General features: G+C 47.2%; 39 protein-coding genes and 1 tRNA gene (2 of these 40 cut by a window edge). 22 read left to right on the top strand and 18 right to left on the bottom strand.

Annotated elements, in window-relative coordinates:
* The 8 genes from D9Y29_RS09430 to D9Y29_RS09395 form a co-directional block, all read right to left on the bottom strand.
* Window positions 1–441, bottom strand: partial view of an exopolysaccharide transport family protein gene (locus tag D9Y29_RS09430; RefSeq protein ID WP_127127362.1) — the beginning only. The gene continues 1,890 nt to the left of window position 1, outside the view; only the first 441 of its 2,331 coding nucleotides appear in the window; its start codon is at window positions 439–441; its stop codon lies beyond the left edge, outside the window.
* A gap of 6 nt (window positions 442–447) precedes the next feature.
* A complete protein-coding gene (locus D9Y29_RS09425; protein WP_127127360.1) occupies window positions 448–1,236 on the bottom strand; it encodes a polysaccharide biosynthesis/export family protein in 789 nt (262 codons plus the stop codon).
* Between the two features lie 34 nt (window positions 1,237–1,270).
* Window positions 1,271–2,266 carry an SDR family oxidoreductase gene (locus tag D9Y29_RS09420; RefSeq protein ID WP_127127358.1) on the bottom strand — a complete coding sequence of 332 codons (996 nt, stop codon included), beginning with the start codon at window positions 2,264–2,266 and terminating at the stop codon, window positions 1,271–1,273.
* Window positions 2,267–2,277: 11 nt separating this feature from the next.
* The gene (locus D9Y29_RS09415) at window positions 2,278–3,564 is read right to left on the bottom strand and encodes a nucleotide sugar dehydrogenase (protein WP_127127356.1); all 1,287 of its coding nucleotides are present in this window, start codon (window positions 3,562–3,564) and stop codon (window positions 2,278–2,280) included.
* A gap of 45 nt (window positions 3,565–3,609) precedes the next feature.
* Window positions 3,610–4,104, bottom strand: coding sequence for a transcription termination/antitermination protein NusG (gene nusG, locus D9Y29_RS09410; RefSeq protein ID WP_127127354.1), 495 nt, complete (start codon window positions 4,102–4,104; stop codon window positions 3,610–3,612).
* A 271-nt stretch (window positions 4,105–4,375) separates the two neighbouring features.
* Window positions 4,376–5,629, bottom strand: coding sequence for a hypothetical protein (locus D9Y29_RS09405; protein WP_127127352.1), 1,254 nt, complete (start codon window positions 5,627–5,629; stop codon window positions 4,376–4,378).
* A gap of 500 nt (window positions 5,630–6,129) precedes the next feature.
* The gene (locus tag D9Y29_RS09400) at window positions 6,130–6,624 is read right to left on the bottom strand and encodes a hypothetical protein (protein ID WP_127127350.1); all 495 of its coding nucleotides are present in this window, start codon (window positions 6,622–6,624) and stop codon (window positions 6,130–6,132) included.
* Window positions 6,625–6,640: 16 nt separating this feature from the next.
* Window positions 6,641–6,934, bottom strand: coding sequence for a hypothetical protein (locus D9Y29_RS09395; protein WP_127127348.1), 294 nt, complete (start codon window positions 6,932–6,934; stop codon window positions 6,641–6,643).
* A gap of 281 nt (window positions 6,935–7,215) precedes the next feature.
* Here D9Y29_RS09395 and D9Y29_RS09390 point away from each other — a divergent pair, with 281 nt between their 5' ends.
* Both D9Y29_RS09390 and D9Y29_RS09385 read left to right on the top strand, forming a co-directional pair.
* Entirely contained in the window at window positions 7,216–7,581 is a 366-nt protein-coding gene (locus D9Y29_RS09390) for a cupin domain-containing protein (protein ID WP_127127346.1), read from the top strand.
* Between the two features lie 122 nt (window positions 7,582–7,703).
* Window positions 7,704–8,111 (top strand): hypothetical protein, encoded by a 408-nt coding sequence (locus tag D9Y29_RS09385; protein WP_127127344.1) that lies wholly within the window; start codon window positions 7,704–7,706, stop codon window positions 8,109–8,111.
* Here D9Y29_RS09385 and D9Y29_RS09380 read toward each other — a convergent pair.
* On the bottom strand, window positions 8,102–9,175 hold the full coding sequence (locus D9Y29_RS09380) for a fatty acid desaturase family protein (RefSeq protein ID WP_127127342.1): 1,074 nt from the start codon (window positions 9,173–9,175) through the stop codon (window positions 8,102–8,104). The two genes, D9Y29_RS09385 and D9Y29_RS09380, sit on opposite strands and share 10 nt — an antisense overlap.
* A gap of 118 nt (window positions 9,176–9,293) precedes the next feature.
* A complete protein-coding gene (locus D9Y29_RS09375; protein WP_127127340.1) occupies window positions 9,294–9,854 on the bottom strand; it encodes a helix-turn-helix domain-containing protein in 561 nt (186 codons plus the stop codon).
* A 125-nt stretch (window positions 9,855–9,979) separates the two neighbouring features.
* On the opposite strand from D9Y29_RS09375, the gene D9Y29_RS09370 reads away from it, so the two are divergent.
* From D9Y29_RS09370 to D9Y29_RS09350, 5 genes are all read left to right on the top strand, one after another.
* Window positions 9,980–10,870 (top strand): bestrophin family protein, encoded by an 891-nt coding sequence (locus D9Y29_RS09370; RefSeq protein ID WP_127127338.1) that lies wholly within the window; start codon window positions 9,980–9,982, stop codon window positions 10,868–10,870.
* A gap of 48 nt (window positions 10,871–10,918) precedes the next feature.
* Window positions 10,919–12,454, top strand: a complete 1,536-nt coding sequence (locus D9Y29_RS09365) for a B12-binding domain-containing radical SAM protein (protein ID WP_127127336.1) — start codon at window positions 10,919–10,921, stop codon at window positions 12,452–12,454.
* 170 nt (window positions 12,455–12,624) lie between these two features.
* On the top strand, window positions 12,625–13,155 hold the full coding sequence (locus D9Y29_RS09360) for a helix-turn-helix domain-containing protein (RefSeq protein WP_241237885.1): 531 nt from the start codon (window positions 12,625–12,627) through the stop codon (window positions 13,153–13,155).
* 45 nt (window positions 13,156–13,200) lie between these two features.
* On the top strand, window positions 13,201–13,617 hold the full coding sequence (locus tag D9Y29_RS09355) for a response regulator (RefSeq protein ID WP_127127332.1): 417 nt from the start codon (window positions 13,201–13,203) through the stop codon (window positions 13,615–13,617).
* A 121-nt stretch (window positions 13,618–13,738) separates the two neighbouring features.
* A complete protein-coding gene (locus D9Y29_RS09350) occupies window positions 13,739–17,545 on the top strand; it encodes a chemotaxis protein CheB (protein ID WP_164735330.1) in 3,807 nt (1,268 codons plus the stop codon).
* A 251-nt stretch (window positions 17,546–17,796) separates the two neighbouring features.
* Here D9Y29_RS09350 and D9Y29_RS09345 read toward each other — a convergent pair whose 3' ends face one another.
* Together D9Y29_RS09345 and D9Y29_RS09340 are read right to left on the bottom strand one after the other, a co-directional pair.
* On the bottom strand, window positions 17,797–18,933 hold the full coding sequence (locus tag D9Y29_RS09345; protein WP_241237884.1) for a site-specific integrase: 1,137 nt from the start codon (window positions 18,931–18,933) through the stop codon (window positions 17,797–17,799).
* Window positions 18,934–19,333: 400 nt separating this feature from the next.
* A tRNA-Cys gene (locus D9Y29_RS09340) sits at window positions 19,334–19,404 on the bottom strand.
* A gap of 62 nt (window positions 19,405–19,466) precedes the next feature.
* On the opposite strand from D9Y29_RS09340, the gene D9Y29_RS09335 reads away from it, so the two are divergent.
* From D9Y29_RS09335 to D9Y29_RS09300, 8 genes are all read left to right on the top strand, one after another.
* On the top strand, window positions 19,467–20,342 hold the full coding sequence (locus tag D9Y29_RS09335) for a nucleoside phosphorylase (protein WP_127127328.1): 876 nt from the start codon (window positions 19,467–19,469) through the stop codon (window positions 20,340–20,342).
* 5 nt (window positions 20,343–20,347) lie between these two features.
* On the top strand, window positions 20,348–21,142 hold the full coding sequence (dapF, locus tag D9Y29_RS09330; RefSeq protein ID WP_127127326.1) for a diaminopimelate epimerase: 795 nt from the start codon (window positions 20,348–20,350) through the stop codon (window positions 21,140–21,142).
* 104 nt (window positions 21,143–21,246) lie between these two features.
* A complete protein-coding gene (locus D9Y29_RS09325) occupies window positions 21,247–21,831 on the top strand; it encodes an RNA polymerase sigma factor (protein ID WP_127127324.1) in 585 nt (194 codons plus the stop codon).
* 91 nt (window positions 21,832–21,922) lie between these two features.
* On the top strand, window positions 21,923–23,089 hold the full coding sequence (locus D9Y29_RS09320) for a FecR family protein (protein WP_127127322.1): 1,167 nt from the start codon (window positions 21,923–21,925) through the stop codon (window positions 23,087–23,089).
* 189 nt (window positions 23,090–23,278) lie between these two features.
* Window positions 23,279–26,545, top strand: coding sequence for a TonB-dependent receptor (locus D9Y29_RS09315; RefSeq protein WP_164735329.1), 3,267 nt, complete (start codon window positions 23,279–23,281; stop codon window positions 26,543–26,545).
* Window positions 26,546–26,570: 25 nt separating this feature from the next.
* Window positions 26,571–28,025 carry a RagB/SusD family nutrient uptake outer membrane protein gene (locus tag D9Y29_RS09310; protein WP_127127317.1) on the top strand — a complete coding sequence of 485 codons (1,455 nt, stop codon included), beginning with the start codon at window positions 26,571–26,573 and terminating at the stop codon, window positions 28,023–28,025.
* A 35-nt stretch (window positions 28,026–28,060) separates the two neighbouring features.
* The gene (locus D9Y29_RS09305) at window positions 28,061–30,052 is read left to right on the top strand and encodes an FAD-dependent oxidoreductase (protein WP_127127315.1); all 1,992 of its coding nucleotides are present in this window, start codon (window positions 28,061–28,063) and stop codon (window positions 30,050–30,052) included.
* 187 nt (window positions 30,053–30,239) lie between these two features.
* A complete protein-coding gene (locus D9Y29_RS09300) occupies window positions 30,240–34,295 on the top strand; it encodes a carbohydrate-binding protein (protein WP_127127313.1) in 4,056 nt (1,351 codons plus the stop codon).
* A gap of 59 nt (window positions 34,296–34,354) precedes the next feature.
* On the opposite strand, the gene D9Y29_RS09295 is transcribed toward D9Y29_RS09300, so the two are convergent.
* Window positions 34,355–34,909 (bottom strand): DUF1415 domain-containing protein, encoded by a 555-nt coding sequence (locus D9Y29_RS09295; protein ID WP_127127311.1) that lies wholly within the window; start codon window positions 34,907–34,909, stop codon window positions 34,355–34,357.
* 154 nt (window positions 34,910–35,063) lie between these two features.
* Here D9Y29_RS09295 and D9Y29_RS09290 point away from each other — a divergent pair, with 154 nt between their 5' ends.
* The 3 genes from D9Y29_RS09290 (at window position 35,064) to D9Y29_RS09280 (ending at window position 36,925) form a co-directional block, all read left to right on the top strand.
* A complete protein-coding gene (locus D9Y29_RS09290; RefSeq protein ID WP_127127309.1) occupies window positions 35,064–35,342 on the top strand; it encodes a DUF4242 domain-containing protein in 279 nt (92 codons plus the stop codon).
* 170 nt (window positions 35,343–35,512) lie between these two features.
* On the top strand, window positions 35,513–36,451 hold the full coding sequence (locus tag D9Y29_RS09285) for a magnesium transporter CorA family protein (RefSeq protein ID WP_127127307.1): 939 nt from the start codon (window positions 35,513–35,515) through the stop codon (window positions 36,449–36,451).
* Between the two features lie 3 nt (window positions 36,452–36,454).
* Window positions 36,455–36,925, top strand: a complete 471-nt coding sequence (locus D9Y29_RS09280) for an NUDIX domain-containing protein (RefSeq protein ID WP_127127305.1) — start codon at window positions 36,455–36,457, stop codon at window positions 36,923–36,925.
* Between the two features lie 185 nt (window positions 36,926–37,110).
* Here D9Y29_RS09280 and D9Y29_RS09275 read toward each other — a convergent pair whose 3' ends face one another.
* The 3 genes from D9Y29_RS09275 to D9Y29_RS09265 form a co-directional block, all read right to left on the bottom strand.
* Window positions 37,111–39,633 (bottom strand): zinc-dependent metalloprotease, encoded by a 2,523-nt coding sequence (locus D9Y29_RS09275; RefSeq protein ID WP_127127303.1) that lies wholly within the window; start codon window positions 39,631–39,633, stop codon window positions 37,111–37,113.
* Window positions 39,634–39,906: 273 nt separating this feature from the next.
* Complete coding sequence (locus tag D9Y29_RS09270) at window positions 39,907–41,154, bottom strand: hybrid sensor histidine kinase/response regulator (RefSeq protein WP_127127301.1); 1,248 nt, start codon at window positions 41,152–41,154, stop codon at window positions 39,907–39,909.
* 22 nt (window positions 41,155–41,176) lie between these two features.
* A complete protein-coding gene (locus D9Y29_RS09265; protein WP_127127299.1) occupies window positions 41,177–46,213 on the bottom strand; it encodes a HAMP domain-containing protein in 5,037 nt (1,678 codons plus the stop codon).
* Between the two features lie 223 nt (window positions 46,214–46,436).
* On the opposite strand from D9Y29_RS09265, the gene D9Y29_RS09260 reads away from it, so the two are divergent.
* The 4 genes from D9Y29_RS09260 to tamL all read left to right on the top strand — a co-directional run bounded on the left by D9Y29_RS09260 (window position 46,437) and on the right by tamL (window position 55,382).
* Window positions 46,437–46,616, top strand: coding sequence for a hypothetical protein (locus D9Y29_RS09260; RefSeq protein WP_127127297.1), 180 nt, complete (start codon window positions 46,437–46,439; stop codon window positions 46,614–46,616).
* A gap of 89 nt (window positions 46,617–46,705) precedes the next feature.
* The gene (locus tag D9Y29_RS09255) at window positions 46,706–47,827 is read left to right on the top strand and encodes a lipase family protein (protein WP_127127295.1); all 1,122 of its coding nucleotides are present in this window, start codon (window positions 46,706–46,708) and stop codon (window positions 47,825–47,827) included.
* A 120-nt stretch (window positions 47,828–47,947) separates the two neighbouring features.
* Complete coding sequence (locus tag D9Y29_RS09250) at window positions 47,948–53,098, top strand: translocation/assembly module TamB domain-containing protein (RefSeq protein ID WP_127127293.1); 5,151 nt, start codon at window positions 47,948–47,950, stop codon at window positions 53,096–53,098.
* Window positions 53,046–55,382: a translocation and assembly module lipoprotein TamL gene (tamL, locus tag D9Y29_RS09245; RefSeq protein ID WP_241237882.1), complete on the top strand. Its 2,337-nt coding sequence runs from the start codon at window positions 53,046–53,048 to the stop codon at window positions 55,380–55,382. The genes D9Y29_RS09250 and tamL overlap by 53 nt, the downstream gene beginning before the upstream one ends.
* An 8-nt stretch (window positions 55,383–55,390) precedes the next feature.
* Here the strand turns inward: tamL and D9Y29_RS09240 are convergent, their stop codons facing one another.
* Window positions 55,391–56,302, bottom strand: coding sequence for a hypothetical protein (locus D9Y29_RS09240; RefSeq protein WP_127127291.1), 912 nt, complete (start codon window positions 56,300–56,302; stop codon window positions 55,391–55,393).
* 85 nt (window positions 56,303–56,387) lie between these two features.
* A protein-coding gene (locus D9Y29_RS09235; RefSeq protein WP_127127289.1) for an AsmA family protein crosses the window boundary here: on the bottom strand, window positions 56,388–57,671 show its 3' portion. The gene runs 357 nt beyond the window's last position; 1,284 of the gene's 1,641 nt are visible here — the last part of the coding sequence; its start codon lies off the right edge, out of view; it ends in the stop codon at window positions 56,388–56,390.

Raw genomic sequence — 57,671 nt, 5'->3', positions numbered from 1 at the left:
TTCATCCCTGTTCTGAACAAGCGGATCTTTCTTCACCGAGATGCTGAAGGGTAGTTCCTGCAGGAATACCGGTTTGTGCTTAACGCCTGTTTGCTCTGTCAGCTGCAGCTGGAGCTGCAGGGAATCCACCAGTTTTCCGATCAGTTCGGAAGATTGCAATTTGAAGATCTCTCCGTTTACATCCGGAATATTCCGGTCGCTCCTTGTTGCGGGCGTGAAAGGCGTTGCGCCTAATGTATTGTCCACTTCATTAGACCTGATCTGAAGAAAAGCAATCACCTGGTATATTGGTGTGGAATAACGCAAAAAGCAATAAGCAGCTGCCATAAACAACAGAACGGAGGCAAGGATCCAATACCAGTTCCTTTTTAGTTTAAGCAGGAAGACACCGGTTTCAAATTTTCTTTTTTCTCCGGCCCCAAACGCAGATTGTTCTTCCATGTTATATTATTTTGTAACGGTAATGCCCAGGGTCACAACACTCAAAACAAGTGTTACCACTGAAGCCAGCACACTGAAATCCTCTTTGAATACACTTCCTTTCCTGGTTTGTACAATGATCACATCGTACGGTCTCATATTGAATATTTCCTTGTTAACCAGGAAAGCCTTATCGGTAAGATCGATATTGGTGATGGTTCTATCCCCGTTGTAATCCCTGTAAAGCTGTACCTTGAACTTCTTGCCGGAATAAGGCAGGTCGCCCGCCGCAGCCAGCGCATCGAAAATGGTATTCTTTTGTAAATTCAGGTTGTACATTCCCGGGGCACGCACTTCTCCAATGACAGTAACGGGAAAAGAGCCGAAGCTTATCTCAACAAATGGATCTTTCAGATAAGGATCTACCAGACCGGATAATGTGGCTTTCAGTTGCCTGATCGTATTGCCCATCACTTTGATCTTTCCCAGAACAGGCAGTTCTATATTACCCTGCAGGTCTACCGTATAGCCAGGCATCGGAGCGGGCAGTGAGCTTCTGGAAGAAGGTGATCCGGTCAACATGGCATTGTTCACCTGTTTATTGAATGCAGTGGCGGCCTCCGGGGCTTTTGCACTGAAAGAGATATTCAGTACATCTCCCGGCACCACAATTCTTTCCTCGGGTATCACCGGAGGAAGATGCACAATGGTTGAATCAGGAATATTATTAAAATAATTCAGCTTTCTCGCCGGAGTACAGGCAACAAGGTACATCACCGGTAATGCGAGCAACAGCAAACTTGAATAACGGATCATTTCATTTTTTTTTATGGTATTGTTCAAAAAGACTTCAACGGGCAGGATGCAATGCCTCTTTATACCAATCAACGGCCATTTTCAATCCATGCCTGATCCTGATCTGTGGATCATATCCTATCAAACGGTTAGCTTTATCGATACTGGCGAGGCTATGCAGCACATCCCCTTTTCTTGCCTGACGGAATACCGGAGGAATATTACAACCTGTGATGGCACAGATATAATCCCATAATTGCAGGAGGGATGTTGATTCTCCCAGGGCGATATTGACCACTTCATGTGATTTCAATTCAGGCAGCAGCATGGCTTTGATATTTGCCTGTACTGCATTGGCCACATAAGTGAAATCCCTGGAGGTATCGCCAGTGCCGAAAATGATGGCAGGCTCATTGAGCAATGCCGCCTGTATGTAAAGGGGGATCACCGCGGCATAAGGCCCCTGCGGATTTTGCCGTGGGCCAAATACATTGAAATAGCGGAGACCGATGGTATGAAATCCATACAGGGAAGAAAATACCGAGGCATACAGTTCATTCACTTTCTTGGTGATGGCATAGGGCGACAAAGGCTCACCTGTTCTATGTTCCACCTTCGGCAACTCCTGGTGGTCACCGTATGTACTGGAACTGGCTGCATACACCATTCTTGAAACGCCTTCATCCCTTGCGGCCACAAGCATATTCAGAAAGCCGCCGATATTCACTGCATTGGTGGTAACAGGGTCCGTCACCGAGCGAGGCACCGATCCCAGCGCAGCCTGGTGCGATACATAGTCCATCCCTTTCACTGCCTGCCTGCAGATGCCTGCATCACGGATATCCCCTTGTATAAATTCAAAGGAAGGATGATACCTGAAAGTTTCCAGGTTGGCTTCAGAACCTGTTGACAGATTATCCATCACCCGGACCTTTGCCGCATGATGCAATAGGAGATATTCAACAATATGCGAACCTATGAACCCTGCGCCTCCCGTTACCAGGAATTTTAAACTGCCCAGGTCTGCTGTATGATATTTCGGGTATTGCATACTGTGAGTATTTATAACCGGGCATCCACCAGGCTCTTATCAAAAATTGATTTTACGTCGAACAATACACTGTGCCCGTTGGAAAGCTCCCTGATCATTTCATGACTGAATTGCCTGTGGGCCACCGTAACGATCACTGCATCGTACACATTTCCTTCGGGGATCTCCTGGACCGAACAGATCCCATACTCTCTCTGCACTTCTTCAGGATCGGCCCAGGGATCGAACACATCAACATCTATATGATAGGTCCATAAATACCTGACTATATCAATTACTTTGGTATTACGCACATCCGGACAGTTTTCCTTGAACGTGATTCCCATGATCAGGCATTTACTGCCGGAAACCTGGATCCCTTTCCTCACCATCATCTTGATCACTTCAGTGGCCACATAAGATCCCATTCCATCATTCAATCTCCTTCCGGCCAGAATGATCTCCGGATGGTAGCCCACTTCCATGGCTTTTTGCGCCAAATAGTAAGGATCAACCCCGATACAATGACCACCTACCAGGCCTGGTTTGAAAGGAAGGAAATTCCATTTGGTGGATGCTGCTTCCAATACTTCCTGCGTGTCTATTTGAAGGCAATTGAAGATCTTGGACAATTCGTTGATGAAAGCAATATTGATATCCCGTTGTGTATTTTCTATCACTTTGGCTGCTTCGGCAACTTTTATGGATGGGGCAAGATGCGTTCCGGCCTTGATGATGCTTGCATACAACTGGTTGACCCTGGCAGCAGCTTCAGGTGTTGAACCGGAAGTAATTTTTTTTATAAGGGTAACCGTGTGCTCCTTATCTCCCGGATTGATCCTTTCAGGACTGTAGCCTACAAAAAAATCTTTGTTGAACACAAGGCCTGAAGCCCGCTCCAGCACCGGAACACATTCCTCTTCGGTAGCGCCGGGGAATACAGTAGATTCGTAAATAACAATATCCCCATACTTCAATGCAGCGCCAACAGCACTGCTGGATTTTTTCAATGGACGGAGATCAGGCTTGTTATGCTTATCCACCGGCGTTGGAACTGTAATGATGTACACATTGGCATTCCGTAATGCTTCCGGATCTTTGGTGAGGAACAATCCGGGTTTACAGTTCTGAATATTTTTGATCAGCCCGGTAAGTCTTTCCCTGCTAATCTCCAATGTGCTGTCGTTCCCGTTCTGTAACTCTCCAAGCCGCCGCTCATTGATATCGAATCCGGTTACCGGATATATTTCAGCAAACTCTACAGCCAGGGGTAGTCCCACATACCCAAGACCAACAATACAAATACTCGGTTGTTCCATGACGTTATGTTATAAATTCAGTTTGATAAAAACTTTGAGAGGATATTATTTCCGCAGGTTGCTTTTTTCCATTTCCGCTACCAGCTGATAACCCAATGAGGGGATGGCAACTTTCACTGTTTTATGCAATACCTCTACTACGTCTCCGGTCATGTTCATGAATATTCCTTCCACTACCTGCACTTTGTCATGGACCCTGAAATCGATCCTTTCGGCTCTTACCTGTCTGAATTCCTTCAGGAACTGCCTTACGGCTTCAATTTCTTCATCTCTTATAATGGCAGGTCTCCGGCAGAACTGAACAAAGTCCACCACACCATCCAGGTCTCTCACCCAACTCATTTTGGAGGCGGCCAAACGGACAAACACATACGAAGTGAACAAGGGTTCGTGAATGATCTTTTTCCTGTCGCTCCATTGCCTTTGAACCATTTTGAGCGGACAATAGTGCTGAATGTTACGGAGTAATAATTGTTGGGCAACTTTTCGCTCCTGGCAGGGCCGCGTATACAGCGCATACCATTTTTCCAAATCACTCATTATGTCAGTTTTGATTGATGATGAGGTTAGCCAATAGCTTCGCTATTTCCTGTCACAGAGGAGTTGATCAAACAATAGAGGCTATTTACAGTGGGAAAACCACAACTGCATAAATACAAATACGAATGGGAGATACGGTATGATGAAACTTTACTGTTTCATGGAATAATTGGATGGCGAGAAATGTGAGCTACTAAAAATGTTGAGAGAAAAATACTATTGAATCAAGGTGGTACAAAATTGCATTATCTTCCACTTAATATTTCTTCCATTAATATCCATTAATTTTTTTTGTGTTACATTCTTCTCCACATAAGCTCAGAAAAGTATAGAATGAAGTGAATTTTGTTTTATTAACCAACACTTCTATTTTATCCCTGCATATTTTCTTCGCTGTGCTTTTTATTTCCAGTTGCATCAGTAAACACATCAGCATGAGATTAAGGAAGTCGGCTGCCAGGAGCGGCATGGGAGCGTCCAACAACTGGTGGCAAATGGATTTCGCCCTTTGTGAATTGATCTGGTGGGAAAAATATCCAGACACCAGCTTATACACAGCTATTGAAGTTTCGTAGTACATCTTATCCATCTTGCCCTTATAGTCAATTTTCAGACTTGTATTGTTCAGTATCTCATATGCTTTACCAAATTGACCTGCCAGCAACAAAGCCTCACCCAACAGGAATCGGGTATGATGATGGTAGCCGGGAGGGGAAGAGAAGTAATCCAGTTCAGGAATCGAGTTCAGTGTTTCAGCAGCATCAGGACCAGGGTTCCTGTTTCCATACACTTCATTCAGAACAAGTACTGCGTAATACCTGTCTATGATATGCGGTCTGAACTTCATTACTTCTGAATGGGGGTAGTTGATCAATATCTGAAAGTAATTGTTGAACAGCAAACTATCGTCCATGAGGAAATACTTGTAACAGAACATTGTGAGGATAAAGAAAGTTTGTTCCCTGTCGTTTGCATATAAAAGACAAACAGGCAAGGCATCTCCATAAGAACCAGCCAGTTGATCAACATACACCAATTGTTCAAAAAAGTATTTCCTGCCCAGGGGTATCCTGGCCATTTGAGCAAAGATCAGTTTGCTGAACACAAGGTCTTTTTGGATCAGGCTGTAAAGATTTTCTATTACCAGAAAAATCCCCGGCTCCTCAACAGCACTGACTTCTGTGTTTCCGAAAAGGCTATTGAGTATCTTATACAAATCATTGTTCTCCTTTCCGATATATGATTTGTTATCAGCAATGGCTTCTATATCGGAAAAAGCACCAAACCCGGCATAACGGGCCAGTGTATCCAATGTATTCAGGGAAGGATTGAAGCCGTTGGGAATAATTCCGAACAAGCGGTTCAATGTCTGAAGTGATAAAAACTCGCCGGTTGTAAGCCGGATGCTTTCCGTAAGTTGTTGGATATGTGAAAAGCTGGTACAAGGCAAATTCACTTTTCGCTTCACAAACTCCTTCAGGAACTCTAACGCTACTGGGTCAAATGTAGTGGGTTTTCTTGCCATAACTTACATTTAGCGGAACAGATTTTCAGGAAAGGGCATTAATCCCCCATTGATTGATCCAACTGCATGTACATGCAGGTGATCCACAATGCTGCCAGGGAATTGCTCCAAAAACAGAGGACACTTACAATTGATGAGGAGGTCAGGCGTTTCAAAATAATACGGACAAGAATAGGAATATTGTATCGAAATGATTACATGGTAGTATGCACGATCATAGTAAAATTAGAAAATTATAAAACGTAATTCAAGAGTATAGGTACTTATATATACTCGTGATTTGACAAACAAAAATAAAGTCGCCTTCATTCAAATACAATAACTCCCGTCAATCATTACATTAACAGGGGCAGGAATTTACCCGCCCTGATTGTATACTGACGTTGGTTTATTATCAATTCAGTATTCACAATAAGGCAAGCGTAATACTTTGCCTTCCGGACTGACAACCATCATGATATATTCTGATCTTCATCATTGGAGAGCTTTTGAGATACGGGTTACAAAATGCGCCAGTATAACCCAGCCAGGGTGATATCATCCATCTGGTTGGAGATATCGATATTACCGGAGTACCGGTTTGCATCGCCGGTGAAAGATTGCAGGAATGTTTTTACATGTTCAGTCAGACTGCTGTCGAACCTGCCATGCGTAAAGTTCTTGTCTTTTCTTGAAACTGCCATGTACACGATGCTGGTATTGTCCGGCCCCTGCTCCACTTTTGTATAGATATCTATTTTCTCAGAACTGATCTCAGGGAATACAACATCTTTATACATGGCTACATTGTTGGCCATTCTTTCCTTCAAACCTGAGCGTTCCAGGCGTAGCCTCAATGCTTCTCTCGCTTCCTTTTCAGGCCGCTCAACAGACAGCATTACAGTATGCCTGTTTTCTTTATTGAACAGTACAGAGGTATCGCTGGTTTGCGACAAAGCAACTGAGGCGGGAAAGCAGGCAACTGCCAAAAGCAGCGCTGTTCGTATTTGTTTCATTTTTGAATGTGTTGGATTAATTCTTTTTAGGCCTGAGTTTGCTCTTGGATATATATACATTATGGCCTTTCTTATCCACCCAGTAATATTTGGAATGCCTGTCGATATATATTGTTTGACCGTTGGGGCCAACCTTATCTTTATACACCTTATCTACCAGCGTCGCTTTTCCCTTGACAGCTATTTCCGCTGTTTTATTCGCAGATTTTTCAACAAATCCTGCCGTGTCTTTTTTCGCATTTTTCTGTGCGTTTGCCGAACAGACCGCCACCACCATCAACAACAGGACGAAACCAAAGATCTTTTTCATAATTTAAATTCTCCTTCAGCAAAGGTCTGCTCATTCAGCTACCCTCACGATATACAATTTGCTTTATATGTAGCAACATTCACACATTGAAGCCGCCGGCAAGGCAATGTGTGAATTATATAAAAGCAATATGGAATTCGATAACAAATGCTACTCTCCGTCAATCTATCTTTAATCAGGTTTTTCATAGGATATTGGATTATCTAAACGGGCTGGATTTCTATCCTGGCCCTTCAATTAAAACTTCCCAGTTGCTGAATCAATGAATCAAACTTTACACTATGGATAGTTCCACAGAAGATAATGCACCCTTCTCTCCTGAACTGGAAAGATCTAAAGCGCATATCATTGTAGAGATTCTGGAATACATACCTAATTCAGTGGGCACAAGAACCATTATCAGGAAGTCTACGGGCGATATCAGTATGGTTTCTTTTGATCATGGCGAAGGAATGAAAGAAAAAACAAGCCCTTTCGAAACCTTTGTTCAGGTTATCGAAGGCAAGGCAGAGCTTGTTATCGACAAACAGACCATTCTGTTGCACACTGGTGAAGGGATCATTATTCCTGCACACGCACCCAATCATATCGAGCCCAATGGCCGGTTTAAATTGATACTTACCACTATTAAAAGTGGTTACGAATAAAGAATGTATTAACCAGAAAATCACCTTTTCGCTTATTTCTTATAATGGCCACGACGAATGAACAACTGCTACCGGCGAGAGTCGGGCAGTTGTTATTTCCAAACCAGCTTTAAATCTGTAGCATGATTGATATAGAACAATTCCGGATCGGCAATTTTGTGCTGGTGGATAACAAACTACGTAAAATATGCAGCCTCAATATTAATGGAAAAGAAAAAGAAAAACTGATTGGCTTTGAGATGGATGGAGATGTTCAATTTGAAAATGCAGCGTCTGACAGGCTGGAGAATGTAAAGATCACCGATCAGTTACTGGTGCTCCTGGGTTTCACCTTCCATCCTTATTTCAGGTTATGGCAACACCACAGGCCTGAAAAGACCTATTCCATAGAATTGGATAATGATTATTTTCCGCTGGATTTTGCTCATCATCCAATTGTACAGCATATGCTCCATTTACACCAGTTACAAAATCTTTTCTACAGCATCCAGGGTGCAGAGCTGGCTTTTCAACCACAGCATCAGGCATAAGGGCGTCCCAGTTGCTTCATGAGGCGAACATGAGAATAAATAGCCTGCTGCATCGTAGGGTAGTAATTGTAAGGGAGCCCGAAAAGTTCACATTGCTGCCGTACTATCTTACTCAATGCCGGGTAATGCACATGACTGATCTGAGGGAAAAGATGATGTTCAATTTGAAAGTTCAACCCACCCACCAGCCAACTGATCACTTTGTTTTCAGGAGCAAAATCGGCTGTGGTGCTGACCTCGTGAGCAGCCCATTCCTGGGCTATCACTTTGGGACTTTCTCCAATGTACCCGAAAGTAGTTTTCTCTACCACATGCGCCAGTTGGAAAACAATGGACAAGGCAAGTCCCATTACCGCATGAACAATGAGAAAACCCGTGAGCCAGGGTTGCCAGCCAAGGAAATAAACTGGCACCGCTACATAAAAGAACAGGTACAACAATTTGCTTGTCCAAAAAACAAAATGCTGATGCAGGCCAATATGCCTGATCGGAGTATGGTGGATCTTACGGGTGAAGTACTTTACAAAATCCGTGCCCCACATCCAGTTTAGTGTGCTGATGGCATACAGAAGATATACGTAAATGAACTGGAAGCGATGTATGGGCCTCCATCGCTGCGTGGTACACATCCTTATCAGGAAGCTATTGGCAAGATCATCATCAATACCATCGATATTGGTATAAGTATGATGGATCACATTGTGCTTGATCTTCCAGATAAATTTGTTACTGCCCAAAGCATTCATGCTAAGGCCCATGAGCTCATTCACCCATTTTTTGCGGGAATAACTGCCATGACAGGCATCATGCATCACATTGAAAGCGATACAAACAAGGCACAATCCCAGCAAGACTGCCAGCAGGATCCCGGATACTCCGTGATAGTGCCCCAAAAGAAGGTAAACATACAGTCCAATGGCAAGTGGAATCAATATGAATGCTTTCAAATACAATTTCCAATTGCCGGTTTTTCTGAGGCGCCTGCTTTGAAAATAAGCATCCACCGATTTCTTAACGGCCTGGTAGAACAGGCGGTTACTGTTATCAAATGTTACTCTGGACATATGCTTTGCGATGGGTGATACAATAGACGATACCTGCTAAAGGTGATACAATTTGCCCGGAGCAGCGTTATAGGATTCCAGTATTATATCACATAATTCCCACTTTCCGGGAAGGCCATCAAAGCTCGTCCAGCATATTACGCCGCTGGGTTTTGATCTGTTTGAAATAGGAAGGAGTAAGTCCCGTTACTTTTTTGAATTGAGCGGATAAATGCGATACGCTGCTGTAATGCATCTGGAATGCAATTTCGGAAAGTGTGAGTTCATTGTAGACCAGCAGTTCCTTAACCCGTTCGATCTTGTGGGAAATGATAAACTTCTCGATGGTAGTGCCCTGCACTTCCGAGAAGATATTGGCCAGGTAAGTATAATCGTAATTCAATTGCCGGCTCAGGTATTCAGAGAACTTGACCCTTAGTGGTTCTTCGGAGTAATGCACCAATTCGATAATCACTTGCTTTATTTTTTGGATAAGCATGCTTTTTTTATCGTCCATTAGATCCAGTCCGGATCGTAACAGAACAGACCGGATCTCTTCCCGTTGTTCCGGGGTAATGGTTTCAAGGATTTCTGCTTCTCCCAGTTCCACTACAGTACAATGCAATCCAAGTTTTGTTAACTCATCCCTCACCACCATTTTGCAGCGAATGCATACCATATTTTTTATGAAGAGTTTCAAGGAGATCCGTGTTTATGCAGGCACATAAGGCAGTATGTGAAATTACTCATTTTTTAGCAAAGCCCGCAATTTACAGGCCCGCTACCGGTAAACCGCATTACCTGACATAAACCACCATCTGACCTATGTTACGAGAATCCAGGATCCCCATCAAGTATTCTTTCGGCATCATCAAATATGAGCTGATCATTGTTCTATTGCTGGGACTGGCAACCCATTTTGGAGCCTTTGAGCTGATGAGCACATTACCGGTGATGCCACTGGCCATTCCTGCATTCCTGGGCACTTCCATTTCGGTATTGCTTTCGTTCAAGATGAACCAGTCTTACGACAGGTGGTGGGAGGCCAGAAGGATCTGGGGAAGTATCCTGAACGATTCCAGAAGCCTTATCATCCAACTGCAATCTTTCACAGAAACCAAAACGCCTCTGATAAAACTGATCGGCTACCGGCAAATAGCCATGGGATATGTGCTGGGCAGATCATTACGCAGGCAGAACACGTTGCAGTACATTGCACACCTGCTTCCACTGCACGAGCTCACAGCAGCGGCCACACAAAACAACCAGTCACTTTTCCTTTTGCAGAATACTGCCAGGGATCTGCAGGAGCTTCGCCTGCGTAAGAATATCGATGTACATGCACATATCCACCTCCAGGAAACCATTATCCGTCTTACAGATTCCATGGGAGGGGTTGAAAGGATCAACAATACTGTTTTCCCTTCCACTTATCGGCTGGTGCTGCATTTCATCATTTACCTTTTTGTTATGACCCTGGCCATCTCACTGAAAGACATAGACAATCGCCTGGTGATACCATTGCTGCTGCTGATCTCTGCCGGTTTCTTTCTCATTGAGAAGGTTGCGTACTACCTGCAGGATCCTTTCAGGAACAGGCCCAGCGATGTAGCCATTACGGAGATCGCAAAGACCATAGAAAAAGATATAAGGCAATTATTGGGAGAAGAAGCTACAGCAACAGAACCCGAGACCAGAACATATTTCATAATGTAGCATGGCCCGAAATTTTTGCTGAATTATTAAACACGCAACAGTAATTCCATGAAGACGTTAAAGATCGGCATAATCGACCTCGTTTGCAAAGGCCCCAATAACACACTATGGGCTCAAACAATGCATGCAAACCTCGCCAGCATTATGCCCCAGGTTATTGCCACCTGGTGTGAACAGGAAGGATGCAAAGTTACTCTGGTCAGCTATACCGGAAAGGAAGACCTTACGAAGGAACTCCCGGATGGAGTTGACCTGGTTTTCATCAGCGCCTTTACCCAGGCTGCCCAGTTTGCCTATGCCCTGAGTAATTATTTCCATAGCAGGAAAGCAGTAACCGTACTCGGTGGTCCGCACGCCCGGTGTTATCCTGACGATGCCGTTACATATTTCGATTATGTACTCGGTTTTACAAACCGGGGTATCATTACTGATATATTGAACAATTGCAGCCGCCAGCAGCCCGTTGGGATATTCTTATCAGCCGCCAAACAAACAATAGAACTATCCAGTGTGGAAGAACGATGGAAATTCATAGAACCTACTTTGAAGAAAGCGCCATTGCTGAAATTTGTGCCCATGCTGGGGAGCGTAGGCTGCCCATATACCTGCCCTTTCTGTATCGATTCCACAGTCCCTTATCAATCTATGAACTTCCACCTCATCAAAACAGATCTGCAATTCCTGCTCACCAAATTCAAATCGCCCTGGATAGCCTGGCATGATCCCAATTTTGGCGTCAGGTTCGGGGAATACATGGATGCCATCTCCGAAGCCGCACCACCTGGAAGTTTCCGCTTTGTTGCAGAAAGCAGCTTATCCATTCTCACAGAAGATCACCTGAAAATTTTCAGGAAAAATGGCTTCAAAGCGCTGTTGCCGGGTGTGGAATCCTGGTACGAACTGGGCAATAAATCCAGGGCATCCAATATTACCGGCGAAGAAAAGGTGAACCGGATCTCGGAACATGTGAATATGATCCTCAGGTATATCCCCTATGTACAAACGAATTTTGTACTGGGACTGGACAGCGATTCAGGAGACGAGCCATTTGAACTGACCAAACGCTTCATTGACCGGTCCCCTGGCGCATTTCCGGGTTATTCACTGCTCACAGCCTTTGGAGAAGCTGCCCCACTGAATCTCGAATACCAAAAATTGGGCAGAGTGATCCCTTTCCCTTTCCACTTTCTCGACAATCACTCGGCCATGAACATCAAGCCCAGGAATTATGAATGGCTCGACTTCTATAACAAGGTAATCGATCTAACCTCATACTCGTTCTCTGTACGGGCGCTTTACCGCCGCTTTAAAGCCACGCCGGACCGGACACCCAAATGGATGAACCTCATGCGGGCCATCTCTTCAGAAGGATATGGAAGATTGAGATTCTACCAAAAACTCCGGCAAAAACTTACTGAAGACAAGGCCCTGAGACGCTTCTTCGATGGCGAATCCAACGAGATCCCCTCCTTCTATACATCCAACATCAGAAAAGACCTTGGAATATGGTGGGATTGGCTTCCAAAGAGCGCTTTGTTCCATAATGTGAATGCATTTATGCAAAAGAATCCTGCCTGTTCTTAACCAGACAGAATAAAAGGCATAACTTTAGATGGTAACCCCAACGCTTTGCCCCGCAATTCATACCCTGTTTCGCTGAAAGCTTCCAATCAGTCTGCTGTCCGCCTTTACAGTAATTGCAAATTTGTTGATCAAAACGGAAGAGAATAAGCATGTATATATACATCAAAAACATGGTCTGTGTGCGATGTAAAATGATCGTGAAAACAGTGCTGGATTCCCTAAACATCCAATTCAATGAAGTAGAACTGGGAAAAGTTGTACTTTCTTCAGATCTGAATCCTGAACAAAGAAGGGAATTGAATGCTGCCCTGAGATATTACGAACTGGAATTACTGGATTCGCCCAAACAGATCCTTGTTGAGAGCATTAAGGTATCGATCATCGAAATGGTAGATACTGCCAAAGGTGAGAAGTCTATTAAATTTTCCGGACTACTCAGCAGGAAGCTGAACCGGGATTATACTTATCTGGCAAACATTTTTTCTGAGATCGAAAAAAGCACCATTGAGAAATTCTACATCCTGAAGAAAGTTGAACGTGTGAAAGAATTAATGATATACGAAGGAATGAGTATCAAGGAAATCGCTTTTCAATTGAGCTATAGCAGTGTTGCACATCTTAGCACACAGTTCAAAGCAGTAACAGGAATAACGCCCGCCCGGTTCAAGAAACTATGGCAGGCGCAAAGAAGGGTTTCCTGAACAGACGCTTTCAAACAATTTGTACCCGTAGCTAAAATAAATGTCATGACCATACCTCCGAGGATATTACTAATTGTAGACGACGATCCCGATGACCGGAATCTCTTCATTGCAGCAGTGAAAGAAGTTGAAGAATCAATGATCTGCATCACGGCTGATAACGGACAGCAGGCGCTGGAACTGTTGAACAACAAAGAAACCCCACTGCCGGATTTTATCGTTCTGGATCTTAGAATGCCACGCTACAGCGGAAAGACATGCCTCGCGGCAATAAAAGCTGACACAAGGTTGAAAAACATCCCGGTTTTCATCTATACAACTTCCAACAATGTGGAAGAATCCAATGAACTGGCCCGGATGGGCGCCTGCCACTTCATGACTAAACCAGGTAATGCGGATGAGATCTACTACCTGGTGTCGTTCATACTGGGAGAACCCTGGAACACCTATTCGAAACAATAAAGAAATCCGCGCCCCTCCTTTTCCCTTCACATCGGAAATACTTTCTCCCTATCATCGGTCATAATACCATATTTTTATGCAATATCAGGCTCACTGTTTGCCTGAACAAAACGGTTTCTTAATGGTAAAAAAAGTCCCTGCTGCAAGAACTACCACTCATAAAAAGTCAGCCAAATCATCCCCCTCAACAAAGGATTCCTTCCCTATTGTAGCTATTGGCGCTTCAGCAGGTGGCCTTGAAGCCATGACAAAGTTGATAAAGCATCTTCCACCCACTACAGGCATGGCATTCATTTATGTGCAGCACCTCAGTCCGGAACATGAAAGCATTCTTGCTTCATTGTTGAGCAAGAGCACTAAGATACCAGTGCAGGAAGTAACAGATAAGACGAAGATCCAACCAGACAATATCTATGTGATGCCATCGGATAAGGAGATGAAAGTAGTGGATGGCAAGATCAAACTGTTTCCCAGATCCCCAAGTCGGGGTGTGAATATGCTCATCGATCTCTTCTTTACTTCACTGGCGGAGAAACACCAGGAAAATGTGATCGGTGTTATTCTCTCAGGCAGCGCTAACGATGGAACCAAAGGGATGAAAGCCATCAAGTATGAAGGGGGGTTGACCTTTGCCCAGGACGATACAGCCAAATTCAACAGCATGCCCCAATCCGCCATCGCTGCAGGTGTTGTTGATTTTGTACTGCCGCCGGAGGAGATCGCCCGCGAACTTACGCGGCTCAGCAGGCATCCCTATATTCGGTCAAATGGTACGCAGCAAACCACCGAGGATGATATCAACAATAACAATCCGGACCTGAAGTTTATCCTGAACCTCCTGCACAAGTCCTCCGGTGTGAATTTTGCCCTGTACAAAATGAATACCGTTAAGCGGCGGATCCTTCGCCGGATGCTGCTGCACAAAATAAAAACACTGAAAGAATATGCAGGTTGGTTGGAAGACAAAAAAGAAGAAACAACTACGTTGTATAACGACCTGCTGATAAACGTCACCAACTTCTTCCGGGATCCTGAAGCCTGTAAATATCTAAAAACTACCCTGTTCCCCAAATTATTGAAAACAAAAAAAACAGGCGAGCCGCTTCGCATATGGGTTACCGCCTGTTCAACGGGTGAAGAAGCTTATTCCATGGCGATGCTGCTGCTTGAGATCCAGGAAACCAGGTTCAGGGATATCCCGGTCCAGATCTTTGCAACCGACCTGAGCAACCAGGCTGTCAGCAAGGCGCGCATTGGCGTATATACGAAACAGGAACTGGAGCAGGTTTCCCCCAAACGTTTACAAAAATTTTTCACGCGCTCCAATGGGGATTACCGGATTACGCAAACGGTACGCGATATGTGCGTATTTGCAGCACACAATCTCCTGAGCGACCCGCCCTTTTCCCGGGTGGACTTCATCAGTTGCTGCAACCTCCTGATCTATTTCGATACTGCTGCACAAAAAAAAGCAATTGAAACCTTCCATTATGCCTTGAACCCTGATGGCTTCCTGCTGCTTGGAAAATCAGAAACAGTGGGCTCATCGGCCCAGCTCTTTTCTGCTTTCAATAAAAATCTTAAGATCTATTCCCGCAAGAAGAATTCCGGTTCAGGCTTACTACCGGTGCCGGATAACCGTTTCAACCGCTCTACCCCATCAGCCAACTATATCCCGGAACTGTTGAACAAACCATCCCGGAACTCTACCAACACCAATGGGCTCGATAATGCGGTGAACCTCCTGTTATTGTCGCGCTATGTGCCGGCCAGCGTTGTGATCAACCAGCAAATGGAAATACTGCAATTCCGGGGCTCCACCTCATTATATCTTCAGCATCCTGCAGGAAGGGCCAGCCTGAACATCCTGAAAATGGCCCGCCCGGAAATAGCCTTTGAGTTGAGAAATGCCATTTCCAAAGCCACAAAAACAAAAAAACCGGTACTCAAAAAAGGTATCGAATTGAATGGCGGTAAAACAGTCATTACCCTGGAAGCTGTTCCACTGGGCAAAGAATGGGATGAACCAGTTTTACTGATACTGTTTACCCAACAGGAACAGGAAGACCCGGTACAGGCATCTAAAAAGTTGAAAAATACGCCAGGGGCCAATGAGCGGAAAATTGCCAGGCTGGAAGAAGAGATGGTCGCCTACAGAGATGAACTGCGTACCATCAGCCATAACCACGAAGCTGCCATTGAAGAGCTGCAGAGCGCCAATGAAGAAGTGGTCAGCAGCAATGAAGAATTACGCAGTATCAATGAAGAGCTCGAAACCTCAAAAGAAGAGATCCAGTCTGCCAATGAAGAACTGGCAACCACCAACCAGGAACTGCAAACCCGCAATGAACTCCTGAATGAATCTTATCTATATTCCGAAGCCATCATATCCACCATACATGATCCGATGATCATCCTGGATAAAGACCTCCGGATCAAAACAGCCAACAAATCTTTCTACAGGCAATTCCATTTGAATGAAGAAGAAACAGAAGGCATGCTGTTGTACGATGTCGGTAACCGGCAATGGGACATCCCGAAACTGCGGATATTGCTGGAAGACATCATTTCCAGGAATTCCAGTTTCAAGGATTTTGTAGTGGAACAAACATTCCCCAGGTTAGGTAAGATCATAATCAGGCTGAATGCAAGAAGAGTGCTTCAACAGGCCCATCGTGAACAACTGATCCTGCTGGCCATTACCGACATTACCGAGTCCGTAAACAAACAGCGTATCGACACCAAAATACTGGAAGAAAAGATCGATATCCAGCAGGAAGCAGCCAAACTATTCCGCTTTATCGCAGATACCATGCCGCAAAAAGTCTGGACTGCAGACGCTGATGGCAAAAGAACTTACTTCAATCAGCAATGGATAGATTATACCGGTGTAAACCTGGAAGAATTGAAGTCCGTGGAAATGGAAAGCGTCATTCATCCCGAAGACAAAGCAAAGGCCAGAGATTCCTGGAATGAATCGATTGCTACGGGAAGGAACTTTGAGATCGAGATCCGATTAAGAGGAAAAGATGGACAATACAGGTGGCATTTGAGTCGTGGGGAAGCATACAGGGACCAATCAGGAGCAATAAAACTCTGGATCGGCACCTATACAGAGATCCAGAAACAGAAAACACAATCACTGGAGTTTGAAAATGCAGTGCTTCAACGTACAAAAGAATTACAGGCAGCCAATGAAGAGCTCAGGAAAATGAACAAGGAACTGGAATCCTTCGCATATGTTTCCAGTCATGACCTGCAGGAACCACTGCGTAAGATCCGGCTTTTTGTAAATCTCATTACCAGGGAGGAAAGTAAAAACCTCTCCAAGAAAGGAAATGAGTATTTTGAAAAGGTACAATCATCCGCAGAACGGATGAAAGTATTGATAGAAGACCTGCTGACCTTTTCAAGGATCAATACAACAAACACCACCATCGAACTTACTGATATTTCAAAGATCATACATGAAGTGATAGCGGAACTGCATGAAGTGATTGAGCAGAAAAAAGCAATAGTGGAAGTGAACAGCGTCTGTAATGCCCGCATCATCCCTTTTCAATTCTATCAGCTTATCCAGAATCTCCTGAGCAATGCACTGAAATTTGTAGATCCTTCCCGGACCCCGCATATCATTATCGAAGGGAAAAGTATACAAGGTGAAGAATTGAACAATCCACGCCTGTTGCCGCAACAAACCTACTGCCATTTAAGTATTACAGACAACGGAATAGGGTTTGAAGCTGAATTCCAGGAACAGGTGTTTGAAGTGTTTCAACGCCTGCATAACCAGGAAGCATATCCCGGTACAGGTATTGGGTTAGCCATAGCCAAGAAAATAGTGGAAAACCATAAAGGGCTGATCACTGCCACCAGTGGGCTGAATAAGGGAACAAGGTTCGACATTTATCTTCCGGAAAAGATATGATCAATCCCCAAATGTGTGAATTATGTAAATCCAGTCAGGGATTACATAAAAAACATATCCACACAACCAGCTAATTTTAGGTGGGGCAATTAATCTGAATATTGGATATCGAATTACAAGGGGGCTGCATTTCCATCCAGCCCCCATATTTACCTATCTGCCCATGTTTAGACAAATAGAAAATTCCTCTTTTGTTTTGAATGCTCTGAATTAACTGCATGATATATCATTTTATTGATCAATTATTGATTTTAGAACAGAGCTTGATATTTCTCCTGTTCAGCATTGCGCTTTTCCCAGATTTCTTTCATCTTCTGGGCAGCTTCTTCCGGTGTGATTTTTATATACCTGTAAAAATCTCTCAGGCTTTTATGGCCACTAATCTTCATGATTAATTCAACCGGCGTTCCGGCAAGAAATTCATTTGTACAGAAAGACCTCCTACAGGTATGTGATGTAACCCAATCACATTTGTCTCTTACTTCTTCAATTCGCTTTTTTCCCTTTTTATAAGAGTGTTTTACTTTCTCCGTAATACCAGCAAGCCTGGCAACTGTTTTTATATGTCGGTTGAACTCAGCATTGGTGAGCGGGACATAACCATCAATGAACCTTCCCTGAAGAATTTCCTTCGCTGCTTTTCGGAGTGGAATAACTACCCTGTGATAAGATTTATATTGTTTCTTGTGTAAGTAATCTCCACGAACATCTGGTGAATCCAGTGCTGAAAAATCACTGAAACGAAGTCCGGTGAGACAACCCAATACAAAATCATTTCTATAAGGGATCAGGTGTGGATGGGCACTAAGATCTACCTGATATATCTTTTCAATTTCTTCCCAGGTCAAGTAGACAGCATCGGAATCCTCCCCAATACTTCCCCATTCGCTGAAATCGATAGGTGCAATTATTTTCTTTTTTATTCTATGGTTCAGGAAGCGGCGAAGCTGGTTTATTACTTTTCCGAATGTATTCACTTTTAGCCCCACAATGATCTTCCTGCGTCTTGTTTGAACGTGTTCATAAGACAAAAAATCCACGAAGTCCTGATAAAAGTCAGCCGTAAATGAATCAAATGTGATAGTAATATTTCTGGAAGTCTGATAACATCGCATCAGATATGCCATGTTCCTGAAAGCAGCAGGAAACTCTTTGCACATATTCTTCTCTTTCGCCTGTATATACAGTTCGATTTGTTTGTAAACATCCGTTCGTATCTCATCCTGTATTTTCTTTTCTTCTTCTACTTTCTCCTGCTCCGCTTTTCTTACTAATTCATCCAGGGAATAGATGTCCAGATCCGGTTTATAAAATTGCTTTACAAACGCCCCTTTGTTTTCAATGTTCTTCTTCGTGGCATAAGCGATCACATCCTCCACCAGTCGCATTTGTTTTAATAAGGATTCGTTCAAAATGGCAGGTCTGCCATACTCAATAGGGAGATCAGGCAAAATGGTCGAGTTATTCTTGTCCCAGAAGTCCACGTGGATCACTAACCCGGTATCCAGGAGGGTCTTGTGTACATTGTCATAACAGTATTGAATATGAATGTTTGAGGTCCCATCGAGACGGGGTCGAAAACAGCCGGGTTTGATTGCATACAACATAGAATCCGCATTTTTCAGTCGAGGAAATGGTCGAGGAACCGGGGAATAAACTATGTTATAGCTATATAAAGGTACGTCGCGGCGCTTGGAGCTACCTGTTATACTCTTCTGAAAATCAGGCGTTTTCTCTAAAGTTGTATAAAATAACAAAAGGACCGCCGATAGGCGATCCTTGAGTAAGAGGTCCCGAGCAGATTCGAACTGCTGTAGGAGGTTTTGCAGACCTCTGCCTAGCCACTCGGCCACGGAACCATTGAGGGAGTGCAAAAGTAGGATAATTGTTCGATATTTGACAAGAACTATCGATACTTTTTATGGGAACAATTCAAGAATCTGAACTGATAATCAATGAACGGGGGGCCATTTACCACCTGGACCTCCTCCCTGAAGAGCTCGCCACCACCATCATCACTGTGGGGGATCCCGACCGTGTAAGCAAGGTCAGTAGCCAGTTTGACCGGATCGAAATTAAAAGACGGCACCGGGAATTTGTAACCCATACGGGATATGTTGGCAGTAAAAGACTGTCAGTAGTGTCCACCGGCATCGGCCCAGATAATATAGATATCGTTTTGAATGAGCTGGACGCCCTGGTAAATATCGATTTCAAAACACGTACCATCAGGCATGATCACACTGTTCTCAATATCGTTCGGATCGGTACTTCCGGCTCTCTTCAATCCTCCATCCCGGTAAACAGCTGGGTGGCCAGCACTCATGGCCTGGGTATCGATAATCTCCTCAACTTTTACAGGATCGAGGAAAATGAAGAAGAAAGACAGGTACTCCAGAGCTTTATCACCCAAACACAGCTGAATCACCGTATCTCTCAACCTTATATCAGTTCGGCCGCCCCCGCCCTGCTGAAACATTTCGTAACCAATTTCCAGCACGGTATCACGGTTACCTGCCCGGGCTTCTATGGCCCACAGGGGCGGGTATTGAGGCTGGGCCTCAGCCACCCGGACCTGGTAGATCGTCTCACCAATTTTTCGTTTGGTCAGCACCGGATCACTAACTTTGAGATGGAAACGGCAGCTATCTATGGTCTGGGAAAATTACTGGGGCATCATTGCCTGTCGCTCAGCTCCATCGTGGCCAACCGGGTGGACAGGACTTTTTCAGACAATGCAGCGGCCAATATGGACAAACTCATCACCACAACAATTGATATACTCAAAGGGTTATAATTTTTATGGACTTACAGTTTTTCAAATACCAGGGCACAGGCAATGACTTTGTGATCCTGGACAACAGGAACGGACAGTACGACGCATTGACAAACGAACAAGTGAACCGGATCTGCAACCGCCGCTTCGGCATCGGCGCAGACGGCCTGATGATGCTCAACACTAAAGCCGGTTACGATTTCGAAATGAAATACTATAACGCTGACGGACGCCCCGGCACCATGTGCGGCAACGGAGGACGCTGCCTCGTAAAATTTGCCTGGCACCAGGGCATCCGCCGCACCATGTACAAGTTCATCGCATCAGATGGTGAACATGAAGCCGAGATCGACGATGACGGCACAGTAGCGCTCAAAATGAAAAATGTATCTGCCATTAAAGACTATCACGGCGATTTCATTCTCGATACCGGTTCCCCACACTACATCAAGATGGTTACCGATGTAATGGAAATGGATGTATACAAAAAAGGAATGGATATCCGCTATAGCAACCACTTCGCCAAAGAAGGCATCAATGTGAATTTCGTTGAGCTGAAGAATGATGACGAGATCACAGTTCGCACCTACGAACGCGGTGTAGAGGACGAAACCTACTCTTGTGGCACCGGCGTTACCGCTGCTGCTCTCGTTTGTTACCACAACGAACGCGGCTTCAATGACGTTACCGTTCACACCAAAGGTGGCAAACTCAGTGTTGAATTCGACAGGGTTGACGACGATACTTTCGAGAATGTATGGCTCTGCGGCCCCGCCGAAAGAGTTTTCTCCGGAACCATCAGTGTGCCGGACGCGTCCTGATCATATCTATTTAAAAATACCAGATCATATCCGGAGTTCCCGGATATTTTTTTTGCCACCGCATCAAAACCCTTAAATTGCGTTTAACTGTTTATGTCTGACCATTGCTTGCACCAAATCCTCATAATGAAGCCAGCCTGCTATTGCAGGTAGCTGAAGGCGACCAGAAAGCTTTCGCCACATTGTTCCATGCTTACCACCATCGACTTGGTATCTATCTTTATCAACTCACTTCTTCGAAAACTTTTGCCGAAGAAAATATCCAGGATATTTTCTGCAAAGTATGGGAGAAACGTGCACAACTTCCCGAAATACAGAATTTTCAACACTGGCTTTTCGCTGTTTCCAAAAATCATGCACTCAATGTGCTCAGGAAAATGGTGCGGGAACGCGCAGAACAACTGAACTGGGAAAAGCAACAACTGAATCTTCCTCCGGATGCTGAACTGACCACGGAGGAAAGAATTCAATTGCTTCACAAGGCCATCAGCCAACTCCCGCCCCAACAGAAAAAAGTTTTTATCCTCAGCCGTTACCAGCGGCTCAAATATGTTGAGATCGCCAGAGAACTTAATTTATCCAGGGAAACTGTAAAATCATACCTGCAGATAGCCACCAGCTCCATCAGGAAATATGTAAATACCCATCTCCCGCTTTTTATCTTTTTGTTCATCAGGTTCTTCCACTGAAATGATCTGAAAATATTTTCCAGCCTCAATACCCCCTTTCTGAAAAAAACTGTGTCTTCCTTCAGAACGGCCTTACAACCGTTGAATTCTTATGGATAAAAAGAATCGCCTCAAGTTCATTCTGGAAAGATTCAGTGAAGGCACAGCCAGCTCCTCCGAGCTTGCCGAACTGGAACAACTGCTCAACGACCCCGAAGCAACATCCCTGGTTGATGAACTTTGGGAAAAGGTCCCTGCTTCTGCCACTTTCTTTGAAGAAGGTAAAACTGAAGCCTTGCTTTCCGAAATTGAGGCGCGGAATCAACAGGTGCAAATTCGCGACAGGTTCCGCAAAAGACGGGTCACCTACAGCATTGCTGCATCATTAGCTGTTCTTCTGACTGCCGCTACATTGTACCTGGTGCTTTCAAAAGACAAGCCCGGGAACATCGTTGCCGAAACTCCTGAAACACCCGTCCGCATTGCACCGGGAAACGACAAAGCCATCCTTGTGCTGGCTGATGGAAGCACCATTCAGCTGGAAAGCAGCAACACCACTAATATCCCTGCACAGGGTAATGCGCAGATCACAAATATCAATGACCAGGTGATCTATGCATCGGGAAATGCAAGCGCACCTGTAGTGTACAACACCCTGAAAACACCAAGGGGTGCACAATACCAGCTGCAACTGGCCGATGGCAGCAAGGTTTGGATGAATGCGGGATCTTCTCTTCATTTCCCCACTTCATTTCCCGGGAAAGAAAGGAAAGTAGAATTAACTGGCGAAGCCTATTTCGAAATTGCGAAAGATGCGCAGAAACCATTCCGTGTTACAGTAAACAATATGCAGGTGAATGTTCTGGGCACTCAGTTCAATATCATGGCATATGAAAATGAAACCTCCAAAGCTGTCACCCTTTTGGAAGGCTCAGTGAATGTAGAACACCACCATCAGTCCATGAATTTACAGCCGGGCCAACAGGCGCAATCAAGTGATCAGACCGGCCTCAGGGTGGTTAACAATATAGATACAGAGGAAGCGGTAGCCTGGAAGAATGGCTACTTCATCACCAATCGTACCAGTCTGCCTGTGCTGATGCGCCAGATTGAACGCTGGTACAATGTAGATGTGGTGTACGAAGGCAAAATACCCGACAAGAAATTCGGGGGTAAGATCCCCAGGAAAAGCGATCTGCAGGAAGTATTGAAAGTACTTGAATTAAGTAAAGTGTATACAAAATTGGATGGAAATAAAATAACGATACTGGACCGTTAAAAACTAAGCCGGAGTGTTGGAGCACTGCCGGCTTAAAACGTATCCATAACAAGTCTCTTTGCCAGAGCTCTCCCGGGGATTCCGGGAGAGATATTGTTAATGTAAATACAACTTAAAGGTATGCTATTATGCCCTGATTGCAAACCCACGCGTCTCTATTGGAGACCGATTGCTAAAACGCTGCTCATTATGAAACTAACCGCAGTCCTGTTGTTATTGTTCAGCCTGCAGGCCTGGGCCGAAGGGTTCGGCCAGACAGTAACAGTGAATGTTGAGAAAGTACCGCTGGCCCGGGTATTCAACATCATCGAAAAACAAAGCGATTATGTTTTCTTTTTCGACCAGTCGCTGATCGAAAAAGGAGAAAAGGTAACTGTCCGTTCCCGCAACAGACCATTGAAAGAAGTGCTGGAAGAATGTTTCAGGAACCAGCCATTCACCTGGTCAATTGTAGGCTCGATAATAGTGGTGAAGTCGAAAGAAACACCGGAACAGAAAACGGACTCCCTGCTGGAAATAGCAGCTCCGTATATCCCCATCAAAGGGCGGGTTGTGAATGAAAGCGGACAGCCATTGCCGGGAGCCAGCATCATGATCAGGAACACCAACCGGGGAACCAATGCAGGCTCTGATGGAACCTTTTCCCTTGATGCAGAACCCGGCGTTACGCTGGTGATCTCCTTCGTTGGTTATGAATCGAAGGAAATTGTTGTGGACCGGAACAATTCCATTATCAATGTAGTACTCACGGCTGCTCAAAATGAAGAGAAAGATATCGTGGTGATCGCATATGGCCGCGTGAAAAAGTCTGACCTTACCGGTTCCGTTTCACAGATCAGGGGAAGCGATATCAGCTCCTTCCCCACCACCAATGCTATACAGGCATTGAGCGGACGCGCAGCAGGCGTGAGAGTGATCCAGAATAATGGCGCTCCCGGAAGTCCCATCAGTGTTCGCATCCGCGGCGCCAACTCCATCCTGGGTGGCAATGAGCCATTGTACATCATCGATGGCCTGCCCAGCAGCCCTACCTATCTCCAGAATGAAGACATAGAATCAGTGGAGATCCTGAAAGACGCTTCCTCCACCGCCATGTACGGATCGAGAGGCGGCAATGGTGTTGTGCTCATCTCCACCAATTCCGGAAAAAAGAACCAACCCGCAAAAGTGAAGCTCCATCTCGGATACAGCACACAATCGATCACGAAAAAAATGAAGCTGCTCTCGCCGTTCCAATATGCTTCCTTATACAACGAGCAGGCCGTAAACGACGGACTGGCCCCATACTTTTCACAACAGCAGGTTGATTCTTTCCGGAATATCAAAGGAACAGACTGGCAGGACCTTCTTTTACGCAAAGCGCCCATGTATACCAGCAATGTGAGCGTCAGCGGAGGGTCCGAGAAAACAAGCTTCTTCCTTTCCGGCGGCGCTTTCCTGCAGGAAGGCATCATTCCTAATTCCGATTACAACCGCTATTCATTAAGAACAAATATTAAACATGATTTAAGCAGGGCTGCTACAGTTTCATTTACTGCCGCCTATACGAGAACAGACAGAAGTACGCAGAATTCCCAGCTGGGCAATCGTGGCGGCGATATGTTCGGCGGCATGCTGTATGCGCCACCTACCGTTGAGCCCTATACGCCGGATGGGAAATATGTTCGGCTGAACACCGTGTATCCATTTATCTCCAATGCCATCATCAATCCGCTGGCCATTAAGAATGAAGTCACCAACCGTTTCCAGGTGGATGATATCGTAGCCAACGTGAACCTCCAGGTGGTGCCCGTCAAAAATCTGTCGCTACGGGTTTCCGGAAATATCTTCAACAGCAATCAGCGCAACGACAATTTCCGGAACAGGGACCCTTATGGACTGAACTCTGCGGGCAATGCCAATGTGAACACCAGTCAGTTCACCAGCCTGCTCAATGAAAATATCCTGAACTATAAAAATGTCTTTGGTGGCGTGCACAGTCTTGATGTAGTGGGAGGCGTAATGGCGCAGATGGATAAAAGCACCAGCATGGGATCAGGTAATGCCACTGATTTCCTCAGCAACGAAGTTTTTACCGGAAGCATCCAGTCAGCTGCTGTGCCCGGCCTGCCCACCACCACCTATGCAAAAACAGTGCTGCTGTCTTATGTCAGCAGGATCAATTACGGGTTCGACAACCGCTACCTGCTTACCTTCAGTTTCCGCCGTGATGGGTTTTCCCCATACTCCGCGGAAAACCGCTGGGCCAACTTCCCTTCGGCAGCCATTGCCTGGAGAGCATCCAATGAAAAATTCATGGAGGGCCTGCCCGCAGTATCTGACCTGAAGCTGCGCGCCTCTTACGGCCGTACCGGCAATACCTCTATCAGCCCCTACCAGTCGCTCAATATCCTCCAACCCTATAACACCATTTTCGGGGATGCACTCACTATCGGTTACGCCCCCCGACCTGAATATTCCAGCAAACTGAAATGGGAATTGACGGACCAGGTGGATATCGGTCTCGACCTCGGCCTCTTCAACAACAAGATCCGCCTTACTGCCGACTATTATCAGAAGCATACCAAATACCTGCTGAACAAAGTGCAATTACCAACATCATTCGGATATGAGACTTCGCTGCAAAATGTTGGCGAGATCAGTAACAAAGGTGTAGAACTGGGAATAGATGCAACCGTAATCAGCAACGCCAACTGGAAATGGGAACTGAGTGGCAATATATCCTTCAACAGGAATAAGGTGGAAAAATTATACAAAGGCCAGGACATCAATGGCACCAATATTTTCACCGGGAACATCAACGACTATGTTAACCTGTTGCGTGAAGGCCTGCCTGTTTATGTTTTCTACGGCTATATTGCTGAAGGATATACAGAAACCGGGAATATCAAATACCAGGACAAGAATGGCGATAAATCCATCAATAACCTTGACCGCAGTGTGATTGGCGATCCCAATCCTGATTTCATTTACGGCATGAGCTCCGTTACCAAATACAAAGGCTTTGAGCTCACTGTTTTTATCCAGGGATCACAGGGGAACGATCTCTTCAACCTCAACAAGGCCAGCACACTGGACATGGGATGGGGCCTGAATCAACCCGAAGAAGTGTTCACTGATCACTGGACGGCCGATAAAACCAATGCAAAATATCCGAAGCCATCCAGCAAGATCTCAGCCAATTTCTCAACAAGGTTTGTGGAGGACGGATCTTACCTGAAGTTCAGGAATATCCAACTGGCTTATAATATCCCTGTTGCAAAATTGAAAACGAAAGCCGTAAAATCCGCTCAACTATATGTGAGCGCCCAAAACATGATCATCATCACCAACTACTCCGGCTATGACCCTGAAGTGAATGTTTACGGAGGCGCCAATTCCATGGTGCAGGGCGTTGACTATACTGCTTACCCCAACAGCAAATCGTTCACTGTTGGTATTCGTTGCGGATTCTAAAAACTAATCATCAAAAATATTCCATATGAAATTATTCCTGATAACTGCGAGTGTTAGCCTCTTGTTGCTGGCCTCCTGCTCCAAATGGCTCGACGAGCGCCCCCAGGCGATGGCCGAGGAAAATTTTTATAAAACAAATGTTGAGATCGAATCAGGCTTGAATGCTATTTATGAGACCGTCCGTTACCTCTCCACTTTCGGTGGCTTCTACACCATTCAGCAGGAGATCAACACTGAATACATGTATGGGCGCGGCAGCTTTTCACCTATGAATAGCTACCAGGGTCTTGACAATACCAATGTTGGACGCATTACCGATACCTGGAACAATTTTTACAAAGGCATTCGCAATGCCAATCTGATCATCAAGAAGGCGCCACTTGCGCCGCTTGTTTCGGACGCAGACAAGAACAAGTATATCGGGGAAGCCAGGTTCTTGCGCGGGCTCTATTATTTTCACCTGGTGAGGAACTGGAATGGCATTCCATTGCATACTGAAAACAATCTCGATTCCATCAATGTTCCCAAAACCAGCGCGGAAAAAATATATGAACTGATCGAATCCGACCTGCTGTTTGCAGAACAACACCTTCCGGAAAGTCCGCGGCTCATCGGCGCAGCCACCAAATGGGCCGCCAAGACCGCACTGGCAGAAGTGGCGCTGACCCTGAAAAAATATGATCTTGCCAAGCGCGCCGCCAGTGAAGTGATTGAATCGAAAAAATATTCACTGGTGCCGGTTGAAGTGGGCGAAGACTTTGAACAACTCTATGGACGTGACGCCAACAATACATCAGAAGAGATCCTCTATTTCAAGTACTCTTCCAAAGTATCCGGACAGGGTTTTCAATACCTTGCATACCTGCACGCCACCAAAACCACGCATTTCCCTCCGGGAGGCTTTGCCACCATTTACAGCGACTCACTGAATCCCTTCCTGAAAAACTGGGACAGGGCTGATCTTCGGTACTACTACAACTGGTATCCATCGGATGTAGGCGTTGCGCAGAAAACAACGGTGCTCTGTAAAAAATTCAGCGACCGCACGGCAACCATTCAACAGGGAAACAATGATTACCCGCTCTATAAATATTCCGATGTTTTACTTTTCTATGCCGAAGCTGAAGCTGTGTCCACTAACGCAGTTACTGCCGATGCCGTAGAAAAACTGAATATGGTGCGCCGCCGCGCATATGGTAAGCCAGCCAAAACTCCGGACCCCTCTCTCGATTTTGCTGTTGCAGACTTCCCTTCGCTGGATGCCTTTGTACGGCGCGTAGTGCTGGAACGCGGCTATGAATCCATTGGGGAAGGCAAACACTGGTTCGATCTGAAACGCCTCGGTCTTGTGCAGGAAGTGATCCAGGAAGTGGAAGGCTTGACGGTTGCAGAAAAACACATGCTTTGGCCTATCCCTCCCCGTGAGTTCAATGGCAATACAGCACTGGACCCCACCAAAGATCAGAATCCGGGATACTAGCACCACTATTCTCTCAATTTTAATGCAACTGGATTATGAAATATTTCGGAATGGTATTGCTTTTCCTTTCGGGCATCACCTGCCTGCAAAGCTGTGGAAGCAATACTGAAAATACAAAGACCGATATCTGCATCTATGGCGGCAATGCCGCCGGTGTGGTGGCCGCCTATACTGCCGCCAAAATGAATATGAAAGTACTGCTGATAGAGCCCGGCCAGCGCCTGGGCGGGCTCACTTCCGGCGGTCTCGGCTATACCGATATCGGTAATAAATATGCTATCAGCGGACTGGCCCTCGATTTCTATCGCCGCGTTGGTAAACATTATGGAAAACTTGAACAATGGATATTCGAGCCACATGTTGCAGAGAAGATCCTGAAAGAACTGATCAGCGATGCAAATGTGCAGGTGATCTATGGCCATCAGTTGACTGGCGTGGAAATGACGGGTGGGAAGATAATTTCCATTACTGTAGATTCCGTTGCCGGAAAGGGTATGAAGAAGATCGACGCAGGCGTATTCCTCGATTGTTCCTATGAAGGCGATCTAATGGCTAAAGCCGGCGTTTCGTATACAGTAGGCCGTGAGGACAATAGCTTGTACAAAGAAACCTATAACGGCGTTCAGGTGCTTGAAGGACATCAGTTCCCGGATGGTATCGATCCCTACAAAATTCCCGGCGACAGCAGCAGCGGCCTGATCTGGGGAATAAGCAACGGCGCATTGGCTCCGCAGGGAAGCGGCGACAAAAAAGTACAAGCCTATAATTTCAGGATCTGTCTTAGCAGGGACCCTGTCAATATGGTGCCCATCACCCAACCGGACAACTATGATCCGGCCCGCTACGAGCTCCTGCTTCGCTACCTTAAACACAAAGTACCGGGCGACCTCTGGGGCTTCCTGAAATTTGACCTCATGCCCAACAACAAGACCGATATCAACAATAACGGTCCCATTTCAACGGATATGATCGGCATGAACCACCATTATCCTGAAGCCGATTATGCCACGCGTAAGAAGATCATTAAAGAACACGAAGATTATACAAAGGGCCTGCTCTATTTTATTGGTCATGATGAACGGATGCCGGAACACCTGCGCAAACAGATGCTGCAATGGGGATACCCAAAGGATGAGTACATAGAAAACAATCACTGGTCGCCCCAACTGTATGTGCGTGAATCACGACGTATGATCGGCGCCTATGTGATGACGCAGCACAATTGTGAAGGAAGGGAAACAGTTGATGATGCGGTTGGCCTGGCTGCTTACACCATGGATTCACATAATTGTCAGCGTATAGTGGTGAACGGTATGGTGAAGAATGAAGGCAATGTGGAGATCGGCGGATTCGGCCCTTATCCCATTGCTTATCGTTCCATCACTCCAAAAGCAACTGAATGCACCAACCTGCTGGTGCCGGTTTGTTTATCTGCCAGCCATATCGCCTACGGCTCCATCCGGATGGAACCAGTGTTCATGGTATTAGGGCAATCAGCCGCCATCGCAGCAACGCTCGCCATCAAAGAAAAAACAACTGTTCAGGATCTTGACGTAAAAGCCATTCAATCCCTGCTGGCAAAAGATCCCCTGATGAATGGAAAAACTCCGGAGCTTGTTGTTGACAACGACGATACCGCGCATGTACAACAATCAGGCAACTGGAGCCATCACAAGAGAGGCGCATATGGTCAGTCGATGCTGATAGACAGCAGTAAAGGCAAATCACCCAAATCGATCCGTTTCCTTCCGGCCCTCGAACAATCCGGCGATTACCAGGTGTACACTTATATTCCCAAACTGTCCGGCATTTCTTCGGTTATACCTGTTAGTTTGTTCGATGGAACCAGCAGCAAACAAATTGATATCAAAGCAGCAGCTATAACGGTGGAAGGACAAACCTCCGGTGAATGGATCAGCCTTGGTAAACACAGGCTGGAAAAAGGAAAAAATGTATTTGTGGAAATATCCAATAAAGGAGCCGATGGATTTGTTTTTGCCGATGCCGTGCTTTTGATCCCTATGTAATTTACTTAGCGTGTGACCAGTCGCTCGCCTCTGGCGAGTGACTTCTATTTAGTCGCCTCCGGCGACGCGGTGTTCGCCGGAGGCGAACCAATACCGGTCACTCGCCGGAGGCGAGCGACTGGCCACACTCCGGCCTGGCCACACACTTTTTATTTGAATTACTCTTCAAATCTAAACCTGCTTGCATATGAAAAATTTACTCATACTGCTTCTTTGCATCATAGCATGGAGCAACAATCATGCACAATACATCCTTATCGATGATATGGAAGGCAATGGTCCTGGTTCCGGTAAATGGATCTACAATGCCGGCGCCAACGCCACCGGAACTGTAGTATTCAATGCAACCAATCCTGCCCCATCTGGGGTCAACCCCAGTTCACAGGTAGCCAAATTCACGAAAGACACTACCTGCTCCCCCTATATGGCCGCCAGTTGCAGCCTGCCTGCACCACTCGATCTTTCAGCCGGGGCTACTTTCCGGATGCGCGTATACAGTAATGTGCGCGAAGAAGTATTGTTCAAGTTGCAACCCGGCAGCGATTACACACAGGCCGTTTTCAAAACGTACCGGATCCAGAACCTGAACACATGGGAAGAAGTGGAATTCACATTCACCGGCATCAATCATCGCACTGATCTCAACCGGATCACCATCCAGTTCATCGATGGGAAAAAAGCAAATGGCATTCTCTACTTCGATCATATCGAAGCGCCGAATCCCACCAGTATCCGGCTCACCAGCCAACATATTCCTATGGGTAATGAAAACGGGAAAACCATCGAAGTAAAAATCACAGGCGATATATTCAAAACAGTGATAGAACCTTCTCACTGGCATACTTCAGCATTACCACCGGGTGTAACGGTTAGCAGTATCCTAAGAATGAACGACAGCATTGTGAATATTCAACTCGGCGGTAATTCCCCTGCCAATTATTCCACCACTACTTTTCGCCTTAGCGTGGATTCCGCCGCACTGCAAAATCCCAAAGCGGCCGCTTACACAGCCAGGGGGGCCGTGATATTTGATGGCAATCCTGCATGGACGATGATCTATAATGATGAATTCGATTATACAGGTCAACCTGATCCCACAAAATGGACCACTGATCCACGTCCGAAAGGATGGATCAACAGTGAGCAACAGGTGTACACGGATTCCTCCCATGATAACGCGCGGGTACGCAATGGCAACCTGGTGATCACAGGAAAGAAGAATTATCCAACAGGTGATCCGGCTGCACCCTGGTCCTCTGCTCGCGTGATCTCGCTGGGCAAAATGGAATTCCTCTATGGCAAAGCTGAAATGCGTGCAAAACTGCCACGCGCAAGGGGCTCCTGGCCTGCATTCTGGCTGATGCCAACTACAAACGCTTATGGTAACTGGCCAAAAAGCGGTGAGATAGATATCCTGGAACATGTAGGCAACAACTTCGGTAAGGCCATGTGCGCAGTGCATACCGAAAATAAGAACTGGACAAATGGTGGCAACCTCGGAGGCAACCAGATAATACCCGACCTCGATACAGCCTACCATGTATACGGAGTGGAATGGAGCCCCGATTCACTCCGCTTCACGCATGATGGCATTGGCTTCTATACTTACGTGAACCCACATACGGACTGGAAAGACTGGCCCTTTGATAAACCTTTCTACGTGATCCTGAATATCGCGATGGGCGGAGGTATGGGAGGAACGATCGTGGACGCCGACTGGCCCGATAGCATGCTGGTGGATTATGTGCGCATTTCACAGAAAGGACTGGGCACGCCTTATCCCGATTCCATCTCCGTTTCTCCTTCCAATATTTCCGTACTTCCCGGAAAGGCACAGCAATTCACGGCAAAAGTGCTGGACCAGAATGGTCATCTTATGCCAGGCATAACGCCCACCTGGAGCATTTCAGGCAATGGTAATACCATCGATACTAACGGTCTTGCGCAAGTGAATAGCAGTGGCCTGGTCACTGCTATAACCAATGTGGATACATTCACGGTACAGGGTAGCACCAATATCAATATACGGCCGGTCAATTACAAACCCGTGCCTGCCCGGATCGAAGCGGAGGATTTCGATAATTCCAATGGCGGCCGCACTGAAACTACAGCAGACACAAGCGGTGTGCTGAACCTTAGCTATATCGGCAACGGAAGCTGGTACGAATATGATCTCGATGTGCCCGATTCATCGGCTTACCGTATCCGGTTCAGGGTAGCCGTAAGTACACCTTCCAGGATTTCCATTTATCATGATACTACGGAGCTGGGCACTGTTACCCTACCATCCAGCGGCGGCTGGCAGCAATGGATGACGGTCACATCCGCTCCTGTCGTTTTCGGCCCGGGACAAAAAACGATCAGGGTACAATCGCACAACTCCGGCTGGAACTTCAACTGGCTGCAAATCGTGCCTGCTTCTGATCATGCAGTAAGCGCCATAACTGTACAACCCGATAGCGCCAGGATCTTTACCGGCGGTTCCATCCAGTTGACAGCATTGGGCTATGATGCAGACTCCAACTATATCATGCTTTCACCGGCAGCATCCTGGCATACCGGCGCCGGCGCAGCAGTGAACAGTTCCGGATTGTTCAGTTCAGATTCGGTTGGACTGTTCACGGTCACCGCCAGTTCCGGATCATTAAGCGGCCAGGCGACGGTGAATGTATTGGGTACTCCTGCCTTATCCAGGATCGCCATTGTTCCGGATACGTTGATAGTGCCTGTTGGCGCGTCCCAGCAATTCGAAGCTAAAGGTTACGATCAATATGATACACAGGTGCCTCTAACGGACACCATCACCTGGAGCGCAAACGGTTCGCAAAACAGCATCACCCAAACAGGCCTGTTCACTGCCGGCAATATTCCCGGCACCTTTCCCGTCAGCGCCAGCTCGGCAGGCATTACCGGCACACTCGATCTAAAAATCGGTTATACCTGCACGGTAAACAACCGGTATGAAGCGGAATCCGCTTCTTCGCGCGCTCCCGGACTCACGCCTGTGCTTACGGACGATAGCAGCGGTACGCAACACTTCGAGGGCGTCACCACTGGTAAATGGTTCGCTTATAACAACCTGAAAGTGCCTTCAGCCGGAAAATACAATATCCGCTTACGCGTTTCCACCTCTGCTCCCGCTTCCATCAGGATCGGACATGGCGCCTTTACTTTCCGTATCATCCAGGTGCCTTCAACCGGCGGCGCCTGGCAAACCATCTCAGATACGGTAACACTTCCCGCTTTGTCGTACACCGGCATTCATGGTGTAAGCGGGTCCTTCCGCTTCAATTGGTTTACGATCGATAACTGTGCCGCCGCTCCTCCTGCAGTCAAACTTGAACTTTCCCCGGATACAGTGACGATGCTTATTGGAGAAAGCCGCCAATTCACAGCAACAGGTTACGATGTAAATGATCAGCCTGTTCAATTGCCGGGAATCAACTTTACGGTAACAGGCGCTGGAAACAGTATCGACACTGCCGGTCTGCTCACCGCCAATGCCGTGCCCGGCACTTACCAGGTGGTGGCTCACTGGCAGGATTTCAGTGATACTTCACTGGTGCAGCTTGCCTGTGAATGGAGCATGCACCATGAAGCAGAGAGCTGCGCATTCCGCCATTCAGGTCCTTCACTGGAAGCCTGTACGGATGCTGGTGGTGGACAGAATTTCACCGGCCTTGCGCCAGGGCATTGGTTTGCCTACAATACTTTGAATGTTCCCGCTGCCGGTCTGTATCGAATCAGTTTCCGCGTTCTCACAACGGCCCCTGCCTCCTTCAAAGTAGGACACAGCACGTATAATTTCGGAATCAAATCAATCCCTTCAACCGATGGCGCCTGGCAAACGATCACAGATACCATTACCTTGCCTGCACTGACTTACACAGGCATTCATGTAATATCAGGCAATCCGAAATTCAATTGGTTCCGGATAGATAATTGCGCCAGTTCCGGCATGATGACCGTGCTGAAAAACAGTACAAGGGAAATAAGTGTCAGCGATAACCAGCTCACGGTTTCTCCCAATCCATCCGCAGGTAATATCGTTATCAGTACAGGCAATATAGCTTACCGGGAAATCAAAGTGTACGACATGAATGGACGTCCGGTAGCCACCTGGCCTGTTCCGCCGGGTCAGCGAACAATTATAAAAGATATCAGCCGCTTACCTTCCGGTATTTATCTGCTGCTGTTCCAGGGTAGTTCCGGGCAGCAGTTGTTGAGGTTGATCAGGCAATAAGAGTTTACGAATAATTTGTCAGCGCAGCGCTTTTCTACAGGCTGCGCTTTTTTTCTGGATCAAAGGCAGGAATCGCGCAGCATCTTCATATAAGCTGCACCTTTTTCGCGGGCGAAACGCATATTGGCTTCGGGAATCCTTTCGGGTTCGGGATAACGCTCCAGCACTTTTTCGATACTGGCTTCGCGCAGGATATGCAACATCGGATATATGCTCCTGTTAGTAAAGTTAGCGGCGTCATCTATCGGAGCGCCGGCGAAAAAATAATCAGGATGAAAACTGGCAATCTGGTAAATGCCCTCATAACCATTTTTGCGGACCAGCAAATCAGCCTTCTCCACCAATTGCAGGTATTCCCTGAAACTTTTAAAGCCCTGTGAAAAAATGAGCAGGGTGGTTTCTATCCGTTCATCGCTATCCATCAGTTTACATTCTTCCAGCAAGGCAGCCAGGGCTTCTTTCTGGGTGATTGCCGGATCTACAGCATATCGGATGCTATCACACTTCACTTCCCTCGCGGCAAATGGACAAAAATTGCATTTGATCACCACTTCCATGATCCATTTCCTGGTACGTTCGATTATTTCCGCGTTGAGCTGTGCTGGCGCATTCATGGCCGCAAAGCTACGTTGCCACTGGCAAGGGCCGGCATAGATCCTGATTAATTTTCGTAAATTACATGTAACCATCCTCAGCAATATCCTCTAATGATCTAATCCTGCCCATTCCCTTTTTCCTCTTTCTATTCTTAACCTTAAAACGCTCATTATGCCAAAATTCGTCATCGAACGGGAAATTCCCGGGGCAGGCCAGCTTTCGCAGGAGCAGTTGCAGGCCATTTCACAACAATCATGCGCCGTATTGAACGAGCTCGGCCCTTCCATTCAATGGGTGCAGAGCTATGTAGGCGGCGATAAGATCTATTGCATTTACAATGCACCAAATGAAGAAATGATCAGGTTACATGCATCCAAAGGCGGTTTCCCCGCCAATGTAGTCAACAGGATCTACCGGGTGATTGATCCCATCACTGCAGAACCGGCATGATCCCTCCTCCGGCAAACCGGCGGAGAGCCGCTTCCCTGCTTTCCGCCGTTTACCGGAATCCCCTCAATTCCCTGTCCCTTCTCCTTGATTTTCATCCCCTTTCCGCCTAACCAGGCGATAACAAAAAATAAAATTGCTATTCGAAAAGCCATATTACCTTTGCGCCGCCGATGATACAATATTTCAAAAATATCAATCACCAGACGGTAGCGATAGACAGGGCCGAAAACGGCGCCTGGGTGAATATTCTGCCGCCACTGAAACAGGAAGAGTTTTCCGATCTGGCCGAAGGACTGGATATCCCCCTGGACTTCCTTACAGACTCCCTTGATATCGATGAAAGAACGCGTTTCGAAGAAGCCGACAACGTGAAGCTGATCGTGATCAAAACGCCCACGGAAAACAATTCCTTCAACGAGAGCGATGCGTTCTACATCACCATCCCCATCAGTATCATCCTTACGCACAACCAGATCGTGACCGTGAACTCCTTCGAGAACGGCGCCATCAAAAAATTCCTGCACACTTTCCAGAACCGTCATCCGGACAACCGGAAAATGATGGTGCTGAAGATCTTTGAAAAGATCATCCAGACCTACATGGAGCATCTGAAAGAGATCAACCAGCGCAGGAACCTCCTGGAACAAAAACTCTACGCCGCCAACAGGAACGAAGAGCTCCTGCAACTGATGCGTATCCAGAAAAGCATGGTGTATTTCGTTACAGCTCTGCGCTCCAACGAAATGCTGCTGATGAAACTGGAAAGGACCAATTTCCTCGGACTCAACGAAACCGAGAAAGAATTCATGGCGGACCTGATAGTAGATAATTCACAGGCCCTTGAAATGGCGAATATCTACACCAATATCCTCAGCTCTACCCTCGATGCATTTGCCAGCATCATCGCCAATAACCAGAACCAGGTGTTGAAAAGACTGGCTGTGATCACCATCGTACTTACGGTTCCGGTACTCGTTGCCAGTATCTATGGCATGAACGTTCCGATCCCTTATGCCAATTCACCGTTTGCCTTCTACATTCCTGTAGGATTATCGCTGATGATCTCCCTGGTGATCGGCTACTTCTTCCTGAAGAAAAAACTATTCTAGCGTATGGCACAATTCAATGTAAGAGTTTACGGTATCCTGCTGACACCGGAACGCAACATATTGGTAGCCGATGAACTGATCCGCGGTAAGTATTATACCAAATTTCCAGGAGGCGGACTGGAATTCGGCGAAGGAACACGCGACTGCCTTAAACGTGAATTCAAAGAGGAAATGGACCTCGAAGTACGCGTAACCGATCATCTCTATACCACAGATTTTTTCCAGATGAGCGCCTTTAATCCCGCACATCAGATCATCTCCATCTATTATTTCGTGGAAGCCCTGGAACCCATCAGGTCCCCCATCCGCAGTACTGAATTCGAGTTCGACGAAGCGCAGTTAGCCATCTACCAAGAACGTGGTGAAACGGAATCTTTCCGATATATCAGTCTGGATAAATTCTCCGCAGACAGTGTTACGCTGCCCATCGATAAAGTGGTGGCAGACATGCTGAAACAACAACTTTCCCAATAATATCAGCGTGCTGGCAGTCGCTCGCCTCCGGCGAGTGACTTATATTCCGTCGCCTCCGGCGACACGGCGCTCGCCGGAGGCGAGCAAATAGCCGTCACTCGCGGGGACGCGAGCGACTGCTCCCCGATAATGCAAAAGGGCCGACATATTTTGTCAGCCCTCTCTGAGTATCTTTTCACATTATACTATTTAGGATCGAGCATTTTGCCGAGCCTGTCCGCCATATCTTCCAGGTGATAACGGGTAGGCTTATCCGTAATAGCAGATAATGCAGCTTTGATCTCTGCACGTAATGCCCTCATACTTGCCCTGTAGATGGAATAGGCATCACCGGTTTCATTGATAGGCGCAGGCAATCCCAATGCAGATGCCAGGGCGCTCACAGCGCTGGAACCGGAGCGGGTTTGCACAGGATTGAAGATCCGCTCCACACGGATGATATAATCCTTCTGCAAATTGCGGCGGTATACATCGATGGGCTTGCGCGTTGCCAGTTCAGTCCAGACGATATTCTTCAGATCAGTGATGAATTCCGTGGCAGTGTAAGCTGCACCGCCTTCGGTTTCAGCCGTGATCAGCTTATCGATCAGGCGGCCATCGAATAATTTGTTCATTGCCTGGTCCTGCAGTCTTCCCACCAACTTAACACCATCGATCCCTGCTTTGCCGGTGATCTCTTTATTGAGCAACCAGGTGGGCGTGGTGAACAGTTGTTTCTTCAACCACTCCATCGCTGCCTGCTGGCGTTCTTTGGGCACGCGCTCATACACAGGTCCGGCCTGCTCCACCATTTTGGGTGTTTCCATTATTCCACCGATATTCTTCACCACATGACCAACATAACGACCGAACTGGCCGGCAACCTGGTTGTACATGGCAGTCAGGTTCGCATATCCTTCATTGGGAGTGGCAGTCCATTTGGGAAGTTGGGGCAGGATGCGTTGCAGGTTTTTGATTCCGTAGTTACCGGCGATCATGGCATTATCGCCCAGGTCTTCATTCTGTGACCTGGGATCATCCCTGTTTGTTTCAGTGCCGAACCAGAGTCGCTTGTTGCTTTGCTTCTCTGTTGTAAGCCTGCTCAGTATGGCTGTTTCTGTTTCCAGTTTTTCATTTGTCCATTTGTAGCCCCATTCGATAGCCCATTTATCGTAATCACCGATACGTGGGAAGATGCCTTTTTCCGAGATATTGTCTTCCGGCTGTGCTACATAATTGAAACGGGCATAGTCCATGATGCTGGGCGTATGTCCATTCCCTTCCACCCATTTTTTGTTGCGGAGGTTTTCAACGGGCACAGTGGAACTGGACCCGAAATTGTGACGCAGTCCCAGCGTATGTCCTACCTCGTGAGAAGAAACAAATCGGATCAGTTGTCCCATCAGTTCATCATCGAACTGAATTTTCCTGGCGCGCGGATCAACGGCTGCGGCCTGCACCATATACCAGTTGCGGAGCAGTTCCATTACGTTATGATACCAGTTGATATGTGTTTCCAGTATTTCGCCGGAGCGGGGATCGGCAGTACTGGGGCCACTGGCATTGGCCACAGAGCTTGGCTTATACACGATCACTGAATTACGCGCATCATCCATACTCCAGGTAGGATCTTCTTCCGGTGTGGGTGCGGTCTTTGCCATGATCGCGTTTTTGAAACCGGCCTTCCCGAATGCCTGTTGCCAGTCGTTCACACCCTGGATCAGATATGGCACCCATTTTTTGGGAGTGGCGGGATCGATATAAATGACGATGGGCTTTTGAGGTTCTACCAGTTCGCCTTTTTTGTATCGCTCCACATCTTCGGGTTTCGGTTCCAGCCTCCAGCGTTTGGCCAGCACCAGCTGTTTGATGCCTTGCGGGTTCTGATCGAAATCTGTGTAACCTACAGCAAAATATCCTACGCGTGGATCGAAATACCTGGGCTTCATCGGCACTTCAGGCAGCAGCACTATCGAAGTGGTGAGTTCGATGGTAGCTGTACCAGAAGCTGATTCCCCTGCGCGCGTATAAGTCTTCACCGTTCTGATATTCGTATTGAGCGGAAAGGAACTGACACCTGCGATATAGGACTTGTCAGCCTGCAGTCCGCCTAGCTTCCAGGCTTTTTTCAGGTCGCCATCAAAATGCAATACATCGTTATCGCCTGCGATATAATCAGTAAAATCGATCACCACTCCGTTGGAATCGGAACCGGCAGCTTTGATATCGAAGCTGGCTGCAATAGGTTGTACGTTGGAGCGGGTTACAGCCGTATACATATCGCGGGTTGAATCGGCAGAGAACTCGGAAAAACTTTTCTTCAGGAGAAAAAGTTTATTATTCGGCCCTTTCTGAAAGCTGATCACATTGAAATTGACGGCATCACCAGCGTATCCCGACATGGAGTTGGAGCTGCGCAGGTCAGCCGCTGCTTTTGCAATGCGGGTGGAGAAGAGATAATCCCGGCTGAGCATGGATTCCGGTATCTCAAGAAGGTACCTGTCTTCTATCTTATGCACCAGGAACAGCCCTTTTTCAGTTTGGGCTTTTGCGGTAATAACTTCACGATAAGGTTTCGGTCCGGATTTTGCCATAGCCGGCATGGCTGGGGGTTTGCCTGTGGTATCTGCATTCGATCCTTTCTTTCCATGTCTTTGCGCCATCAGTGTTCCGGTGGATAGCAGCAACACCGTGCAGAGCCAGGGTTTCAGGCTGTGAGAGCTAATCATCTTGAAAGAACTGTTTAAAAAAGTAATCAATAGGGATTTCATCAGAGTGCCGCCGGTCGCTCGCCTCCCGGCGAGTGACTTGTATTTCGTCGCCTCCGGCGACGGGCCTCACTTCGGCCGGCAAGTTAGCAGTTTTTCCATTGTTGGAACTTTCGATCCTGCGAACAACTGTAGTGCTGGCAATAATGCTACATGAGCGGTAATAGAAGAAAATGTTCGCCGGAGGCGAACTAATACAGGTCACTCGCCGGGAGGCGAGCGACTGGCGGCACACTAACGAAGTATTAATGGTTGAGTATTCTTCTGCTCTACTGGTAAGGTGATGGTGAATACGGAGCCTACGTTGGGTTGACTTTCGGCGCTGATGAAACCATGGTGTTTTTCCACTATTTTCTTGCAGAGCGCCAGGCCGATACCGGTGCCTTCATAATCTTTGTTCACATGCAGACGTCTGAACATATCGAATACCTGTTCGGCGTACGACTGATCAAAACCAATTCCATTATCTTCTACGGAGATCCGGCAATATTCCGGCTTTGGCACATCGGATAATTGTCTTATATTTCGTATAGTGATAACCGGTAGCACATCTTTTTTACAATACTTGAGTGCATTACCAATAAGATTGAAGAATAATGGACGGATAAGCCCGGGATTCACATCGATGGCGGGCAATGGCTCGATGGTGATGGTGGCCTGCTTTTCCTGTACAGTGCCATCGAGGTCAGTAAGCACTTCCTGCAGGATCTTGTTGAGATCACTGCGTACAAAATTATCTTTCTCATCACTCACACGGGAGAAGGCGAGAATGTCTTTGATCAGTGTTTGCATCCGCTCGGCTGCATTCTGGATACGGCCGATATAGTTCTTCGCTTCATCGTCCAGCGTGTCCTTGTACTTCATGGTCAGCAAATCACCGAATGTGCGGATCTTTCGCAGGGGCTCCTGCAAGTCATGCGAAGCCATGAACGCAAAGCGGTCCAGTTCACGATTGGCAGTTTCCAGGAGGTAGATATTCTGCATCAGTTGCTGGTTGAGCTGTTTCACCATTTCTTCTGAAGCCCGCCGCTCATTGATCTCTATCTCAAGGCTCCGGTTGATGGCTTTCAGTTTCTGTTCCTGCGCCAGCAACTGGTAATTCTTTCTGTAGAGATCTACGAACACTGCCACTTTAGCGCGCAAAAGCGCCGGGTTCACAGGTTTGTAAATATAATCCACTGCGCCAGTGCTATAGCCTTTGAACACATTTTCTTCACCATAGTTATTGGCTGTGATGAAGATGATGGGTATATGCCGCAGCTTATCACGTTCATAGATCAGCGCAGCCGTTTCAAAACCGTTCAGGTTGGGCATCTTCACATCCATCAGGATGAGCGCAAAGTCGTGCTCATTCAACAGGATCTTGAGCGCCTGTCTCCCTGAGCCCGCTTTCACAAACTGGTAACCATCTGGTTCAAGAATGGTTTCCATTGAAAAAAGCGAGTCTTCCCTGTCGTCTACTAATAATATTTTCGATTGCATGCAGCTTCTTTGGTAATCTGAATTATTTGTAAAACCACACGCGCATCAGGCTAAGCAGCTGGTCCATTTTCAGCGGCTTGGTGATATAGTCGGAAGCGCCTGCCTCGATACATTTCTGCCGGTCGCCCTTCATCGCCTTGGCGGTAACAGCGATGATGGGCAGCGTATTGTTCTTGTGTTCGCGCCTGATCTTCTGCATGGTTTCATAGCCATCCATTTCCGGCATCATGATATCCATCAGCACCATGTCTACTTTCGGTTGTTCATTCCTGATAGCTTGTATGGCATCTTTCCCGCTCTCTGCAGTGATCACATTGATATTGTACCGCTCAAAAACAGTAGTGAGGGCAAAGAGATTGCGCACATCATCGTCCACCACCAGGATATTCTTACCCGTTAGTATGTCTTCTTTCAGCCTTACATGTTCTATCACCCTGCGTTTTTCAGGAAGCAGGTCCTTGTGATTGATATGCAGGTGGGATACAGTTTCTTCCAGCAGATGCTCCAGGGAATCCACCCCCTTCAGCAACACTGCGCTGCTGGCGATATTGAGGGAGTTCATCTCTTTGTTATTGAAATCCTTTGCCGAATAGATGATCATCGGTGTGTTGCGATGCTTGAGCTCATGCACTTTGCTCACCAGGTCCATTCCAGCCATATCGGGCAATGAATAATCGAGGATGATGCAATCATACACCTGCCGTCTGATCTGCCCGATTGCATCATTTGCCGTTGCAGCGATCTTCACCTGCAGGTTATCGCTTTCCAGCATCTTCACAATTTGTGAGGAATCCAGTTCATTATCTTCCACTACCAGGATATTGCGTACACTCTTATTGTGGTAATGGATGATATCGTTGAAGAGATCATTCAATACATCATTATCGAGTGGTTTCAGGAGGAAGCTGCGGGCGCCGCGTTTCAAGGCCAATTGTTTGTTCTCTTCCCCTGAAACAAGGTGGATGGGGATATGACGATAGTTGAGATCATTGCGCAGCAGGTCCAGCACTTTCCAGCCGCTGGTGTCTGGCAGCTTTACATCGAGGGTGATGGCGATCGGCAGGAAGCGGTTCAGGAAATCGAACACTTCCAGGTAGTTGGTGGCTACAATGGCTTTCAGGCCGAACTCATGCGCCTTTTCAATGATGATCTTGCTGAAACGAAGATCATCTTCCACTACCAGTACTACTTTGTCGCTGGGCTGGATATTGTTCCTGTCGTCTCCCGCATCATTGATCATTTCACTGATGATGGCGAGATTGTTATTATCTGTGGTATCGGGAGCAGCATTGATGGTATTGAACAAAGCGTCGATCCTGCTTTTCTCAGGGACTAACTGCAATGGATATTCGGGACTGAAATCCGGTGTTTCCTTCACCATAATTCCTTCAACATTGTGCACTGGCAGGAAAAGTGTAAAAGTGGAACCGCGGCTCACTTCACTTTCCAGTTCGATGGTACCGCCGAGCAATTCGGCCAGTCCACGGCTGATACTCAATCCCAGCCCCGTACCTCCATATTTCCGGCTGGTGGACCCTTCTGCCTGCTGGAAGGCTTCAAAGATGATATTCTGTTTCTCCGGTGGAATACCTATGCCGGTATCGCTGATGGCAAAAGCCACTACCCTGCCTGCATTGTCCAGGCGATAATTGTAGCCGGTCTTCCAGTTCTGTTTGGCCTCATAGATCTTCAGCTTCACTTCGCCCTTCTCTGTAAACTTGAATGAATTGGAAAGCAGATTCTTGAGGATCTGGTTGAGACGCTGCAGATCGGTTTCCATGAATTCCGGCAACTGCGTATCCGTTTCAATGAGAAAGCGCAGGTGTTTCGCTTCGGAAATAGGCTTGAAAGTGGTTTCTACAAATCCTGCGATCTCCGTAAAACGGACCGGTGAGATATTGGCGGTGATAAAACCGGATTCGATCTTGGACAGGTCAAGGATATCGTTGATAAGCTGTATGAGATCATCTCCGCAGGAGTGAATGGTTTTGGCATAGCGGATCTGTTTCTCGCTCAGGTTGCCCTCCACGTTCTCGTAGAGTTGCTGTGCAAGGATGAGCAACGAATTCAACGGCGTGCGGAGCTCATGGCTCATATTGGCAAGGAATTCAGATTTGTATTTCGAAGTGAGCGCCAGCTGTTCCGCCTTCTCTTCGAGCGACAATCTCGCTTCTTCCACTTCCCTGTTCTTCGCTTCCACTTCATTCTTCTGTTTCACCAGCAACAGCGCTTTATCCTGGAGCTCATCATTCGTTCTTCTCAATTCCTCCTGCTGGATCTTCAGCTCGCCGGCCAGCGACTGCGATTGCATCAACAGCTCTTCCGTTCTTGAGTTGGCTTCGATCGTATTCAACACGATGCCGATACTTTCAGTAAGCTGGCTTAAAAAATCCAGGTGCGTTGAGCTGAATGTTTCCAATGAAGCCAGTTCGATCACGGCTTTCACGTTGTTCTCGAACAATGCGGGGAGGATGATCAGGTTGGCCGGTTTTGTTTTGCCGAGTGCGGAGCTGATCTTGATATAGTTGGCGGGTACATTGCTGAGGATGATCCTTTCTTTTTCGAATGCCACTTGTCCTACCAATCCTTCGCCAATGCCAAATTCCGTGGGAATATTCTTATCGGATTTATAACCATATGCTGCAAAAAGATGGAGGCGCAATTCATCGGTTTCTTCATCCTGTTTGAGAATATAGAAAGCGCCGTAGTGTGCCTGCACTACCTGCGCCAGTTCGGAGAGGATACGTTGCGCTACAGTTTTAAGATCGCGCTGTCCCTGCAGCATTTGTCCGAACTGTGCCAGGTTGGATTTGAGCCAGTCCTGATCACGGTTACGCTGGGTGGTTTCGCGGAGGTTGCTGATCATCTGGTTGATGGTATCTTTCAGGGATTCCACTTCACCTTTTGCTTCCACGCGGATGGTCCGGGTAAGGTCTCCTTTCGTTACGGCCGATGCCACTTCCGCAATTGAGCGCACCTGCGTGGTAAGGTTCTGCGCCAGCTGGTTCACGTTCTCGGTGAGGTTCTTCCAGATACCGGAAGCGCCTGGCACTGAAGCCTGCCCGCCAAGCCTTCCTTCCACACCCACTTCCCTGGCCACATTGGTCACCTGGTCTGCGAAGGTGGCGAGTGTATCGATCATTTCGTTGATCGTATCCGTTAGTTGTGCCACTTCCCCGCGGGATACGATGGCGAGCTTTTGTTTGAGATTTCCATTGGCCACGGCTGTTACCACTTTAGCGATACCACGAACCTGGTTGGTAAGGTTGGAGGCCATCATGTTCACGGAGTCTGTAAGGTCCTTCCAGGTTCCGCCCACACCACGCACTTCCGCCTGTCCACCAAGTTTACCTTCCGTGCCAACTTCACGCGCCACACGGGTAACCTCATACGCAAATGAGTTGAGCTGTTCCACCATGGTGTTGATGGTATTCTTCAGATCCAGGATCTCACCTTTCACGTCGATGGCAACTGTCTTGGACAGGTCGCCGGAAGCCACGGCCTTGGTCACTTCCGCAATATTCCGCACCTGTGCGGTAAGGTTACCCGTCATGGAGTTCACGGAATCCGTGAGGTCTTTCCAGGTTCCTGCCACACCGGGCACGAATGCCTGTCCTCCCAGCTTTCCATCGGTACCTACTTCCCGCGCCACGCGCGTTACTTCGGAAGCGAAGGCGCGGAGCTGGTCCACCATGGTATTGAGTGTTTCCTTCAGTTGCAGGATCTCTCCGCGAACGTCCACCGTGATCTTCTTGCTCATATCACCGTTAGCCACGGCGATGGCCACTTCGGCGATATTGCGCACCTGGGCAGTGAGATTGCCGGCCATTTGGTTCACGGAATCGGTAAGGTCTTTCCAGGTTCCGGCAACGCCGGGCACATTCGCCTGCCCCCCAAGTTTCCCTTCCGTTCCTACCTCACGCGCCACACGTGTAACTTCTGATGCGAAGCCGCGGAGCTGGTCCACCATTGTATTGATCGTATTCTTGAGTTCCAGGATCTCTCCTTTTACATCCACACCAATTTTTCGGCTAAGGTCACCGTTAGCCACAGCCGTAGTTACTTCGGCAATGTTCCGCACCTGCGAGGTGAGGTTACTGGCCATCTTGTTCACGTTATCGGTAAGGTCTTTCCAGGTGCCGGCCACGCCCGGTACATCGGCCTGACCGCCGAGCTTTCCTTCCGAGCCCACTTCACGCGCCACACGGGTTACTTCGGAGCCAAAGGCATTGAGCTGGTCCACCATCGTGTTGATGGTGTTTTTCAATTCGAGGATCTCCCCGCGTACATCCACAGTGATCTTACGGCTAAGGTCGCCTTTCGCCACAGCCGTGGTCACTTCCGCAATATTCCGCACCTGCGAGGTAAGATTACTCGCCATTTTATTTACAGAGTTGGTCAGATCTTTCCAGGTGCCGGCCACTCCTTTCACCTGCGCCTGTCCACCGAGCTTGCCTTCTGTTCCCACTTCAAGGGCCACACGGGTTACTTCCATGGAGAAGAGGTTGAGCTGGTCCACCATATCGTTCACTTCATTGGCGATGCGGGCGAACTCTCCCTTCAATGCATAGCCACCGATCTCCAGTGGCATGCGTTGCATGAGATCGCCCCTGGCTACGGAACTGATCACATGTGCGATCTCGATGGTGGGCGTTACCAGGTCTGAGATCAGAAGGTTAAGGCTTTCCATTCCGGCACGCCAGCTGCCTTTTGCATTGGGCAATTCTATGCGTTGCGTGAGCTTACCCTGCTTGCCGATTGTACTGCCCGCACGGGTGAACCCGAACATCATCTTTTCATTGAGGGATATGATCTCATTGAGTGTATTGCAAATCTTTTTATCGAGGCCGGTAACGCCATCGCCCATGCGCACACTGAAATCTCCATTGCGCACTGCCGTTAGCACTTTCAGCAATGTGTTATGGTTGAGACTTTCATGTGCAGGCTTTTTTCCGTTGGAGGGACTGATCTTTTTACCGGAGGGCTTTGGGGAAGAACGTGGGAGAGGTGTTTCAATGACAGCCGCATTGCGTACTGTGTTTTTTTTCGGCCGGGCCATATTGTAAGGTTTGTTAGCAATCAATTTTCTGCAAGGGTACGGCGGTCAAAACCATGCCAGAATTGCGTTTCAGCTGAAGTGCGGGCCTGTGGCCCACAGGCAGGAAAAGGGCTTGATTTTTTTTATGCACACTGCGAAGCAAATTCCACTTTTTGGGAATTATCGTCTACAAATATTGAAGGCTGGCACCGTGTTTTACACTAAAATCTTAAACAGAGAAGCTATGAAAACGAATTCAAACAGGCAGCAGCCAAATCCGAAACAGGCCAATCCATCGGTACAGAGGCCGGAGAATAAAGACAATCTCGACAGCCGCAAAAATGAGGAGCAGGATTTCAAGGGCGATGATATCACCCATAACCAGAAACCTCACAGTAACAAACAGCCGCATAAAAGGAAATAATAACATCGAAAGCGCTGGAAACCTGTTCACTATTTCATTTTTTTAGGGTATTTTAGTTATACAGTCCCATAACTAAAATTTCCACGTCCATGAAATGGTTCGTTCAACAATTGCGGGCAGGTTTCCTGCTCTTTTCAGTGCTTATATGTTTACAGACCGCTTCAGCCCGGCAACTTCAACCAGGATTTGACGCTGAAGAATATATGGAAATGCTGAGGATCACCGCCAGGCAGGTAGACTCCGCTACCAGCGCCAGTTTCCCCGCCCCTGAACAATTCAAAATAGAATTCCGCTCAAAGGAAAGCCCGCTTGACAATCGTTGGGAACTCTGGACCAATGCCTCCAGGTCAACTATTGTGATCAGCATTCGCGGCACCACCAGAAAACCTATCAGCTGGCTGGCCAATTTCTACTCCGCTATGATCCCCGCTACAGGAAGTCTCCAGTTGAACGACAGCACCATTTTCGATTATAAACTGGCATCAGATCCCAAAGCCAATGTTCATGTTGGTTGGACCATCTGCCTGGCAACCATGGCGCCCGAAATGGCAGCAAAGATCCGGGAATATAACAGCCAGTATCATACGAAGCAGGTGATCGTTACCGGTCATAGCCAGGGAGGCGCTATCGCTATTCTGACCCGCTCCTACCTGCATTATGAACAGGAAGCAGGCAGGCTTCCAAAGGACCTGTTATTCAAAAGCTATAATGGGGCTGCGCCCAAACCAGGCAATCTTTACTATGGTTATGATTATGACTATATCACCCGCAACGGTTGGGGATATACGGTAGTGAACGCGCTGGACTGGGTGCCTGAAACACCATTCTCCCTGCAAACACTAAGGGATTTCAATAATCTCAATCCCTTTACCGATATGGAGAAACAATTGAAGAAACAGAGTTTCATTGTTCGTCTCTATCTCAAACGCGTGTATGGCCGCATGAACCGCAAGAGCAATAAAGCTCAGCGCGTGTTCACCAAATACCTGGGTAAAGACATCAGCAAACAAGTAAGGAAGGCCATGCCGCAATTGAAGGAACCCGTCTATGCTCCCAATATGAATTTCACCAGGGCCGGTGTGCCCATCGTTTTACAACCCGATGCGGAATACCTGGAAAAATATCCCGACAGTGGCAACCGCATCTTTATTCATCATGGCCTCTGGCCATATTATCTTCTTACTCAGAAGATTTATGGAAAGATTCCGTAGATTGTAGCATAAACTCCACGGTTTTCCATCACCCCTCTGCCACCAACTGCTAGAATGCTGTTTGTATTGATACGAACGGTTCAGTTTTTGAATCATTAAAGCATACAATACGAGTAATTTGTGAATTCACCCAAACCTGTATTTTACTGGACGAAGAAGATTGGAAGGATCGTTTTGAAAACGGTCCTGATACTGTTGGGTGTATTGCTCATCCTCATCGTGCTGATCCAGATAGAGCCGGTTCAGAACTGGGCCAAAGGAAAAGCCACCAACTGGCTCTCCAAAAAGCTCAATACAAAAGTGGAGATCGACAGGCTCTTCATCCGCTTCCCTACTTCCGTATCACTGGAAAAAGTATACATAGAAGACCAGAAGAAAGATACCCTGCTGTATACCGGGCAACTCCGCGTGAATATCAATATGTGGAAACTGCTCAGCAGCGAAGTATCAGTGAGCGATATCTACCTGAAGCAGGTAACGGCCAATATCAACCGAAACCTGCCTGATACCATTTTCAATTTCCAGTTCATAGTGGATGCCTTCGCTTCCAAAGAGCCGCAGCCTCCAACCACCGATACATCCGGCATGACAATCTCACTCAACCATATCATGCTGGAAGATATCCGCGCAAAATTCGTGGATGCCGTCAGCGGCAATGATATGCAGGTGTATTTTTCACAGCTGGAAACCAATATCAAAACCTTCGATCCCGGCAAAAACAAATATGCCGTGCCGCTGGTAAGCCTGAAAGGACTTGATGCGAAGATCTACCAGCGCAAGCCCCTACTGGAATCAGAGCCGGCCGCTGAAGATATCGCCGATGCACAAACGCCCACGGCCTTCGATATAGATGTGCGGCGGGTGATGCTCGAGAACTGTAACCTGGATTACGGCAACGATGTATCCGCGCTCTACGCCCTGCTCCGCCTGGGAAAGCTCAATGTGGATGCAGAAAAGATCGATCTCGCCAAACAACGTATCGGGCTCGACAAATTGCAGTTACTGGAAACCACCGTAGCCCTCCGGCTCGGGAAAACAGAACAATCAAAGGTTGTAACGAAGGAAACAAAACAGGAAGCGGAAGCCGTATCGCAAAGCGACTGGATATTTGCCGTGCAGGACCTTGACCTGAACAATAACAATATCAAATTCGATAACGACCAGAGCCCCCGCACCAAACAGGGCATGGATTATATGCACCTGGACGTCCGGAATTTCATCTTCAATGCCCGCGATGTTTATTATCACACCGATTCTATCGCCGGCACCATCACCAAAGGAAGTTTTAAGGAAAAGGATTTCAGGCTCAACCAGCTTCGCACCAGCTTCGCCTATACTAACCATCAGGCCTACCTGAAAAACCTGCTGCTGGAAACACCCGGCACCAGGGTTGAAAGGGATATCGCCATTCAGTACGATTCCATTGGTGCATTGAGTAAAGATATCGGCAGAATGAAGCTGAGCATGGACGTCAGAGACAGCCGAATTCTCGTGCGCGATGTACTCACATTCGCTCCTATGCTGAGTACCGCTCCAGGTTTTACCACACCCAATGCCACCTGGTACCTCAACGGCAAACTGAACGGCGCTGTCAATAATCTGAAAATAGATGCACTGAAAATCAAAGGCCTCAGCAATACCAATGCAGACCTCAGCGGCACTATCAAAGGACTGCCCGATATCAGGAAACTCCAGGCTAATCTCAATATCCGTAATATCAGCAGCAGCGATAAAGACATCACCGGCATGCTGCCGCCAAAGACTTTACCGGAAAATATCAAGCTGCCCGCCCATATGCGTCTCAGCGGCAGTTTCAATGGCAGCTATGCCAATATGCTTACTGATCTGAAACTGCAAACTTCTTCTGGAGACGCCACAGTGAAAGGAACAATTCAGCATCCTGACGATGAGAACAAATTGAAATACGATATGGTGGTAACCACCAGTTCACTCAACCTGCAGGAACTGCTGAAACAACCCGATCTGGGTAAACTAACCTTACACCTCAAGGCAGAAGGCGCCGGCAGGAACCCGGAGACAATGGTAGCGATGATCAAAGGCACTGTGGACAGCGCCGGTTACAAAGGTTATGTGTATCGCAATTTTACCATCGATGGCAGTATGGACCACCAGGAATTCAAAGTTCTGGCAGGCATTCAGAATGAACCCATCCATTTCAATCTCGATGCCGATGGCAGTCTCGCCGGGGAATGGCCAGCCGTCAGATTCAATCTGATGATCGATAGTCTTAAACCTGCAGGTCTCAACTTCACCGACAGGAATATCATCTATCGCGGCAATCTGAGCGGTGACTTCCGTTCTGTTAATCCCGACAGTCTCAATGGCAATCTTTATGTAACCCGTTCGCTATTGGTAGACAGTGCTACCCGGTTCTCCATCGATACCATCAGTCTTGCTGCCGCCGTAACCGATACCGGCCAGGTGATTGCATTAAACAGCTCACTCATCAATGCAAAAATGTACGGCAGGTTCAAGCTCACGGAAACAGGTAAGATCTTCCAGAAAACTATCGATCCTTATTTCGATATCGTTCCGGACTCTGTGAGCCTGGATTCCAGTTATGATTTCCGCATTGCGGCCACTATCGCCAATTTCAATCAATGGAAGATACTGGCTCCGGACCTCAAACAACTGGATACAGTGAAACTGGATGGTCATTTCTCCGGTAACGGCAATACACAAGTGCTATTTACCGCACCCGCCGTTACCTATGGCGCCAACCAGGTACAGGGGCTGGTGATCACAGCAGAAAACAGGAATAATGCACTGCAGGTTCGCAGCAGCCTGAGCAAATTCAATATGGGCAGCAGTCTTGCTATCTACAATACCAACCTGGATGCAGACCTCGCCAATAACAAAATTGATTTCGCGGTGAATACCCGAGACAAAGGCGATACCACCAATTACCATATCGAAGGACTGTTTGCACAGCTGACCAACAAAAGCTACCAGTTCTCACTCAAACCGGATTCACTGTTGCTGAATAAAGAAAAATGGAATATCACCACAGGCAATAAAATCATCATCGATACCAACAATATCGTTGCAGAGAACTTCAACCTCAGCCAGAACGGACAAAGCCTGCAGATAGCCACACTGCAAGATCAGCCCGGGCAGCCGCTGGATGTGAGCTTCTCGAAGTTCCGAATCGGCACATTGCTCCGTTTCATCAAACCAGACACTGCCATTGCAGACGGTGAACTGAATGGGAAAGTAACATTGCACGATCTCACCAAAGACATGACATTCGTGGGTGACCTCACCATCAACAATGCCAGTGTGAACAAAGACACGCTCGGTGACCTCAGGGTGCTGGTGAGCAATCCACAGCAAAACAATTACGAAGCGGATATTACGCTTACAGGTCAGGGTAACGATGTGAACCTGAAAGGCAACTATCTCATCAATCCCGGCGCTGACGGTAGCATCAAGGCCAGACTGGACCTCCGCACTTTGCAGATGAAATCCATCGACGGGCTCACCTTTGGCAATCTCCGCAATTCCTCCGGCACAGTGAACGGTGGATTTGATGTAAGCGGAACCACCAGCGCACCAAAAATAGACGGACAATTGCAGTTCAATAAAGTGCGCACCATGCCCGCCATCATGAACAGCTTTGTAGCTATCGACCAGCAGAAGATCGTGATGAACAGCGATGGGATCCTTTTCGATAATTTCACAATTACTGATTCCGTGAACAATAAAGCCACGCTGGATGGACAGGTGTTTACGAAAGACTTCACACAATACCGTTTCGATCTCAAATTCAACGCCGATAATTTCCAGGCGCTGAGCACCACTAAAAAAGATAACGACCTCTATTACGGCCGCCTGTTCTTCAACAGCCGCCTCAATATTACCGGCACAGACCTGCACCCTGTAGTAGATGGTACACTTAAAGTAAACGAGAAAACGGAACTCACTGTGATCCTCCCGCAGGATGACCCCGCAGTGCAGGACAGGCAGGGTATCGTACGTTTTGTGGACCGCGACAATATGGAGCAGGATACGCTCTTTGCCGATGCAGGATTCGACAGTCTCAATACCGCCGCCATCCGCGACTTTGACGTGAACGTGAATGTAACGGTTGACAAGAACGCCACTTTCAACCTAATCATCGATGAAGCCAATGGCGACCTGCTGAAAGTGAAAGGCGAAGCCAATCTCAATACCGCCATCGACCCCAGTGGCAAGATCACCATGACCGGCACCTACGAGCTCAATGAAGGCAGTTACGACCTCAGCGTGAACTTCCTCAAACGGAAATTCAATATCCAGAAAGGAAGCCGTATCACCTGGCAGGGAGATCCCACCAGCGCTACTGTTGACCTCACCGCCATTTATATCGCCAACACTGCGCCTATCGACCTGGTGGAAAAACAACTCAGCTCCGAAACAGATACCAAACGCAATACATATCGTCAACGCCTACCCTTTGAAGTACACCTGATCATGACCGGCGAACTGCTCAAACCCAATCTCAAATTCGATATTCAGTTACCCGATAACAAGAATTACAATGTAGACAAGGAGATCATCACCGCATCGAATACCAGGCTGGAGCAATTGCGGCAGGAACCTTCCGAACTCAACAAGCAGGTGTTTGCCCTCTTGCTGCTCAACCATTTTATCGGAGACAACCCCTTCTCCACCGGCAACAGCGCCATGACGGCTGAAGGTTTCGCCCGCCAGAGTGTGAGTAAGTTGCTCTCCGAACAACTGAACTCGCTTGCCTCCAATCTCATCGAAGGTGTAGATATCAATTTCGATCTTGAGTCTTCTGAAGACTATACCACCGGCGAAAAACGGAACAGAACTGACCTCAACGTTGCCGTGAGCAAGAACCTGCTCAACGACCGGCTGACCGTTACCGTTGGCAGTAACTTCGCACTGGAAAATCCCAATGCCAACCGCGAAGCCACCAACCTGGCAGAGAATGTGCAACTGGATTATAAACTGAGCCGCGATGGCCGCTATGCCCTCCGCGCCTATCGCAAGAATGAATATGAAGGCATCCTCGAAGGTTATATCATCGAAACCGGGGTGGGTATTGTGATCACACTCGACTATAACAAGTTCCGCCAGATCTTCAGATCGAAAAAAGAAAAGGAAAGATTGAGATCACAACGCGAAGCACGCAGGAAAGCCAATGAAGAAAAAGAGGAAAAAGAGAGAGAAGAAAGATTGAAGGAAGCCCGTGAAAAATCAGAAACGGAACAACAAAAGAATAATCAACCAGGTGAACAATAGAACATTCATACAGGCATTGGCCATTGTTACGCTGGTAACCGGTATGGCAAGTTGCAGCAATACAAAGTATTTGCCCGCAGGTGAAAGCTTATACCTCGGCGCTACTGTAAAAGTGGACGGCCCAACCGTGAGCAGGAAGGAAAGAAAAGTATTGACCACCGATCTGGAAGCGCTCACCCGGCCAAGGCCCAACCGTAAAATGCTCGGCATGCGCATCCGTCTCCTGGCCTACAACCTGGCAGGCAATCCCAAAAAAGAGACAGGCCTCCGCGGTAAGCTGAAATACAAATTCGGAGAAGCGCCGGTAGTGCTCAGCAGTGTGAGTATGACCAGGAATGCCGAGATCCTCGCCAATACGCTCGACAACCGCGGCTATTTCCGCAGCACCGTAACAGCGGACACTATCGTAAAGCGCCGTAAAGCGCGCATGATCTACACCGTGAATGCAGCACCGCAATACACCATCAATAAAGTGGCATTTGAAGTAGACTCCAGTTCTTTCATCGGCAGCTCCATTCTCAGCACAGTACCCACAACCCTGCTGCAACCCGGCCGTCCCTTCAACCTGGAAATGATCAAGGATGAACGCACGCGGATCGACGGCGTACTCAAAGAGAACGGATTCTATTTCTTCAGCCCGGACTTCCTGCTGATAGATGCAGACAGCACCATCGGCGATCATAAGGTGAACCTCTTTGTAATGCTGAAACAGGCAACACCAAAAAATGCAAAAGAGCTCTATACCATCAAGGACATTTATCTCTATAGCAACTACCGCCTGAATGTGGCAGGTGATGATACCAGTAAGAAGAATGCCGTCTTCTACAATGGCTTCTACGTATACGACCGCCAGAAAAAATACAAACCGAAACTCTTCCTGCAATCGATGCAATTTGACCAGGGCGACGTATACAACCGAACAGACCATAACCTTTCCCTCAACAGGCTGGTCACAATGGGCGTGTTCAAATTTGTGAAGAACCGCTTCGAAGTAGCCGATGGCCCCTTCTCGCAACTGAACGCCTTTTATTATCTCACCCCTTATCCGAAAAAATCTTTACGGCTTGAAGTGACAGGCACCACCAAATCCAATAACCTGGCCGGAGGGCAGCTCACACTTGCCTGGCGCAACCGCAATACTTTCCGCGCCGGAGAGCTCTTCACAGTAAGCGCCTCAGGTGGTGCGGAAGTGCAGTACAGCGCTGCACAGAAAGGATACAATGTATACCGCGCAGGACTGGAAGCCAGCATGTCGTTCCCAAGGTTCCTTATTCCATTTGTACAGATCAACAAGAAAGGTGGCTTCGTTCCCAAAACCACCGTCACACTGGCTTACGACATCCTCAATAAACAGAAATTATATACGATGAATTCTTTCCGCGCTTCCTACGGCTATTCCTGGAAAGAATCGTTGAAAAAAGAACACACATTCAATCCCATCGCAGTCAATTACGTTCAACCGGTTTCCGTCAGCAATGAATATGCGGCGGCTGCAGACACCAATGCAAACCTGAAAAAAGTAATAGAAAAACAATTCATCCTGGGATCGAATTATAACTGGACATACAATGGGCTTGCAGAAGGAAGGAATATCGATGCGCTTTACTTCAGCGGCACGGTAGATCTCGGGGGCAACCTGGCCGGCCTCATTAAGGGAGGCGGCAATCCTTCCAATCCATCGAAAATATTCGGCAAGGAATTCTCCCAGTACCTCAAAGCTGAAGGCGATTTCCGTGTTTACCGGCGTGCCGGCGATAATTCAACCTGGGCCAACAGAATCATCCTTGGCGTAGGTTATCCCTATGGCAATTCCAGGGAACTGCCTTATGTAAAACAATTCTTCATTGGCGGCAATAACAGTCTCCGCGCATTCCGCACACGCGCACTCGGGCCCGGGACCTATATTGGCAATGACTCACTCATCGCAGACCAAAGCGGCGATATTAAACTGGAATTGAATACAGAATTCAGAACGAAGATCTATAGCATCTTCCACGCAGCTGCGTTTATTGATGCCGGTAATATCTGGTTGTATCGTGATAATCCCAATAAACCAGGCGCCGCCATCTCGAAAGACTGGTTCAAAGAACTGGCAGTAGGCGCTGGTATCGGTCTGCGGGTAGACGTGAGCATTCTTATTCTGCGACTCGATGTGGCATTCCCGTTGCGGAAGCCATGGTACCCGGAAAAAGAAAGATGGGTGATCGATCAGATACAATTTGGAAGTGCGGCATGGAGAAGGGAAAATCTCATTTATAATATTGCAATTGGATATCCATTCTAAACCTCGCGCTACAATTTAGTGTAAGTGAATTTTGTGGTTCGCTTATCACTTGGAATATTATACAAATCATACGCCTGGGTGGAAATCATTTCGGCAGGTAAGCCATGTGAATTCATCTGGTAGGTATTGGTTAGTACAGAGCTGCGTTGTAAGTTCTGGTTACCGTTAAAAAAACCCCACCTTTCTACTTTTACCAACAGGTTCCTGGAGGGCTTATTAAGGTGAAGTTCAGTACCATACCCTTCGTCAGCAACAATTTTCAGCAGATTGGGTTTGTTTTTATCGTATTCAAACATCATAACACTTAAAGGTGTTGGAGACCCATCTTCATATTTTTCAACTTTTACCAGGTTTCCGTCTTCGTAGAAATAGCGGCTAAGTTGCTGAAGTCTGCTAATTGGATGTTGGGGATCATCTGAAGGGTGAATATAGGTTGCGTTAACTTCAGTAATATAATCATCAGCATTGAGGGTATATTCTTCCTGTATGGTTTGCACAATTCTTGAACCTGCTGTTTCAATCTCATCCATTGATTTTGGCCAGCCAGAGGGCAACAGGTTGAATGTATGTGTTTCTTTCCAGGTATTATCTTCTTTGTAGGTTAACACAAGTTCTACTTTGTTCTGTTCATAGGTGACTTTGGCTGTTCCGATATGTTCATTGTCCTCATCGTATTCTCTCAATTCGGTCAGCACGCCCTTTGGGGTGTACTGATATTCCCACACAGCGTCATATCCAGAAATATTTTCCCATTTTTCTTCAAATCTCGTAAGTAGGAATTTTTCACCATCCGGGGCTTGAATGATGGACTGAAGTGCTGCCGGTGCATTTTCAGGGAGGTTATCGTCAGCGGATTTCTGACAAGATAACAAGCCGAAAATTGAAGCCAAAATACCGGTGCTTAAGGATAATAGTTTCATAAATAAGGGGCTATTTTTACAAATTAGTGATTTTTATTTTCGAATGCAAGTTAAGCGTAAGTTTCGTTATTCGATCCTGCCTTGTTTACATGCCCACATTTTCTTTGACACCGGTGAAGATGGATTTCCATAGTAAATGAAAAAATGAACGCTTTGTGTCCCGCTCGAAATGGACCTGGGCAGTACGGACCTCTCCGTCTTTGCCGGGATTGGCTTTCCTGATCACGATCTTTGCCATCAGGCTGGCAAGCTTTTTCTTGTCGAGGGTTTTGTCTTCTTCATCTTTTTTCAGCAGGGTTACAGCGAGATCATCGTAAAGGATGGTGACGGGCCCGTCTGCCCGGTAATCGTTGCCGGTGAAGGAGAACGAGAGTTTGCGGATGGTGCCCTTTTCTATTTTTGCCAGTCCCATCGGAACGGCAAGCTGGTTCACGGCAGTGGCCGGCATGGAGCCGAGTGTTCCCTGGATGGTGAATTTGCCTTTGGGGTCTAGCGGATAGAAATTTATAGTGGCTTCGATGGGCGCCTTGTTCAGGAACCTGGAATGGAAACGAAGTTTGCAGACGGGTGATGATCTCAGCACCGCGGTATCGTTGGTGAGGTTGGATATCCGCACACTGACATTATGGAATTGTACTTTTCCACTTTGTTCACTCTGGCCATTTCTTTCTTTGTATTCAATGAAACTGGAGGGAAAACTGGCTTCTTTGATGGCGAGGGGTATATCGAGTCGCATGAGCTGCTGGTGAGGCAGTTGCTCCAGCCTGTTGCGGCCATCGTGAGGATAGGATATGTCGCGGTATATTTTGAAATGACTCTGGCCAACGGTCATGGAGTCCGCAGAAATGGATTGTTTCATCAGCAAAGGGAGGCTGAGGTTCACAAGACGAACGTCCTTCATTTCGATATCGAAGCGATCGTTGGCATATTTGAACTGCCGGAGAAATTTAGCTTCAGGTAACAAAGGATTGATGCCGATCCGCGCGATGCCCATACGCTGACCGCGTGTATTGAAATCCACTTCCGAAATAATGAACTCGTACAATCCGCGTTTATCTTTCCAGCTGATCTTCCTGCAAAGCAGGCTGGCATTCTCGGCAAATAGAAAACGCGTAGTGTCTTTACTGTGGATACTGTCTACCGCCACTTTGAAGAGATCGATCTGCACACTGTCGAACTGCATCAGCTTCCTTCCATCGGAAAGGTTACGGGTTACTACAGTTGCATTCACGATCGAAACTGTATCGATGGCAATCCTGGAGAGATTCCCAAGCAGTTGTTCGTATAGCTCTTTATCAGGTACACGCTGCAGAGAATCCTTTCCCTTGTTGGTGAAGAATAATTCGATCTGCGGATTTTCTATCAATAC

The organism is Pseudoflavitalea rhizosphaerae (assembly GCF_003991355.1).
GTDB classification, from domain to species: Bacteria; Bacteroidota; Bacteroidia; order Chitinophagales; family Chitinophagaceae; genus Pseudobacter; species Pseudobacter rhizosphaerae.
This window is presented reverse-complemented; position numbering and strand designations above follow the sequence as displayed.

Bases quoted from the DNA above. Each gene is read 5' to 3' on its own strand.
- D9Y29_RS09320 (WP_127127322.1), top strand. From the start codon at position 21,923: ATGGATAAAAAGAATCGCCTCAAGTTCATTCTGGAAAGATTCAGTGAA.
- D9Y29_RS09420 (WP_127127358.1), bottom strand. From the start codon at position 2,266: ATGCAATACCCGAAATATCATACAGCAGACCTGGGCAGTTTAAAATTC.
- D9Y29_RS09335 (WP_127127328.1), top strand. From the start codon at position 19,467: ATGGGAACAATTCAAGAATCTGAACTGATAATCAATGAACGGGGGGCC.
- D9Y29_RS09385 (WP_127127344.1), top strand. From the start codon at position 7,704: ATGATTGATATAGAACAATTCCGGATCGGCAATTTTGTGCTGGTGGAT.
- D9Y29_RS09405 (WP_127127352.1), bottom strand. From the start codon at position 5,629: ATGGCAAGAAAACCCACTACATTTGACCCAGTAGCGTTAGAGTTCCTG.
- D9Y29_RS09260 (WP_127127297.1), top strand. From the start codon at position 46,437: ATGAAAACGAATTCAAACAGGCAGCAGCCAAATCCGAAACAGGCCAAT.
- D9Y29_RS09350 (WP_164735330.1), top strand. From the start codon at position 13,739: ATGGTAAAAAAAGTCCCTGCTGCAAGAACTACCACTCATAAAAAGTCA.
- D9Y29_RS09380 (WP_127127342.1), bottom strand. From the start codon at position 9,175: ATGTCCAGAGTAACATTTGATAACAGTAACCGCCTGTTCTACCAGGCC.
- D9Y29_RS09295 (WP_127127311.1), bottom strand. From the start codon at position 34,909: ATGAATGCGCCAGCACAGCTCAACGCGGAAATAATCGAACGTACCAGG.
- D9Y29_RS09285 (WP_127127307.1), top strand. From the start codon at position 35,513: ATGATACAATATTTCAAAAATATCAATCACCAGACGGTAGCGATAGAC.
- D9Y29_RS09360 (WP_241237885.1), top strand. From the start codon at position 12,625: ATGGTCTGTGTGCGATGTAAAATGATCGTGAAAACAGTGCTGGATTCC.
- D9Y29_RS09265 (WP_127127299.1), bottom strand. From the start codon at position 46,213: ATGGCCCGGCCGAAAAAAAACACAGTACGCAATGCGGCTGTCATTGAA.
- D9Y29_RS09300 (WP_127127313.1), top strand. From the start codon at position 30,240: ATGAAAAATTTACTCATACTGCTTCTTTGCATCATAGCATGGAGCAAC.
- D9Y29_RS09275 (WP_127127303.1), bottom strand. From the start codon at position 39,633: ATGATTAGCTCTCACAGCCTGAAACCCTGGCTCTGCACGGTGTTGCTG.
- D9Y29_RS09400 (WP_127127350.1), bottom strand. From the start codon at position 6,624: ATGAAACAAATACGAACAGCGCTGCTTTTGGCAGTTGCCTGCTTTCCC.
- D9Y29_RS09255 (WP_127127295.1), top strand. From the start codon at position 46,706: ATGAAATGGTTCGTTCAACAATTGCGGGCAGGTTTCCTGCTCTTTTCA.
- D9Y29_RS09315 (WP_164735329.1), top strand. From the start codon at position 23,279: ATGAAACTAACCGCAGTCCTGTTGTTATTGTTCAGCCTGCAGGCCTGG.
- D9Y29_RS09290 (WP_127127309.1), top strand. From the start codon at position 35,064: ATGCCAAAATTCGTCATCGAACGGGAAATTCCCGGGGCAGGCCAGCTT.
- D9Y29_RS09305 (WP_127127315.1), top strand. From the start codon at position 28,061: ATGAAATATTTCGGAATGGTATTGCTTTTCCTTTCGGGCATCACCTGC.
- nusG (WP_127127354.1), bottom strand. From the start codon at position 4,104: ATGAGTGATTTGGAAAAATGGTATGCGCTGTATACGCGGCCCTGCCAG.
- D9Y29_RS09390 (WP_127127346.1), top strand. From the start codon at position 7,216: ATGGATAGTTCCACAGAAGATAATGCACCCTTCTCTCCTGAACTGGAA.
- D9Y29_RS09270 (WP_127127301.1), bottom strand. From the start codon at position 41,154: ATGCAATCGAAAATATTATTAGTAGACGACAGGGAAGACTCGCTTTTT.
- dapF (WP_127127326.1), top strand. From the start codon at position 20,348: ATGGACTTACAGTTTTTCAAATACCAGGGCACAGGCAATGACTTTGTG.
- D9Y29_RS09370 (WP_127127338.1), top strand. From the start codon at position 9,980: ATGTTACGAGAATCCAGGATCCCCATCAAGTATTCTTTCGGCATCATC.
- D9Y29_RS09355 (WP_127127332.1), top strand. From the start codon at position 13,201: ATGACCATACCTCCGAGGATATTACTAATTGTAGACGACGATCCCGAT.
- D9Y29_RS09345 (WP_241237884.1), bottom strand. From the start codon at position 18,933: ATGCGACTGGTGGAGGATGTGATCGCTTATGCCACGAAGAAGAACATT.
- D9Y29_RS09415 (WP_127127356.1), bottom strand. From the start codon at position 3,564: ATGGAACAACCGAGTATTTGTATTGTTGGTCTTGGGTATGTGGGACTA.
- D9Y29_RS09280 (WP_127127305.1), top strand. From the start codon at position 36,455: ATGGCACAATTCAATGTAAGAGTTTACGGTATCCTGCTGACACCGGAA.
- D9Y29_RS09310 (WP_127127317.1), top strand. From the start codon at position 26,571: ATGAAATTATTCCTGATAACTGCGAGTGTTAGCCTCTTGTTGCTGGCC.
- D9Y29_RS09395 (WP_127127348.1), bottom strand. From the start codon at position 6,934: ATGAAAAAGATCTTTGGTTTCGTCCTGTTGTTGATGGTGGTGGCGGTC.
- D9Y29_RS09365 (WP_127127336.1), top strand. From the start codon at position 10,919: ATGAAGACGTTAAAGATCGGCATAATCGACCTCGTTTGCAAAGGCCCC.
- D9Y29_RS09425 (WP_127127360.1), bottom strand. From the start codon at position 1,236: ATGATCCGTTATTCAAGTTTGCTGTTGCTCGCATTACCGGTGATGTAC.
- D9Y29_RS09240 (WP_127127291.1), bottom strand. From the start codon at position 56,302: ATGAAACTATTATCCTTAAGCACCGGTATTTTGGCTTCAATTTTCGGC.